At 60.7% G+C, this 56,587-nt stretch carries 53 protein-coding genes and 1 pseudogene (2 of these 54 running past the window's edge); 23 read left to right on the top strand and 31 right to left on the bottom strand.

Translation table 11 applies throughout. The annotated features are described in order from the left end of the window. The 3 genes in view from pheT to pheS are tightly spaced (at most 58 nt apart) and all read right to left on the bottom strand, a layout consistent with a single transcriptional unit that may run on beyond the window. A protein-coding gene (gene pheT / locus ACYQ54_RS16540; RefSeq protein WP_460084141.1) for a phenylalanine--tRNA ligase subunit beta crosses the window boundary here: on the bottom strand, positions 1-1,066 show its 5' portion. 1,352 nt of this gene lie to the left of the window's left edge; the window shows 1,066 of its 2,418 coding nt (coding positions 1-1,066); its start codon is at positions 1,064-1,066; its stop codon lies off the left edge, out of view. 58 nt (positions 1,067-1,124) lie between these two features. Continuing rightward, positions 1,125-1,778: a phenylalanyl-tRNA synthetase subunit alpha gene (locus ACYQ54_RS16535; protein WP_460084139.1), complete on the bottom strand. Its 654-nt coding sequence runs from the start codon at positions 1,776-1,778 to the stop codon at positions 1,125-1,127. Positions 1,779-1,802: 24 nt separating this feature from the next. Continuing rightward, positions 1,803-2,885 carry a phenylalanine--tRNA ligase subunit alpha gene (pheS, locus tag ACYQ54_RS16530; protein WP_460084137.1) on the bottom strand — a complete coding sequence of 361 codons (1,083 nt, stop codon included), beginning with the start codon at positions 2,883-2,885 and terminating at the stop codon, positions 1,803-1,805. 470 nt (positions 2,886-3,355) lie between these two features. On the opposite strand from pheS, the gene ACYQ54_RS16525 reads away from it, so the two are divergent. After that, a complete protein-coding gene (locus ACYQ54_RS16525; protein ID WP_460084135.1) occupies positions 3,356-4,309 on the top strand; it encodes a YihY/virulence factor BrkB family protein in 954 nt (317 codons plus the stop codon). A gap of 23 nt (positions 4,310-4,332) precedes the next feature. On the opposite strand, the gene ACYQ54_RS16520 is transcribed toward ACYQ54_RS16525, so the two are convergent. After that, a complete protein-coding gene (locus ACYQ54_RS16520; protein ID WP_460084133.1) occupies positions 4,333-5,250 on the bottom strand; it encodes a LysR substrate-binding domain-containing protein in 918 nt (305 codons plus the stop codon). Between the two features lie 133 nt (positions 5,251-5,383). Between ACYQ54_RS16520 and ACYQ54_RS16515 the strand changes: the two genes are divergently transcribed. Continuing rightward, positions 5,384-5,521, top strand: a complete 138-nt coding sequence (locus tag ACYQ54_RS16515; protein ID WP_167579506.1) for a hypothetical protein — start codon at positions 5,384-5,386, stop codon at positions 5,519-5,521. A gap of 171 nt (positions 5,522-5,692) precedes the next feature. Here the strand turns inward: ACYQ54_RS16515 and ACYQ54_RS16510 are convergent, their stop codons facing one another. Continuing rightward, a complete protein-coding gene (locus tag ACYQ54_RS16510; protein WP_460084131.1) occupies positions 5,693-6,097 on the bottom strand; it encodes a tautomerase family protein in 405 nt (134 codons plus the stop codon). Between the two features lie 106 nt (positions 6,098-6,203). On the opposite strand from ACYQ54_RS16510, the pseudogene ACYQ54_RS16505 reads away from it, so the two are divergent. From ACYQ54_RS16505 to ACYQ54_RS16490, 4 genes and pseudogenes are all read left to right on the top strand, one after another. Beyond that, a pseudogene (locus ACYQ54_RS16505) lies at positions 6,204-6,383 on the top strand (LysR family transcriptional regulator); the annotation flags it as partial. Positions 6,384-6,482: 99 nt separating this feature from the next. Then, on the top strand, positions 6,483-7,040 hold the full coding sequence (locus ACYQ54_RS16500) for a LysR substrate-binding domain-containing protein (RefSeq protein ID WP_460084850.1): 558 nt from the start codon (positions 6,483-6,485) through the stop codon (positions 7,038-7,040). Between the two features lie 61 nt (positions 7,041-7,101). Beyond that, positions 7,102-7,464: a MerR family transcriptional regulator gene (locus tag ACYQ54_RS16495; protein ID WP_460084129.1), complete on the top strand. Its 363-nt coding sequence runs from the start codon at positions 7,102-7,104 to the stop codon at positions 7,462-7,464. Next, positions 7,461-8,060, top strand: a complete 600-nt coding sequence (locus ACYQ54_RS16490; protein WP_460084127.1) for a short chain dehydrogenase — start codon at positions 7,461-7,463, stop codon at positions 8,058-8,060. Before ACYQ54_RS16495 ends, ACYQ54_RS16490 begins: the two co-directional genes overlap by 4 nt. Before the next feature lie 17 nt (positions 8,061-8,077). On the opposite strand, the gene ACYQ54_RS16485 is transcribed toward ACYQ54_RS16490, so the two are convergent. Together ACYQ54_RS16485 and lepA are read right to left on the bottom strand one after the other, a co-directional pair. Beyond that, positions 8,078-8,659: a PhnA domain-containing protein gene (locus ACYQ54_RS16485; protein WP_460084125.1), complete on the bottom strand. Its 582-nt coding sequence runs from the start codon at positions 8,657-8,659 to the stop codon at positions 8,078-8,080. Between the two features lie 239 nt (positions 8,660-8,898). Next, entirely contained in the window at positions 8,899-10,704 is a 1,806-nt protein-coding gene (lepA, locus tag ACYQ54_RS16480) for a translation elongation factor 4 (RefSeq protein WP_460084124.1), read from the bottom strand. A gap of 239 nt (positions 10,705-10,943) precedes the next feature. Between lepA and ACYQ54_RS16475 the strand changes: the two genes are divergently transcribed. After that, positions 10,944-11,459: an N-acetyltransferase family protein gene (locus tag ACYQ54_RS16475; protein WP_460084122.1), complete on the top strand. Its 516-nt coding sequence runs from the start codon at positions 10,944-10,946 to the stop codon at positions 11,457-11,459. A gap of 123 nt (positions 11,460-11,582) precedes the next feature. Here the strand turns inward: ACYQ54_RS16475 and mepA are convergent, their stop codons facing one another. The 3 genes from mepA to ACYQ54_RS16460 form a co-directional block, all read right to left on the bottom strand. Next, positions 11,583-12,614: a penicillin-insensitive murein endopeptidase gene (gene mepA / locus ACYQ54_RS16470; protein ID WP_460084120.1), complete on the bottom strand. Its 1,032-nt coding sequence runs from the start codon at positions 12,612-12,614 to the stop codon at positions 11,583-11,585. A gap of 128 nt (positions 12,615-12,742) precedes the next feature. After that, positions 12,743-13,828 (bottom strand): patatin-like phospholipase family protein, encoded by a 1,086-nt coding sequence (locus tag ACYQ54_RS16465; RefSeq protein ID WP_460084118.1) that lies wholly within the window; start codon positions 13,826-13,828, stop codon positions 12,743-12,745. 212 nt (positions 13,829-14,040) lie between these two features. Then, entirely contained in the window at positions 14,041-14,844 is an 804-nt protein-coding gene (locus tag ACYQ54_RS16460; RefSeq protein WP_460084116.1) for an alpha/beta fold hydrolase, read from the bottom strand. A 217-nt stretch (positions 14,845-15,061) separates the two neighbouring features. Between ACYQ54_RS16460 and ACYQ54_RS16455 the strand changes: the two genes are divergently transcribed. Continuing rightward, positions 15,062-16,105: a M42 family metallopeptidase gene (locus ACYQ54_RS16455; RefSeq protein ID WP_460084114.1), complete on the top strand. Its 1,044-nt coding sequence runs from the start codon at positions 15,062-15,064 to the stop codon at positions 16,103-16,105. A 211-nt stretch (positions 16,106-16,316) separates the two neighbouring features. Here the strand turns inward: ACYQ54_RS16455 and ACYQ54_RS16450 are convergent, their stop codons facing one another. The 7 genes from ACYQ54_RS16450 to ACYQ54_RS16420 form a co-directional block, all read right to left on the bottom strand. Further along, positions 16,317-16,985, bottom strand: a complete 669-nt coding sequence (locus tag ACYQ54_RS16450; RefSeq protein ID WP_460084112.1) for a hypothetical protein — start codon at positions 16,983-16,985, stop codon at positions 16,317-16,319. Between the two features lie 45 nt (positions 16,986-17,030). Beyond that, the gene (locus tag ACYQ54_RS16445; protein ID WP_460084110.1) at positions 17,031-17,711 is read right to left on the bottom strand and encodes an alpha/beta hydrolase; all 681 of its coding nucleotides are present in this window, start codon (positions 17,709-17,711) and stop codon (positions 17,031-17,033) included. A gap of 15 nt (positions 17,712-17,726) precedes the next feature. After that, positions 17,727-18,992, bottom strand: coding sequence for a TCR/Tet family MFS transporter (locus ACYQ54_RS16440; RefSeq protein ID WP_460084109.1), 1,266 nt, complete (start codon positions 18,990-18,992; stop codon positions 17,727-17,729). A gap of 50 nt (positions 18,993-19,042) precedes the next feature. Continuing rightward, a complete protein-coding gene (locus ACYQ54_RS16435; RefSeq protein ID WP_460084107.1) occupies positions 19,043-20,644 on the bottom strand; it encodes a B12-binding domain-containing radical SAM protein in 1,602 nt (533 codons plus the stop codon). A gap of 110 nt (positions 20,645-20,754) precedes the next feature. Then, positions 20,755-22,068, bottom strand: coding sequence for a tetratricopeptide repeat protein (locus ACYQ54_RS16430; protein WP_460084105.1), 1,314 nt, complete (start codon positions 22,066-22,068; stop codon positions 20,755-20,757). Positions 22,069-22,147: 79 nt separating this feature from the next. Continuing rightward, a complete protein-coding gene (locus tag ACYQ54_RS16425; RefSeq protein WP_460084103.1) occupies positions 22,148-22,348 on the bottom strand; it encodes a cold-shock protein in 201 nt (66 codons plus the stop codon). A 269-nt stretch (positions 22,349-22,617) separates the two neighbouring features. Continuing rightward, entirely contained in the window at positions 22,618-23,076 is a 459-nt protein-coding gene (locus ACYQ54_RS16420) for a YtoQ family protein (RefSeq protein WP_460084101.1), read from the bottom strand. A gap of 210 nt (positions 23,077-23,286) precedes the next feature. Between ACYQ54_RS16420 and ACYQ54_RS16415 the strand changes: the two genes are divergently transcribed. Then, positions 23,287-23,922 carry a peroxiredoxin gene (locus ACYQ54_RS16415; protein WP_460084099.1) on the top strand — a complete coding sequence of 212 codons (636 nt, stop codon included), beginning with the start codon at positions 23,287-23,289 and terminating at the stop codon, positions 23,920-23,922. Between the two features lie 90 nt (positions 23,923-24,012). On the opposite strand, the gene ACYQ54_RS16410 is transcribed toward ACYQ54_RS16415, so the two are convergent. From ACYQ54_RS16410 to ACYQ54_RS16390, 5 genes are all read right to left on the bottom strand, one after another. Next, positions 24,013-24,870 (bottom strand): NAD-dependent epimerase/dehydratase family protein, encoded by an 858-nt coding sequence (locus tag ACYQ54_RS16410; protein WP_460084097.1) that lies wholly within the window; start codon positions 24,868-24,870, stop codon positions 24,013-24,015. A 5-nt stretch (positions 24,871-24,875) separates the two neighbouring features. Further along, positions 24,876-25,703, bottom strand: coding sequence for a TrmH family RNA methyltransferase (locus ACYQ54_RS16405; RefSeq protein WP_460084095.1), 828 nt, complete (start codon positions 25,701-25,703; stop codon positions 24,876-24,878). Next, positions 25,700-26,653, bottom strand: coding sequence for a class I SAM-dependent methyltransferase (locus ACYQ54_RS16400; RefSeq protein ID WP_460084093.1), 954 nt, complete (start codon positions 26,651-26,653; stop codon positions 25,700-25,702). The genes ACYQ54_RS16405 and ACYQ54_RS16400 overlap by 4 nt, the downstream gene beginning before the upstream one ends. A gap of 261 nt (positions 26,654-26,914) precedes the next feature. Further along, complete coding sequence (locus ACYQ54_RS16395) at positions 26,915-29,350, bottom strand: methyl-accepting chemotaxis protein (RefSeq protein WP_460084091.1); 2,436 nt, start codon at positions 29,348-29,350, stop codon at positions 26,915-26,917. Between the two features lie 193 nt (positions 29,351-29,543). Continuing rightward, complete coding sequence (locus ACYQ54_RS16390; RefSeq protein WP_460084089.1) at positions 29,544-30,302, bottom strand: SDR family NAD(P)-dependent oxidoreductase; 759 nt, start codon at positions 30,300-30,302, stop codon at positions 29,544-29,546. Positions 30,303-30,427: 125 nt separating this feature from the next. Here ACYQ54_RS16390 and ACYQ54_RS16385 point away from each other — a divergent pair, with 125 nt between their 5' ends. Beyond that, complete coding sequence (locus tag ACYQ54_RS16385; protein ID WP_460084087.1) at positions 30,428-30,670, top strand: (2Fe-2S)-binding protein; 243 nt, start codon at positions 30,428-30,430, stop codon at positions 30,668-30,670. A 113-nt stretch (positions 30,671-30,783) separates the two neighbouring features. Continuing rightward, entirely contained in the window at positions 30,784-31,269 is a 486-nt protein-coding gene (gene bfr / locus ACYQ54_RS16380) for a bacterioferritin (RefSeq protein WP_460084085.1), read from the top strand. Between the two features lie 166 nt (positions 31,270-31,435). Here bfr and ACYQ54_RS16375 read toward each other — a convergent pair whose 3' ends face one another. From ACYQ54_RS16375 to ACYQ54_RS16360, 4 genes are all read right to left on the bottom strand, one after another. Next, positions 31,436-32,113 (bottom strand): ATP-binding cassette domain-containing protein, encoded by a 678-nt coding sequence (locus ACYQ54_RS16375; protein ID WP_460084083.1) that lies wholly within the window; start codon positions 32,111-32,113, stop codon positions 31,436-31,438. Positions 32,114-32,121: 8 nt separating this feature from the next. Continuing rightward, complete coding sequence (locus tag ACYQ54_RS16370; RefSeq protein ID WP_460084081.1) at positions 32,122-33,825, bottom strand: ABC transporter permease; 1,704 nt, start codon at positions 33,823-33,825, stop codon at positions 32,122-32,124. 10 nt (positions 33,826-33,835) lie between these two features. Continuing rightward, complete coding sequence (locus tag ACYQ54_RS16365) at positions 33,836-35,014, bottom strand: ABC transporter substrate-binding protein (protein WP_460084847.1); 1,179 nt, start codon at positions 35,012-35,014, stop codon at positions 33,836-33,838. 164 nt (positions 35,015-35,178) lie between these two features. Then, the gene (locus ACYQ54_RS16360; RefSeq protein WP_460084080.1) at positions 35,179-35,634 is read right to left on the bottom strand and encodes a winged helix-turn-helix transcriptional regulator; all 456 of its coding nucleotides are present in this window, start codon (positions 35,632-35,634) and stop codon (positions 35,179-35,181) included. 141 nt (positions 35,635-35,775) lie between these two features. Between ACYQ54_RS16360 and putA the strand changes: the two genes are divergently transcribed. Continuing rightward, complete coding sequence (gene putA, locus ACYQ54_RS16355; protein WP_460084078.1) at positions 35,776-38,916, top strand: bifunctional proline dehydrogenase/L-glutamate gamma-semialdehyde dehydrogenase PutA; 3,141 nt, start codon at positions 35,776-35,778, stop codon at positions 38,914-38,916. Positions 38,917-39,250: 334 nt separating this feature from the next. On the opposite strand, the gene hrpB is transcribed toward putA, so the two are convergent. The 5 genes from hrpB to ACYQ54_RS16330 form a co-directional block, all read right to left on the bottom strand. Then, the gene (hrpB, locus tag ACYQ54_RS16350; RefSeq protein WP_460084076.1) at positions 39,251-41,722 is read right to left on the bottom strand and encodes an ATP-dependent helicase HrpB; all 2,472 of its coding nucleotides are present in this window, start codon (positions 41,720-41,722) and stop codon (positions 39,251-39,253) included. Between the two features lie 11 nt (positions 41,723-41,733). Then, entirely contained in the window at positions 41,734-42,774 is a 1,041-nt protein-coding gene (locus ACYQ54_RS16345) for an ROK family protein (RefSeq protein ID WP_460084074.1), read from the bottom strand. Beyond that, on the bottom strand, positions 42,771-43,202 hold the full coding sequence (locus tag ACYQ54_RS16340; protein ID WP_460084073.1) for a methylglyoxal synthase: 432 nt from the start codon (positions 43,200-43,202) through the stop codon (positions 42,771-42,773). The genes ACYQ54_RS16345 and ACYQ54_RS16340 overlap by 4 nt, the downstream gene beginning before the upstream one ends. 295 nt (positions 43,203-43,497) lie before the next feature. After that, positions 43,498-44,352 (bottom strand): DUF1194 domain-containing protein, encoded by an 855-nt coding sequence (locus ACYQ54_RS16335; RefSeq protein ID WP_460084071.1) that lies wholly within the window; start codon positions 44,350-44,352, stop codon positions 43,498-43,500. A gap of 319 nt (positions 44,353-44,671) precedes the next feature. After that, the gene (locus ACYQ54_RS16330) at positions 44,672-44,950 is read right to left on the bottom strand and encodes a hypothetical protein (RefSeq protein ID WP_460084069.1); all 279 of its coding nucleotides are present in this window, start codon (positions 44,948-44,950) and stop codon (positions 44,672-44,674) included. Positions 44,951-45,281: 331 nt separating this feature from the next. On the opposite strand from ACYQ54_RS16330, the gene ACYQ54_RS16325 reads away from it, so the two are divergent. The 11 genes from ACYQ54_RS16325 to ACYQ54_RS16275 form a co-directional block, all read left to right on the top strand. After that, a complete protein-coding gene (locus tag ACYQ54_RS16325) occupies positions 45,282-46,265 on the top strand; it encodes a sugar-binding transcriptional regulator (RefSeq protein ID WP_460084067.1) in 984 nt (327 codons plus the stop codon). A gap of 67 nt (positions 46,266-46,332) precedes the next feature. Continuing rightward, positions 46,333-47,334, top strand: coding sequence for a BMP family lipoprotein (locus ACYQ54_RS16320; RefSeq protein WP_006934130.1), 1,002 nt, complete (start codon positions 46,333-46,335; stop codon positions 47,332-47,334). An 85-nt stretch (positions 47,335-47,419) separates the two neighbouring features. Further along, a complete protein-coding gene (locus ACYQ54_RS16315; RefSeq protein ID WP_460084065.1) occupies positions 47,420-48,415 on the top strand; it encodes a BMP family lipoprotein in 996 nt (331 codons plus the stop codon). Between the two features lie 72 nt (positions 48,416-48,487). Next, entirely contained in the window at positions 48,488-50,044 is a 1,557-nt protein-coding gene (locus ACYQ54_RS16310; protein ID WP_460084063.1) for an ABC transporter ATP-binding protein, read from the top strand. Next, a complete protein-coding gene (locus tag ACYQ54_RS16305; RefSeq protein ID WP_460084061.1) occupies positions 50,041-51,147 on the top strand; it encodes an ABC transporter permease in 1,107 nt (368 codons plus the stop codon). The genes ACYQ54_RS16310 and ACYQ54_RS16305 overlap by 4 nt, the downstream gene beginning before the upstream one ends. A gap of 2 nt (positions 51,148-51,149) precedes the next feature. Further along, entirely contained in the window at positions 51,150-52,118 is a 969-nt protein-coding gene (locus ACYQ54_RS16300) for an ABC transporter permease (RefSeq protein WP_460084059.1), read from the top strand. Beyond that, positions 52,115-52,513, top strand: coding sequence for a cytidine deaminase (cdd, locus tag ACYQ54_RS16295; RefSeq protein ID WP_460084057.1), 399 nt, complete (start codon positions 52,115-52,117; stop codon positions 52,511-52,513). The genes ACYQ54_RS16300 and cdd overlap by 4 nt, the downstream gene beginning before the upstream one ends. Before the next feature lie 16 nt (positions 52,514-52,529). After that, positions 52,530-53,339, top strand: coding sequence for a purine-nucleoside phosphorylase (locus ACYQ54_RS16290; RefSeq protein WP_460084055.1), 810 nt, complete (start codon positions 52,530-52,532; stop codon positions 53,337-53,339). Next, positions 53,336-54,118, top strand: coding sequence for a deoxyribose-phosphate aldolase (gene deoC, locus ACYQ54_RS16285; protein WP_460084053.1), 783 nt, complete (start codon positions 53,336-53,338; stop codon positions 54,116-54,118). Before ACYQ54_RS16290 ends, deoC begins: the two co-directional genes overlap by 4 nt. A 23-nt stretch (positions 54,119-54,141) precedes the next feature. Then, entirely contained in the window at positions 54,142-55,458 is a 1,317-nt protein-coding gene (gene deoA / locus ACYQ54_RS16280; RefSeq protein WP_460084051.1) for a thymidine phosphorylase, read from the top strand. 82 nt (positions 55,459-55,540) lie between these two features. Continuing rightward, positions 55,541-56,587: the 5' portion of a phosphopentomutase gene (locus ACYQ54_RS16275; RefSeq protein WP_460084049.1), read on the top strand. Its footprint extends 174 nt past the window's final position; the window shows 1,047 of its 1,221 coding nt (coding positions 1-1,047); it begins with the start codon at positions 55,541-55,543; its stop codon lies beyond the right edge, outside the window.

Below are 56,587 nucleotides of genomic sequence, written 5' to 3'. Positions count from 1 at the left end.
TGACACCGAGCTTGCGGCCGGTGGCGGCAATGTCGTCCTCGTCCCACAGGGCAGACTCGATCAGCACATTGACGGTGTCTTCCGTACAGCCGGACGGTTCGCCACCCAGAATGCCGCCGAGGCTCTCCACGCCGTTGTCATCGGAAATGACGCAGATCGTGTCATCGAGCTCATAGCTCTTGCCGTTGAGACCGTCGATCTTTTCGCCCTGCTTGCCGCGGCGGACGACAAGATTGCCGTGAACCTTGTCCGCGTCGAACACGTGCAGCGGCCGCCCCTGATCGAAGGTGATGTAGTTGGTCATGTCGACAAGGGCGTTGATCGGACGCAAGCCGATGGCGGTCAGGCGGTCCTGCAGCCATTTCGGCGACGGCCCGTTCTTCACGCCCTTGACCATGCGCAGGCCAAAGGCCTTGCACATAGGTTTGGTGTCGCCGAAATCCAGCGTCACATCGACCGGGCAGGGGAAGCTGCCACGAACCTGTTCGTTGCTGCGTTCCTTCAGTTTGCCAATGCCGGCGGCGGCAAGGTCGCGGGCGATGCCGTAGACACCGGTGCAGTCCGGGCGGTTCGGGGTCAGACCGATTTCGATGACAGGTTCATCAAGACCTGCCCATTCGGCATAGGCCATGCCGACCGGGGCATCCGCAGGCAGATCGATAATGCCGTCATGTTCGTTGGAAAGTTCCAGCTCGCGCTCCGAGCACATCATACCGAAGCTTTCAACGTCGCGGATCTTGCCGACGGACAGCGTCACGTCCAGGCCGGGCACATAGTCGCCCGGCTTTCCAAGAACGCCGACAAGGCCGGCACGGGCATTGGGAGCGCCGCAGACAACCTGCACCGGATCACCTTCGCCAGTATCGACCTTCAGCACGCGCAACCGGTCGGCGTTGGGATGCTGCACGGCTTCCAGAACCTTTGCAATCCGAAACGGCTTCAGCCTGTCGGCGCGATTGGTGACTTCTTCGACTTCCAGACCGATCAGGGTGAGACGGTCAACGATCTCCTCCAGGCTGGCGTCGGTTTCCAGATGCTCCTTGAGCCAGGAAAGGGTGAATTTCATGTCTCGATCTCTTCAAACTTGATGCGGCGGCTTGGCCGCTAAACGGGGCGTGGGGGCGTCAGTTGCCGAGCCGGTCCACTTCGGGAATGATCGTGGCAGCGCCGTAATTTTCTGCAAAACGGCGGCCGATGTTGGAAAAGTCGCGCGTCCAGCCGCGCACGATCTCCGGCGTGATCTGCTGATTGGTGGCAATCGCCTGGGCGGCTTCCGTCTCGATCCGGTCCCGCAGGATGCCGAGCTCGATCTGGGCAGCATATTCGGCGCGGTATTTGCCGAGCCACCCCATGGCGACGATCACGACCATCACCAAAAGGGCCGCGGTGCTGGTCAGCCCCGCCCATTTTGCCGTGCCGCCGATCCGGCGGTCGCTGGCGATCAGCACGATCGAAGCGATGGTCAGGAAAGCCACGATATAGATCGCCTGCAGGAAACTCTGGTACTTCTCGGCCGAGCTTGCCTCGTGGCCCGCACGCAGACGCGTGATCCGGTCACGAAGATAAAGCAGCGCATCGGCTTCGGTGCCCAGTTTCTCCCGGAAATAGGTGTCGCAGAACCGCAGCCGGCCCCGGTTTTCGATCTTTTCCGCGCAGGCCTCCAGGAACGAGGTCGGCGTCGCAACGCGCGTATCCTTGTCCGCGGTCTGTGCGGCTGCCGGCAACAGGGCGGCAGCGGTCAGCATGGCGGCAAGAACGATGCGGATCAGCATTGACATGATGGCGCCCCCAAAATCAGGCGGTTAACTGGACAGACCGCCGAACAGCGTCGGCAGATCAAGTGGGCGGAAGCCGTAATGCTGGATCCAGCGGACGTCGGCGTCGAAGAAGGCGCGCAGGTCCGGCATGCCGTATTTCAGCATCGCGATGCGGTCGATCCCCATGCCCCAGGCAAAACCCTGGTAAACATCCGGATCAAGGCCGCAATTGCGGATCACATTCGGGTGGACCATGCCGCAGCCGAGGATTTCCAGCCAGTCTTCGCCCTGGCCGATCTTCACTTCGCCGCCGGACCGGTCGCACTGGATGTCGAGTTCCATGGACGGTTCGGTGAAGGGGAAGAAGCTCGGGCGGAAGCGCATCTTGATGTCGTCGACTTCGAAGAAGGCCTGGCAGAACTCGCGCAGTACCCATTTCAGATGGCCGAAATGGCTGCCCTTGTCGATCACGAGACCTTCCACCTGATGGAACATAGGCGTGTGGGTCTGGTCGCTGTCGCAGCGGTAGGTCCGGCCCGGAATGATGACGCGGATCGGCGGTTCCTGGCCACGCATGGTGCGGATCTGCACCGGCGAGGTGTGCGTGCGCAGCAACAGCCGTTCACCGTCTTCCTTCGGATTGAAGAAGAACGTGTCGTGCATCTCGCGCGCCGGGTGGCCTTCGGGAAAGTTCAGCGCGGTGAAGTTCAGTTCATCGGTCTCGATGTCCGGGCCTTCCGCGATGGAAAAGCCCATGTCGGCGAAGATGGCGGTCAGCTCGTCAATGACCTGGCTGACAGGGTGGATGCGCCCTGTTTCCGCCGGAGACGGGCGCAGCGGCAGGGTGATATCCACCTTCTCGCTGGCCAGACGGGCTTCCAGGGCCGCTTCCACCAGAACATCCTTCCGGGCGGCGATTGCGTCGGTGATTTTCGCCTTGAGGCCGTTAAGGGCAGGGCCCATCACCTGGCGTTCTTCCGGCGTCATCTTGCCGAGCGTTTTCATCTGCTCGGAGATCGAGCCCTTCTTGCCAAGGGCAGCAACGCGGATGTCTTCCAGGGCGGCTTCGGTCCCGGCGTCTTCGATGGCGGCCAGAAGATCGGATTCAAGTGTGTCGAGGTTGGACATGCGTACTCGGTCGTCGGTTCGCGCTGTGCGCGCGGAGGTGTCGAAACAGAAAGTCGGGGTCTTTTAGCGAATAATGGCGGTGATTGCCACGGCCTCATGCGCATTATTGCGTGAGTTCCCGAAGAGAAGAAAAGCGCCGGTATTCAAGCGCGTTAGCGCGTAAATCGCCCGCAGGCTGGGCCCTGCAGCTCGATGAGGCGCACGTCGATCCCGGAAAGAGGCTGAGAGCCACTGGATGGGCCGGAACGGCGGATATGTGCGGTACGGTCGCTCATGGGGCGTCAATGTAGCGAAAGGCGGGGCGATGGCAAGCGGAAAAGGCAGGCTGCCGCGTGCGGGTCCTGGCCAGGACGCTCTGATGGCAGCCGGATCCGGGAACTCTCCCCCCGCACAGGCGTTTCCACTTCAACTTCCCTGCTGTTTGCCAACGTCCGTGGACAGCCGGGCGCGTGGTACCAGGGGGAATATGCATGACACGAGGAAGAGACGCCGGAAGCCCGGAAAAGATCCCGCCACTCGGCTGGCTGGATATTGGTTATCGTGTCTGGCACGCGGTCCAGCGGGACCATATCGACTTGATCGCCGCCGGGGTTGCCTTCTACGGTCTTCTTGCAATCTTCCCCGCCATCACCGCTCTCACGGCGTTGTCCGGGCTTGTCGTCGAACCTGTCGAAGTCAGCCGCCAGCTTGAGATAATCGAAAATGTTCTGCCGCAGCAAGCGTCCCAGATCATACTCACACAGGCCGCTGACGTCGCCGGAAGCGAGAATGCAGGTCTCGGGTTTGCCTTCGTCATCGGTCTGGGCATTGCTGTCTATTCCGCCTCCAGGGGCATGGCCAGCCTGATGGAGGGACTCAACGTCGCCTATGACGAAGTCGAAAAGCGGGGCTTCATTGCCCTGAAGGCTCGCACCCTGGTGATGACGATCCTGATTGTTCTCGCTCTCATGCTGGGTTTGATCTCCGCGCTTCTGCTGCCCGTCGTCTTTGGTTACCTCGCCCTGCCGGACTGGCTTGAGAGGATCCTCTCCTCGGTGCGCTGGCTGCTCCTTGGTTTGTTGACCGTGACCGGTCTGTCCTTCGTCTACAGGTTCGGGCCATCGCGAACCGACGCCAAATGGAAATGGATAACGCCCGGCGCCGTGATCGCCTGTCTGTTGTGGCTTGCCGCGTCCTACGGTTTTTCGGTCTATGTGGCGAATTTCGCCAGCTACAACAGAACATTCGGCAGCCTTGCCGGTGTCATCATTCTGCTCATGTGGCTCTGGATATCCGCCTATATCGTCTTGCTCGGCGCAGAGCTGAACGGCGAGATGGAAGCACAGACACGGGAGGACAGCACCATTGGCCCGGATCAGCCAATGGGCACGCGCGGCGCGGTGAAGGCCGATATCCTGGGAAAATCCATTGCGGGCGCGGAATAGAACCGGCAGGCCTGCCAGCCCACTTATTCCGTCACCACATCCGCGCCTTTCGGGCGGCCGATTGAGCTCTGCAGCTCATCTCTCAACCAGTCTCCAAAGGCTTTCTTGGCCTTGGTCTGTGGCGCGTTTCTGCCGCTGATCAGCCAGTAGGCGCTACCCGTGGCGGGGCGTTCAGGGAACGGGGCGATCACCTGGCCGGATTTCACCGCGTAAACCGCAAGCGTTTCCCAGGCCAGGAACACCCCGTGCCCGGCGATAGCCGCATCAAGGCAAAGGGAGCCGTCGGAAAATGTCGGGCCGTCCTGCAGGATGCTCTCGTCAAGACCGAAGAGATCCAGCCAGGTCTTCCAGGTGAACATCTGTCCAGGGTCACGAATGATCGGCAACTTGCCGATATCCTTCGGCTCCCTGATCTGTTCGGCCAAGGCCGGGCTGCAAACCGGAAACACCCGTTGGTGCAGCAACTGTTCTGCCTTGACGCCCGGATAGGGGCCCTTGCCGACACGGATGCAAAGGTCGACGTCGCTCATATCCGGATCCACCAGATCCACTGTCGCTTCCACCCGCACACGGACGCCCGGGTGCACCTTGTTGAAGTTCTTGAGGTGCCACACCAGCCATTTGCCGGCAAAAACCGGGGCGACCGAAATCGTCAACGCATCCTCACGTCCGCGCTGGGTGGTGGCGATGGCGGTCGAAAGCGAAGACATCGCGCTTGTCAGGTGCGGCTGCATCGCAAGCACATGAGCGGTTGGCAGCAACAAGCGGTTCTGCCGTTCGAACAGCTGCACGCCAAGCTGGGCCTCGGTCTTGTGAACCTGCTGGCTGACAGCGCCGACCGTGACGCCAAGTTCGTCTGCCGCCGCCTTGACGGAGCCGAGCCGGGCAACGGCTTCCACGGCACGAAGGCCGGAGAGGTGAATGCGATTCAGGTTTTTCATTTTAGAAAATCTAAATCGAAAATCAGAATAAGTCGATTTTTTTAGCGAATGATGGCGGCTATATAGAGAGCATAGCTAAATTCAAAGAAGGAATTTGGCCATGCAAAAAACAATAATAAGGAGATTGAAACTCATGATGAAACTGTTCATGCGCCGCCACCTGACCGCACGTCCGGCTTCCGCTTACGACCGCACCGATCCGATGTCCCATCCGGCAATCGTACGCATGTCCCAGCGCGAACTGGCCGACCTGCCGCTCAACCGGCGCTAAGGCTCAAGGCCGGCTGAAAAGCCGGTCCCCGACCCTTCTGATCGACCCTCCGCAAGGACTGGCCGGTTGGACAAGACTTCCAAACCAGAAAACGGCGCCAGGGCGGAAAGCCCGGCGCCGTTTCTGTCTTTGGGCGGGCAGGGCAGTCCTGCCGCTGCCCAACGGACCGGATCAAACCGCGACCGGCTGCCTGTCGGCATATTGCGCGACCCCGTGCCCGAACGACCAATTCTCCAGCCGGGTCTCGACCAGGTTGATGAAGATGTCTTCGGACCGGATGCCGACTTCGCGGGCAAGCCCTTTGGCGATCCGGGCAAACAGCGCTTTCTTCTGGTCGACACTGCGTGTGTCGCTGACGGTCAGCTGGATGATGATCAGGTCGTCGGACCGATCGATATTCATGAAGTGGCGGCCGAACAGGAAATCCTCGCGCGAATGTTCGGTGATCATCATGAACTTGTCGTCCTGGGGCACGCCGAAGGTCTCGCGCATGGCCTGGTAGATTTCGTCCAGGATCGCGGATTTTTGGGCGGCGGTTTTGGAGCCCTTCATCAGGGAAATGTTGGTAAGCGGCATCGTGGTGTCCTCCGTCATGGGGGTGATGCCGTCGACTTTATGGTGGCTAGAAAGATTTGAAAAACAAATCTTTGATATTTCAAAAATCACAAATTAGAATGAATGTATGACCGATCTCGATATGGATCTCCTGCGCGCCTTTGTGCGTGTTGCTGAAACGGGCAGCTTTACACGGGCTGGTCAGATGACTGGCGCCAGCCAGTCTGCCGTCAGCGTCAAGATCAAGAAACTGGAAGAGCGTCTGGGTAGCACCTTGCTCAGCCGATCGCCCCGGTCCGTCCGGCTGACGAGCTTCGGTGCACGGTTTTTAAGTGATGCCCGCAGCCTGATCGACCTGCATGACAGGGTGGCGGCGCGCGTTTCCGGTCCTCAGGTTCAAAAGCGGCTGAGGTGCGGCATTAGCGATCATGCTGCAGGTGGCAGGCTTCCGGAGATAGTCGCCTCGCTCAGCAAGGCCTTGCCGGAGCATCGCCTCCACGTTGCGGTCGGATATTCCGACACGCTCTATACTGATTTCAAGGCAGGGCTGTTCAGCGCGATCATGGTCCGCTCCGAAGATGTCGAGGGTACCGGCCGTGTGGCCTTCGAGGAGAACCTTGTCTGGACGGCCTCCCGCGAATTTGCCTGGAAGGCCGGCGCGGCACTTCCCCTTGTCGCCCTGTCCGAGACATGCGCCCTCAGGCGCCTGGCGGAAGGCACGCTGAAGGACGCCGGGATCTCCTATGAAGACGCCTTCACCGGCACTGGTGTCGGCGCCATCCAGGCAGCGGTCAGTGCCGGCCTCGGTATCGCCTGCCTCGACAGGCGCAACATTCCGGCCGGCTGCCGTGAGGTTGGCGACCTCTATCAGCTTCCGGTCTTGCCGAAGACAAAGATGACGCTCTTCTGCCGCGAGGACGACATCGCCTCGGCGATTCTCGGCGCTTTCAGGGAACATCTTTGAGCCCTTGACCTGGAGTTGCTCCAGGGAGCTAGGGTTCACCTGACCAACAAGAGTGGAACCCATGCTGATCTCGGAAGCCTCCGTCAGAAGCGGCCTCAGCGCCGATACGATCCGTTACTACGAGAAGTCCGGAATTGTGCCCGCCATAGATCGTGGGGCGGACGGCCTGCGCCGGTTTTCTCCCGAGAATGTGGAGTGGCTCACGCTGCTCTACTGGCTGCGCAAGACCGGCATGTCGATGAAGGACATGCAGCGCTTCGCTGCGCTTTACCGCGAGGGCGGGCGCACCGTCAGCGAGCGCAAGGCTTTGCTGCTTGGGCATGCCGAAGCCCTCAAACGCAAACGCGCCGATCTCGACCGCTGCGAAGAGGTACTTGCCGAGAAGCTTGCCATTTACGACAAACTAGAAGGACAACGCCCATGAAGATCATCATTGTTGGTGCAGCCGGAGCGATCGGGCAGGCAGCCTGTGCCGAGCTCTCCACCCGTCATGAGATCATCACTGCCGGGCGTTCAGCGGGTGATATCAAGGTGGATCTTGCCGATGAGGAAAGCATCGACGCCATGTATGCGGAAGCCGGCCTCGTGGATGCGGTTATCTGTGCTGCCGGGGAGGTCGCTTTCGGCCGGTTGGCGGAGATGACCGGCGAGAAATATCTCTACAGCCTGAAGAACAAGGTGCTTACTCAGATCAATCTCGTTCTGAAGGGCCTGAAGGTTGTGAGCGAGGGCGGATCGTTCACCCTGACCAGCGGAATTCTGGACAGGGACCCGATCCGGGTCGGTTCGGGCTCGGCCACCACCAACGGCGCGCTCGGCGGCTTTGTCAAAGCGGCGGCCATCGACATGCCACGTGGTCTCAGGATCAATGTCGTGAGTCCCGGACTTCTGGAGGTCTCCGCCAACCGCTACGGTGCCATGTTCCCCGGTCACGAACACGTCTCGTCCCGGCGTGTCGGTCTTGCCTACGCCAAATGCGTCGAGGGAGGCGCGACGGGGCTGGTCGTGCCTGTGGACTGACAGGCCTGCCGGAGCACTCAGGCCTTCTTCACGAATTCCGTCAGGATGACGATGCGCTGATCGTTCACACGCCCTTCGATCTGGGAGGCGTTGTCCGCAACAAGGGAGATGTTGCGCACGGCGGTGCCGCGTTTGGCGGTGAAGTTGGCGCCCTTGACCTTGAGATCCTTGATCAGGGTCACCGTGTCGCCGGCAGCCAGAACAGCGCCGTGGGTATCCTTGTGCACCACGCCGTCGTCGTCGCTCATGCTGGCGCCTAGACCGGCCTTTGCCCAGGCGAGCGTGTCCTCTTCCAGATACAGCATGTCCAGAAGATCGCGCGCCCAGCTTTCATCAGGCATTTTTGAGAGCATGCGGTAGGCAACAACCTGAACCGGTGGCACCTGGCTCCAGGCGGCTTCATTCAGGCAGAGCCAGTGTTTGGGATCGACATCGGCAGCGCCTGAAATCTGATCCGCGCACGTCGTGCATGCGAGAACCGCCATCTCCGCGGTGCCGTCAGCAACCGGGCCAACGTCGAGCGGCTGCAACGCATCGGTGGCACCGCAGAATTCGCAGGCATTGCCGGCGCGGTCGGAAAGGGTCTGTTCGATAGTCATGGCAAGGCCTTGCTTGGGGGCGCGCCGCGGGCGGGCTTTTTCAGCCGGTCTATGGCGCTTCAATCAGGAGGGCAAAGAGGAGCAACGTTTGTCACGCCGGTTTGCCGAAGGCAAGACCCGGGCCTTGCAAACCTTGGCGCTGATACCTCTTGTCACGGAAAGCCGGGCATCGCCCGCCGTTCGAAAACCGCCGTAGGTCCGCTGGAGCTTTGGCTTGGCGCTTTGCGCCAAGCGGGTTCTCAATCGTCCATTTTCAGGGCCTGGATAAAGGCTTCCTGCGGGATTTCGACCTTGCCGAACTGGCGCATCTTCTTCTTGCCCGCCTTCTGCTTTTCCAGCAGCTTGCGCTTACGCGTGGCGTCGCCACCGTAGCACTTGGCGGTCACGTCCTTGCGCAGGGCGGAAATGGTCTCGCGGGCGATCACGCGGCCGCCGATGGCTGCCTGGATCGGGATCTTGAACATGTGCCGCGGGATCAGCTCTTTCAGCTTCTCACACATGGCACGGCCGCGCCGTTCCGCCTGGCTGCGATGCACGAGCACGGAAAGCGCATCGACAGGCTCTTCGTTGACCAGGATCGACATCCTGACAAGATCGCCTGCCCGGTAATCGGAAATCTGATAGTCGAACGAGGCGTATCCCTTGGAAATCGACTTCAGGCGGTCGTAGAAATCGAACACGACTTCGTTGAGCGGCAGGTCATAGGTGACCATCGCGCGCGACCCGACATAGGACAGGTTGATCTGAAGACCGCGCCGTTCCTGGCACAGTTTCAGGATGCCGCCCAGATATTCGTCCGGCGTCATGATGGTCGCCCGGATCCACGGTTCGCGGATCTCGGAGATCTTGACCACGTCCGGCATGTCGGCCGGATTGTGCAGTTCCACTTCAGACTCGTCCGTCAGGGACATCTGGTAGACAACCGAGGGTGCGGTCGCGATCAGGTCGAGGTCGAACTCGCGGTAGAGCCGTTCCTGGATGATTTCCAGATGCAGCAGGCCGAGGAAGCCGCAGCGGAAGCCAAACCCGAGCGCCGCGGAGGTTTCCATTTCGAACGAGAACGACGCATCGTTGAGGCGCAGCTTGCCCATGGCAGCACGCAGGTCTTCGAAGTCGTTCGCATCGACCGGGAAAAGGCCACAGAACACCACCGGCTGTGCCGGTTTGAAGCCCGGAAGAGCTTCCGCACAGGGCTTTTTCTCAAGGGTGATCGTATCGCCGACGCGCGTGTCGGCCACTTCCTTGATCGATCCGGTGATGACGCCGATCTCGCCGGCGTGAAGCTCGTCCACCTGCAGGAATTTGGGGGTCATGACGCCGACGCGGTCGACGTCATAGGCCGCACCCGTGCCCATCATCTTGATCTTCTGGCCCCGTTTCAGGGACCCGTCGATGACTCGGACCAGCACCATCACACCCAGGTAGGTGTCGTACCAGCTGTCGACCAGCATCGCCTTCAGCGTGGCATCCGGATCACCTTCCGGCGGCGGCAGCTTGGAAACGATCGCCTCCAGCACGTCGTCGACACCAAGACCGGTCTTGGCGGAGATCATGCAGGCTTCAGATGCATCGATACCGATCACATCCTCGATCTGCTCCTTGATGCGGTCCGGTTCGGCCGCGGGCAGGTCGATCTTGTTGAGTACGGTGACGATCTCGTGATCGTTGTCGATGGCCTGATAGACGTTGGCCAGTGTCTGGGCTTCAACACCCTGGGAAGCATCGACCACCAGCAGCGAGCCTTCACAGGCCGCCAGCGAGCGGGACACTTCGTAGGCAAAGTCCACGTGGCCCGGCGTATCGATCAGGTTCAGCCTATACTGGTTGCCGTCCTTGGCATTGTAGATCAGGCGCACTGTCTGCGCCTTGATCGTGATGCCGCGCTCGCGTTCGATGTCCATCGAATCGAGCACCTGCTCGGTCATTTCGCGGTCGGTCAGCGTGCCGGTCATCTGGATCAGGCGGTCGGCCAACGTCGACTTGCCGTGATCGATATGAGCCACGATGGAAAAGTTGCGGATGTTGGAAAGCTTCTTCGTCGTCATGGCCGCCCCTTTACCATTGCAATTCGATTTCGCCTAGTGGATTGAAGCGCTCGGGCGTTGAATTCCGGTGCTTTTTTGCACCTTCCGTGGAATGCCATGTTTCGCCGCGCCCGGTGCAATCTGTCACCTCCGGCAAATGACGTAGCCCGCAAGGGACATTTGTCGTGGCAAATCAACCTCAAAGTGTGATCTAGATTGTACCGGCAGTGATGTGTTGAACAGCCATACAAGAGATTACGATGTTGATCCGCAATGCAGAACCGAAGGACGTTCCGGCAATTCTGGTGCTCTATAATCAGGCAGTGCGCGAGACGACGGCTGCCTGGACCAGCCGCGAGGAAACGCTGGACGACAGGCTGACCTGGTTCGAAGGCCGCGTGAGGCAGGATCTGCCGGTTCTGGTGGCGGTTGACCACGACGACACGGTGCTCGGTTTTGCCAGCTTCGGGCCGTTCCGGCCGCGCGAAGGCTATCGCCTGACGGCGGAACACTCCGTCTACGTGGACCCGGCGATGCAACGGCGCGGCATCGGCCGTGCGCTTCTGGAACGGCTGATGGACATAGCCGCCGACAAGAAATTGCATGTGCTGGTCGGCGTGGTCGACGGCGACAACGCCGCCTCCATAGCCCTTCACGAGAAACTCGGCTTTCATGTCGCCGGACGCCTGCCGGAAGCCGGCACGAAGTTCGGCCGCTGGCTGGATCTGGTCTTCGTGGCCAGGGTTCTGGGTCCGATGCAATCGCCGGACGCCTGATATCATCCCACCGGTCAGGTGACTGTCGGGCAGCATGTTGTTCCGGTCTGCAGGCCGGGCATCAACATCTGGAAGGCAGGCGCCGGTGTCAGCACCACTGCTTCCTGCCGCAGCCTGCCGACGTCAATTTGCGGTCAGCACCGAACGGCAGTCGTTCGGCAGGGCGGCCAGCGCCATGGGACGTTTCTTGACAACCTTGGGAGGTTCGCCCGGTTTGGGTGGGTTTTTCGGCACCCAGGGCTCGTCGGACAGCCAATAGGCAAGGTTGGCGCCACAGCCGTCGCCGGGCGGCGGCGGGTTCTGGTCCTTGCAGCCGGCACTGCCGCGCGGGCAGGATAGGCGGACGTGAAAGTGATAGTGATGGCCCCACCACGGCCGCACCTTGCGCAGCCAGGACCGGTCGCGGCCCTTCTCGAAGTCGCACAGGGCTTTCTTGATCGTCGGGCTGACGAAGATGCGTGCGACGCGCTTGTCGGACGCCGCGCGCCTGATCAGCCGGGCATGTTTGTCGGACCATTTCTTCGGATCGACCCGCCGGTCCGCCCCCTTGATGTCCATCGGACCGATCAGCATCGAAATCGCGGAAATCTCTTCCCGTTCCTGGGCGGTCAGACGCCGGTTCGGCATTTCCGTCAGCCAGATATCGGCATCGAGGCCGATCTGGTGGCTGGCATGTCCGGAGGTCATCGGCCCGCCGCGGGGCTGCGCGATGTCTCCCACAAGCAGACCGTTCCAACCTGCCTTGGGCGCGTCGTTCGCCAGGTCCTTGAGATAGTCGATCAGGACGGGGTGGCCCCAATTGCGGTTTCGCGACAGGCGCATCGCCTGCCAGGTCGGCCCGTCCGTCGGCAGTTCCGCACCACCCGCAAGACACCCTTTGGCGTAGGAGCCGATCGAGCGGGCTTTCAGATGGGCAGGACCGGTGACTGCACCGAAATAATCGCGGGCGGGCTGGTCCCCATAAAGCACCAGCTTCGGCTTGTTCGCGACATAACCGTCCGGTACGTCGCGTTTCCTGGCCGGAATAGGCACGCCGGCAACCAGTTCGACAGTCGGTGAGTAGGCCTCTGAAGCGGGATCGGCAGGCTTGGCCGCCGGCACCGGCGCGGCCGAGGCAATCATGCAGGAAACCTGCAAGGCTGCTGCAAATGCCATGAGGCCGGACACCGAAAGGGTCCAGCCTGTTCGCTTGCCTGTTCTCCCCGTCCTCACCTTGAAACCTCGTGCGCCAGTCTGGGTGTCTGGCCGTCGTCGCTCTGCTGCTGCGACGGCCACCTCATTCCTCAGGCAGCATGCACCAAATCGGGTGTCTCCGCATCCGATTCGCGATTATCCACATGGGCGGCGATCATGTCGGCGAACGCGTCCAGGAAAACGGTGTTGTCCCGGATCACCCTGTCCGCCGCGCCGTTCAGCGTGATGATGTTGCCGGGGCGGGCGTTGTCGATGTCTTCTGCTTCCGCCGGAAGGACTGCATCGAGCCTGTGATAGGTTACATTCGGCAGTTCGGCGAAAAGCTGCCGTGCCTGGTCGCAAGTCGTCTGGCTTTGAGCGTCGGCCAGGATCGACATCAGGGGCGCACCCTTGGACGGCTGCAACCAGCCCAGAGCGCCCCAGCCGACGGCATCCTTGTAGAGGAAAGGCCGTTCCGGCGCCCGTCCCGTACCAAGCGACAGGATGACGATTTCGTCGTCGCCCCAACCGAGATCGCGAGCCTCCAGATAAGCCGCGACAGTCGGATCCTTCATGAAGACCGTTCCATCGATCAAGGCTTCCTCGCGACGGCGGCTGAGGTTTTCAACGCGTGCCGGCTCGAAATAGGAGGGAGTGGCGGTCGTCGCGCGCACTGCCTGCCAGAAGTAATAGTCGTCAGGTCGGCCGCTGCTGGCTTCCTGCCCGTTGGTCAGGAAAACGGCCTTGCGCTGTTCCAGGTCGTATGCGGTCAGCAAGAGATGCGTCAGGCCGCTGGCTATGGATGTCCAGCCGAAGCGTTCCTTCAGAAGTTTTTCCAGCGGACGCGGATCGTAAGTCTCGTCAAACAGGCCGAGCGAACTGGTGACGGTGCGTGCCAGCCGTGCGGAGATCGAAGATTTGAAGATGTCGCGCGCGTCGCGCTCGAAGAAGCTGCGGAGTTCGTCGATCGTCGCCGCCGGGGCACCGGCGGAGCCGCCCGGGCGAGGGGCGGACAGACCGGCGGCAATCAGGCCACCGGTGGAAGAACCGGCCATCAGGTCAAAAATCTGGTGCAGCGGCGCGGAGACGCCGCGCTGGCTCAAACGGCTTTCAAGAGTTTCGAGCAGCCGAAGCGGAATGAGGCCGCGAATACCGCCGCCGTCAATGGAAAGAATAAAACGTTTTTTCTGGGCCATGGGGTTCCCCGGGATCGTCGCAATGGAAGGCGCTACATCTCTCCGCGAAGACGGGAGACGCTTTTTGCTTACCCCAAGAATGTTGTCATCAAATGCGACACTGCAATGGCAAAGCGGAAAACAGGCGGACGATTTTTCGAAATTGGCGATCAAGAAGTTAAACCGGTCCGGTTAATCTGCGAAAACTCTGTACAGATCGTCCGGCCCCGGCCTCAGGATGCATTCGCCAGGAAGCCGCAGATGGTATCAACCAGCACCTCGGGACACTCCCTGTGAGGGATGTGGCCCGTATCGGGCAGCACAACCTTTTGCCCGCCCGTGCTCCGGGCAATGTGTTCCGGATGGCGCGGAGAGCCGTATTCGTCGAGTGCGCCGTGGATGGCAATTGTGCTGCAGCGGACATCGGCAAGGGCGTCGTCGAGCGACCAATCGGCAAAGGCGGGCGAAAGCCATGATTCCGTCCAGGCATTCAGAACCCAGCGCGCTTTTGCACCGTGATAGCGGGTCAGCCTGTCGAAGGCGTCCGGCTCGGCAAAGGCGACGCGGGCTTCTCTGACACCTTCCAGAGTGCGGTCCTCGATAAGGGCCTGGGCCGCAATCGTGATCAGGGCTGCGACCTTGTCCGGATGCTGTGCGGCGGTGTGCACCGCCATGCCGCCGCCGACGCTGTGCCCGCAGGCGATGAAGCGATCAAGCCCCAATTGGTCGCACAGAGCGGGCACGACAGTTCTGCCTTCGTCGGCAATGAAACTGGGTGGCAGGATGTCGCTGCGGGCCGAGGACTGACCGAAACCGGGCCTGTCATAGGCGATGACGGTGCGTCCGCAGGCAAGGGCAAGGCGTTCTGGAAAATCGCGCCAAAGAGCGATGCAGCCAAGAGAATCATGAAACAGAAGCACCGGCAGCTTGCCGGGCAAACGGTCTTCAGGTGTCCAGATACGAACGTGAACGGTGCTGCTGCCGACCGGGACGGCGCGTGTTTCAACATGGACGGTGCCGGACAAGAGAGCGGTCAACGTGTATTGCCTTTCCATAAAGGGTGTAGCGCTGTGCCTTCAGGCGGCGGGGCAGACGATGTGCCATTTCTGTGCGCGCGGTGTTGCGTCGAGGCTTATCGCAGGCTGTGGGCCTGCAACAAGCCTCTCTTTTCGAACTATTGCGTCTTGGCTCTTTATCCCGTGCAGCCTTTCGGACTAGGATCGTGCCGATTTTCCAACCTTCACAGGAAGTTCCATGAATATCGATCTGCTTCGCCGTCTTTGCGAAACGCCGGGTGTTCCGGGTCACGAACACCGGGTCCGCGACTTGATTCAGGCGGAAATCAAGGGTTTGTTCGACGAGATCACCGTCGACCCGATGGGCTCGCTGCTTTGCCGCCGGGACAGCCGCAAGTCCTCCAAGAAAGGAACCCCGAAGAAGGTCATGCTGCTGTGCCACATGGATGAGATCGGCTTCCTGGTCTCCCATGTCACGGACAAGGGCTTTGTGCATGTGCAGCCGGTCGGCGGCTTCGATGCGCGTAACCTGTTCTCCCGCCGCGTGCTGGTGTCTACCGACGAAGGTGACTTCAAGGGCGTGATGAACCCGGGTGGCAAGCCGATCCATATTTCCTCGCCGGAAGAGCGCAAGAAGGTGCCGGAACCCAAGGAATTCGTCATCGACATGGGCCTTGGCGAAAAGACCAAGGAGATCGTCAAGGTTGGCGACATGGTCACCATGGACGAGCCGCTGATCGAGATCGGCGACAAGGTCGTCTCCAAGGCGCTCGACAACCGCATCGCCTGCTGGCTTGGAATCGAAGCGATCAGAGGCCTTGGCAAGGCCAAGCATGATTGCGAAATTCACGTCGCTTTCACCTGTCAGGAAGAAGTCGGCCTGCGCGGCGCGCGGACAGCGTCTTTCGCCATAGCACCCGACATCGGGTTTGGCATCGACACCACGCTTGCCTGCGACACGCCGGGTGTTCCCGAGCAGGACCGCACCACGGTGCAGGGCGAAGGCTTCGGTCTGCATGTCAAGGATTCCAGCTTCATTGCGGACCGGGACCTGGTGAAGGAAATCGAAGCCATTGCGGTCAAGGAAAAGATCCCGTTCCAGCGCACAATGCTGGCCGCCGGTGGTCAGGACGGCGCTGCGGCCCAGCAGGCGGCCGCCGGTGCCAAGGCGATCGGCATCGTCGTCGGCACCCGCTACATCCACACGGTCACCGAAATGATCGACAAGGGCGACCTTCAGGCCGCGCTCGACATCATTGTTGCCTATCTGAAAAAGGCATAAGGCACTGAAAAAGGGGAGCTTCGGCTTCCCTTTTTGTTTCTGACCGGGCGTTACGAAGTCCTTGGGTTGGAACCACGGTTGACCCTCCGTGGCGTGTCACCCCGGTTTGTCGCATCAGCTGCAAGACCGCATTCAGTACAGGCTTTTCCGGCCGTATTTAGAGGCCAATCAACCCCTCAAGATGCGGGAAAACGCGTGGAAGCGTGTCCCTTCAGGCCGTCAGCCCAAGAAGATTGGACACCTGGTCGCCGGTGCCGGCATAAAGCTCGCTGACGGCAGCGCTCTGATAGCTGAAGGAGCCGTTGTCGAATTCGCCCTCGATCGAGGAGGCGTTCGCGGAGCGGACGGAGAGCCCGGTTTCACTGTCGTAGGACACCCGCTCGAAGGATACGAATTGCGCAGAAACGGTCTCGCCGCCGATTTCAGCTTCGATGGTGGTCGTGGAAATGGTCGCGCTTTCATAGGCCACATTGGCCGAAGCGCCACTTTCCTCTTCACCAAGAGCCGCCTTCAGCTTGCCGGCGGTCTTCTGATAGTCCTCGACAGTCGCAAGCGCGCCGTCTTTTTCGTCGTCGTCCTTGCCCTTGCCTTTTTCAACCGCATCCTGAAGAGCGGCGATCACGACCGCATCGTCCTCGGCCTGTTTGCTGGCAGCTTCCAGAACGCTGACTGCAGGGGATTTGTCATGCCCGTTGCGCTGGCCGATCTCGTGGCCATAGGCGTTGCCCTTGGGATCGTTCTTCTGGCCTTCCGCGCCGCCATTCGAAAAGGAAGCCGAAAAAAGGCTTGTGCTTTGCGTGGTGGTTTCGATGGAAATCTGCATGGCTTCGGATCCCGGCTCGTCCGGCCCTTCCTGGTCCGGTACAGTTGCAGAAATCATCCCGCAAAACCGTTAACAGGCCATTAACCAATAGGTGGACCGGCGTCAGGCCGATTTTACCGGGTCAAACGCCTTTTCCAGAAACCGTCCTCCCAGCACCATGCCGCGTTCGTCGATGGAGTGCCCAAGCCCGGGCAACAGGTGCAGGCTGGAGGTGACGCCGGCATCCGAAAGGGCCTGGTGAGCCGCTTCCGCATGATAGCAGGCAACAACATCATCTTCCTTGCCGTGGATGATCAGCGCCGGGCTCTGCGTGTTGATCCGGTCCAGTCGGCTGGCCCCTGGCAACAGTCCGGAATATCCGATCAGCGCAGCCGGGGAGCGCCTGCCGCGCAAACCGCACTGAAAGGTCATCATCGCACCCTGGCTGAAGCCGACCAGTGCCAGTGATCTGTCGTCGAGGTCGAGGCGGGCCAGTTCGTCGTCCAGAAAACGCTCGAGCACCGGCTGGGCTGCCTGCGCTCCGAGGCGATACTCGTTCAGGTCGCGTTCTTCAAGCGCAAACCATTGCCGCCCACCAAGCGCTTCAAAGGGAAGATGCTCGGGTGCATTCGGCGCGACAAAGGCGGCGTCCGGAAGCTGTACCTGCCAGGCGCGACCCAGATCGATCAGATCGGGACCGTCGGCTCCGTAGCCATGCAGGATCACCACCAGTTGACGGGCGGGATTGCCTGAGGCGGGGGCTAGACGGGGACCGTCAAGAAGAGGTGGGAAAGTGCCTGTCACGAGGATGGAACCTGATTATTCGGCTGGTGTCTTCCGGTCGGCCGTTCCGGAGGGAGACGGCAACCGTTCCTGAAGACGCATGAAGGGAAGGGCGATCAGCATGGCGGCGAGGATAAGGACGCCGGCCAGTGCGAACGGAGCACCCGGAAAGGAAATCGAAGCTTCCGGGCCTGAGAACGTGGCAAAGACCTGGGTCATCACCAGGGGGCTCACGACCATGGAAAGGCCGGCTGCACTGGCGATCAGCCCCTGCAGTTCGCCCTGGGCATTGTCAGGTACGCGGACCGACATCAGGCCGGTGAAGGCGGGAGTTGCCATCGCGCCGAGTGCTGCAAAGGAGATCAGCAGGTAGGCCATCCAGCCGGTGCTGGCGACGGCAAGCCCGGCGAAGGCAACGAGATTGGCGGCCAAGCCGATGAGGAGTGTCCGGCCCGGGCCGAGCTTTGGTTCAAGGACGCGGATCAGGTACCCCTGCACGAAGGCAAATCCGACACCGACGGCGGCCAACGACAGACCGATGTCACCGGGGCTCCAGGCAAACACTTCCTCGGCGTAGTAGCTCCAGACGGACGGATAAACGTAGTGGGCAATGTCGAACAGAAAGATGGCCAGAAGCAGCGTGCGCACTGCCGGGTAGACAGCGATCTGTTTCAGTGCGCCGAACGGATTGGCCCGTTTCCAGTCGAAGGTTCTCCTGTTTTCATTCTTCAGTGTTTCCGGAAGCATGAAATAGCCGAACAGGAAATTGACGAAGGACAGGCCGGCGGCTGCATAAAAGGGCGCGCGTGGCCCGTATTCTCCCAGAAAACCGCCGATCATCGGCCCGAGCACGAAGCCGACGCCAAATCCCGCCCCCACAAGTCCGAAGTTCTTCGCCCTGTCCTCCTTAGAGGACACATCGGCTATGAAGGCCGATGCTGCTGAAAAGGTCGCTCCGGCAACCCCCGACAGAGTTCTGCCGACGAACAGCACAGCCAGATGCCAGGACAGCGCCATGATCAGGTAATCGACAGCCATGGCGAACATGGACACAAGCAGAACCGGACGGCGGCCGAAACGGTCGGAAAGGTTGCCGAGGGTCGGACCGAAGGCGAACTGCATCAGCGCATAGACGACGCTGAGCGCGCCACCCCAGCGGGCGGCCTCGCTCACGGGCAGGGAAGTGAGTTCGGTCAGTAGCGAAGGCATGACCGGCATCATCAGGCCGATGCCCATGGAGTTGAGCACCAGCGTAACCAGGATGAACCCGAGCGCACTGCGTTTGGAGATACCGGACCGCAAGCCTTTTCCCGCCAATTCCGTCAACAGAAGGTGGCTGTGATCTTATCCGATTACTCGGCGGCCACCAGTGCCGGCTGCTCCCAGTTGCCTTTTTCGATTTCGGCAATCTGCTTGTCGATCTGGGCAACGACGAACCGCGAGAACGGCCCCAGGTGTACATAGAGCGCCAGCATCATCATCACCGGCTTGATGGCCCGGAAATTGGTGAAAGCGGTCTTGATCAGTGTCTTCCAGAACGGTCCGCGATAGGTGGTTTCCTTGAAGGTCATCGCCAGGATCAGGCGGCCAAACAACCTGATGTCATGAAAGAAGCCTGCTCCGAAAATCGATCCGTTGGCGCCGCTCATGTCGAGCATGGAGGCAACCTTCTGGACGCGGCGGAAATAGGCTTCCGGCCCATAGACCTGATCAATGACTTTCTTGAAGTCTTCCAGGATCTGGGCGCGGGGCCGCTTGGTGGTGAAGTTGAGGCCTGCGGTACACTGGTCGCCATGTTCCGTGTCCGGATCGTCCGTGGCGAAATCCGCGTGCAGGCGGCCTTCCTTGGCAAGCCGACGCGTGAGCTGCGTGTTGGGCAGGGCATAGAGCAGGCCAGTCATGGCGACAGGAATGGCGGCTTCCTCGATCAGGGCCGAGATCTCGTCGGCCACCTTGTCGCTTTCCTCGTCGAAGCCGACAATGAAGCCGGCCAGAACGAAGATGCCGGCATCGTAGATCTTGTGGACGCTTTTCGCGATGTCGCGGCGGGTGTTCTGCTTCTTGCGAGTCGCCACCAGGACCTCGGGGTCGGGGCTTTCGATACCGATGAAGACCGAGAAATATCCGGCCTTCTGCATCATTTTCAGAAGCGCTTCGTCGTCGGCAAGGTTCAGGGAGGCTTCGGTCGACATTTCGAACGGATACTTCCGTTCCATCTGCCATTTCGCCAGCTCGGGCAGGAAGCCCTTCACAGCCTTCTTGTTGCCGATCAGGTTGTCGTCGACGAAATCGACGTGGCCCCGGTAGCCAAGTTCGTACAGGCGGTCGAGTTCGGCCAGCATCTGGTCATTGGTCTTGGTACGCGGCACGCGGCCATAAAGCTCAATGATGTCGCAGAATTCGCAGGTGAACGGGCAGCCGCGCGAATACTGCACGCCGATCTGGACATAATCGTCGAACTTCAGGAGATCGAACCGCGGAACAGGGCTGGAGGAGACGTCGGCCTTGAATTTCTCGGCCGAGAAACGTCCGTTGCGGACCCCTTCCTGCCAGGCTTCGACAAAGGTGCTGAGAATGCCTTCGGCTTCTCCAAGCACCAGAAAATCGGCCGCTTCATAAACTTCCGGAGAGGAGGTCGCGTCCGGGCCGCCGACCACCACGGGAACATTCTTTTCTTGCGAGCGGCGGATGACGGCAAGGCAATCGGCCTGCTGAGGCAACATGCCGCCAGTCATCACCATGTCGGCCCAGGCGAGGTCGTCATTCGTCAGCGGGCCGGTATTGCGGTCGATAAGCCGGACATTCCAGGTGTCGGGCAACATTGCCGCAACGGTGATCAGGCCGAGAGGAGGGGCGGGATATTTTGCGCCGACCATTTCGCAGGTTGCGCCATAGTTCCAGAATGAACCGGCATTGAAGCGCGGATACACCAGCAGAACATTGCATTCCGACATTAATGGTCCCTCCAAACGGACACTCGTTCCCAACGGCGACACCGTAGCAACTTTACGCCCCGGCACAACCGCATTAAACAGCTTTCGTGGCTTCCCGCCCATACAGCCTGTCACTGCGAACTGGCGTCGGGCTTTCGCAGGCGGAAGATCAAACCGTGGACTTCGTTGCCAAGCTCCTGGCGCAGCACCACAGGTTTCTCGGTTTCGTAAATCAGCCCGGCCATCTCCGCCGTACGCTTGAGATAGGCGGGAGTGTGGGCATACCGTCCCGTCGGGTCGACCCGGTAATCGGGGCCGGACGGGTCATCGAGGTGCTCCACGCTGGCTATCAGGACACCGCCCGGCTGCAATGCTCCGGCGAGTGCGTTCATGAAAGGCTGCAGATCGCCGATGTAGCACAGGGTATCGACGCAAACGCCCAGGTCGAACCGGGTCGGCAGATCGGATGTCAGAAACCCGACAAGCTCACCTTCGACCAGAAAATCGAACACGTTCAGCGCAGCCGCCTTGCGCAGCATCCCGGGCGACAGATCGATGCCTGTGAGCTTGACGCAATGCTCACGGATCAAGGGCCCGCAAAGGCCCGTGCCGCAACCAAGATCGACCACATCCTGAAACTGGACCTGCCGTGTATCGGCCAGCGCCGCGACTTCAGCAGCAACCAGTTCCGGCGCACGGTAGCCCAGGTTCGTCAACACCTCGTCGAAGCTTTCGGAGAAATTGTCGAAATGGTCTTTGACATAGTCTTCAGGGGCGTGATCCATGGTGTCGCCGCGCACGGCCGCCAGCTGATACAGGGCAACCTTGTTGTCCGGATCGGCGGCGGCGACACTCTCCAGGTGCTCGATGGCGCGGTCCTTGCGACCGAGAGAACACAGGACGCGCGCGTGCCAGACCGGGTCCGACCAGACCTCCGCCCCGAACTCCAGGCAGCGTTCCAGGGCATCGGCTGCTTCGTGTCGGCGTCCGGCCAGCATCAAGGAAAGGCCGTAATTGTGCCAGGCATTCGGATTGTCCGGATCCAGCCGGACGATTTCCGTCAGGATCGGCAAGAGGTCGTCGTTGTTTTTAGCGCCCTCCAGCATGACGGTGATGTTGCTCCAGGCGTCCTGATGCCGCGGTTCGATCTCCACCGCGCGGACATAGGCCTCAAGGGCTTCGTCGGACTTGCCTTCGAGTTTCAGGATATTGCCGAGATTGTTGTATGCGGCCGCATTGCGGTTGTTGTTTTCCAGAGACTTGCGGATCAGGACGATCGCATTGTCCGCCTTGCCCGCATCGAAATGAAGAAGACCGAGGAAATGCAGCCCGTCGGCATGGTCCGGATCGGTCGTCAGGACATCCTTGTAGGCCGCCAGGGCCGCCTCCAGATTGCCGCTCCGGTGAGCGGTTATCCCTTCCTGCAGCCTGGCATCGAGTTCCATGAACGTCTCCGAAAAAAATTGCGCAATAAAAAAGGGCGGTCGAACCGCCCTTGTACCCGGTAATGACCTGTAAGTGACCTTACAGGACTTTCAGGTCTTCAGCCACCATCTGACCGCGGCGCCACTCCAGATCGAAAGCCACGAGTTGGCCTTCCTTTAGAGTGTCAATACCGGAACGGCGAAGGGCCGAAATGTCGACAAGGATGTCCTCGCCGTCTTGCGGTTCGATCGTGCCGATACCTCGGCGATTATCGAACCATTTCACGTTTCCATGCAGCATGGAGTCTTCTTTCTAATTCTTGTCATCTTGGCATACGACGGCTTCCATAGCTGCCTTTTTCAACGCCTTGATGACAGTGTTGATGATAATACTAAAGTACTTTTCAGACCCTGCTCGGAACTGGACATCGACGCGCGCAGTCTTTTCGCGACTGCCTCACCTCAAGATGCCGTTCCATTTGGCGGGGGTCTGGTCGCCCGGCTAAAAGTCCCGGGCTTTTCCATAGTGTCTATTAGTATGGTAATGAAATTGTTAATTACAAGACCTGCTCAGTGATCGAGCTTTCCCAGAACAACATATCTGAGGATGTCGACGACTTGTTCGGACGTCTCGGCAACCGCAAGTGCAGCTGCGTCAACTTCCTTGAGCGGATGTGTCAGCGACGGGTCGTGAACGACAATCAGTGATTTTCCGAGAGCGGCGGCGTAGCCGGCATCGAAAGCCGCGTTCCACTGCTTGTACTTGTCGCCGAAACGAACCACGACGATGTCGGCCTTTTCCAGCAGCGTACGCGTCCGGATGGCGTTTACCTTCGCGCCCTTGTGGTCGTACCAGAATTTGTTGTCCTCACCGCCCAGTATGGCGGCTCCGCAATCGTCGCTGGCATCGTGGTCGGTGACCGGAGACGAAAATTCCACCGGCAGCCCATGTGCCGCGGCACCTTCCATGATCCTGTCCCGCCAGTCGGTATGGATTTCGCCGGACAAGTAGACGCGCCAGGTGGTCATAAGGTTCTCCCATGCAAGCTTTTGATTATGTGACGAAACTTCTCGCCTTGTTTTGACAGGAAACTGGAGGCTGAGCCCGGCAACGTCAACCCCTGCGTTCATTTGCCCCTTGGCGCAGGCATCTGGAAGACTCGACAAGCCTGCACAAAAACTGAAGGGTATGCTGCCGCAAAGCTGAAATTGCGGCCCGTAATTTCAAGGAGTTCATTCATGTCTGCACTTTTGCTCGGAGACGAGGCACCGGATTTCGAAGCCGACAGCACGGATGGTCCGGTCCATTTTCACGAGGCGATCGAAGGATCCTGGGCGGTTCTGTTTTCCCACCCGAAAGATTTTACGCCGGTCTGCACCACCGAACTGGGTATGACCGCCAAGCTCAAGGACAAGTTCGAGGCTCGCGGCGTCAAGGTCTTCGGCGTTTCGGTGGATCCTATCGAGGATCACCGGGCCTGGGTTGGCGATATCGCCGACACGCAAGGCGTTGCCCTGAACTTCCCGCTGATTGCCGATCCGGACCGCAAGGTGGCGACCGCATACGGCATGATCCATCCGAATGCCAATGACACACTGACCGTAAGGTCGCTGTTCGTCATCGGACCGGACAAGAAGATCAAGCTGAAGATTGAATACCCGGCCTCCACGGGCCGCAACTTCGATGAGGTCATCCGCGTGATCGACAGCTTGCAGCTGACGTCTGCTCACAAGGTGGCCACCCCGGCAAACTGGGTGTCCGGCGAGGACGTCATCATCGTCCCGGCGGTGAGTGACGAAGAGGCGAAGGAAAAATTCCCCGAAGGCTGGAAAACCCTGAAGCCTTATCTGCGTGTCGTGCCGCAGCCCAAATAACGGCTGAAAAAAACGGATGAAATGGCTGGTGGCGCATGAAAAAGGCGCCGCCGCCTCATGGTTTGGTCAGGACAGGGAACTGTGACGGGATCACACCGTCTTCAGCAAGGCCTGCAGGGCAGTGCGGTAGTCCGGATAGCGGAACGCAAACCCAAGCTCCTCCTTGAGGCGCTTGTTGGAAACCCGCTTGTTCTCGCCATAGAACGATCTGGCCATCGGCGAAAGATCCGCGGTCTCGAACGGGATTTCGGGCGGCGCTTCAACGCCGAGCAGCTCCGCGGCATAGGCAACCACATCCTGAGGCGGGGCCGGTTCATCGTCCGTGACGTTGAATACCCGCGTCGACGGTTTTTCCATTGCCGCCTTCAACGCTCCGGCGATATCGGCAACATGAATGCGGTTGAACACCTGCCCCGGCTTCACCAGCCGCCGCGCCGTGCCTTTCCGGAAATTCTCGAAAGCGTTCCGGCCCGGGCCATAGATGCCGGACAGGCGGAAAATCTGAACCGGCAGATCGTTCTCTGCGGCAAATCCCAGCCACGCTTCTTCTGCGGCAACGCGCTGGACGGAGCGTTTGGAGACAGGGTTGAGTGGTGTCTCCTCATCGACCCAGGCACCGTCGTGATTTCCATAGACACCGACGGTGGAAAGGTATCCGATCCAGTGCGGTTTCGCGGCGGCAATCTCGCTGGCATATTGGTTCAGTACCGGGTCGCCGGCCTCGTTCGGGGCGATCGACACCAGAACATGAGTTGCCTGCTTCAAGGCGTCGGCAATACCTGCGCCTTGTGTGTCCCCGTCGAAGAGAAACGGGTCGACCCCGATGTCCCGGAGTGCGTCCGCCTTTTCCGCAGAGCGTGTTGTGCCGCCGATCCAGTCGAACTGGTCGCGCACTTCCTCTACAAATGCCTTTGAAGAAAACCCGGTGCCAAAGATAAACAGACGCATTCGTTCTAGAGCTCCAGATGCTTGCGGCGGATTTCATAAAGCGCAACGCCCGTGGCAACTGCGAGATTCAGGCTGTCGGCCTGGCCGACCTGTGGAATGCGGATCAGGGTGCGGCACGCGGCTGCCATGTCGTCTTCCAGCCCTTTCTGCTCATTTCCCATGACCAGCAGAACCGGCTCTGCGTAGTCTGGTGTGCGATAGTCGACGGAGCCCTTCAGATGGGTCGCAGCGACCGTGCCGGGCCACTTTTCGGCCAGTGACTTGAATTCGTCCTTGCCGAGTTTGGCCAGCGGCACGTGAAAGAGCGAGCCCATGGTGGCGCGCACGGCCTCCACGGCGAAAGGGTCGGTGCAATCGCCGACCAGCATCACACCGGCACCGCCGACGGCATCGACCGTGCGAATGATCGTGCCCAGGTTGCCCGGGTCGCGCACCCGGTCGAGCGCAACCCAGAGCGTGGTGCCGGAAGGGTCGATGTCGCGGGCGCCGAGAAGTTTCTGCTCGTAGACGCCGACAACCATCTGCGGATTGTCCTTGCGTGTCATCGCCGACATGACAGCGGTCGACGCTTCCAGGATCAGCGCCCCGCGCGCCTTTGCGGCAGCGGCGGCTTTTTGTGCGACTGGATTGTCCCGTGCGTCCGGTCCGAGTGCGAGATAGCGAACGCCCCAGCCGGCCTCCAGCGCATCGGTCGCCAGCTTCAGGCCCTCGGCCACGAACAGGCCCGACTGACTGCGGTGCTTGCGCTGCGCAACCAGCCCCTTGATCTCCTTGACGATCGGATTGGAATGGCTGGTGATCTGTTTCACCGCACCCTGGCGTTTTTCGATCATCGGCTGCTCCAGCGCGAAAAGAGCGACGTGGACAGCGCGCGCTTGCCGTCCTCCTCGCGGATGACCAGCTCGCCGGATTCCAGCAAGCCGCCTTCCGTGTCGAGCGTTTCGGCCATCAGCTCATGGATTGAGACGAAGCTGGAACGGATCGCATAGGCGGTCAGGATCATGAAGAGCGCGTCCTTGGCCAGGAGCTGCTTCAGGTCTGCCAGCATGCCCGGCAGGCTGGTGTAGATATCCCAGACCTCGCCCTTGGGACCACGGCCGTATTTCGGCGGGTCGAGAATGATGCCGTCATAGGTGTTGCCGCGCCGAACTTCGCGGGCAACAAATTTCGAAGCGTCCTCGCAGATCCATCGGATCGGCAGATCTTCGAGACCTGACATCTCCTGGTTCTCGCGGGCATAGCCGATGGCCTTCTTGGAGGCGTCCACGTGGGTCACCTGTGCCCCTTCCGTTGCCGGCAGCAGCGAGGCGAGGCCGGTGTAGCCGAAAAGGTTCAGGATCTTCAGCGGCTTTTCCGGCACGCGCTCGCGCTCGGCGCGGATCTTGCTGTTGACCCAGTCCCAATGGGCGGCCTGCTCGGGAAAGACGCCGACATGGCGGAACGACATGAAGCGGCCGTTGTAGCGAACCGGGCCATAGGACATCGGCCATGTTTCCGGAACGCTTCCGGAGAATTTCCAGCGACCCGGACCTTCTTCTTCCGTATCACCGGAAAAGACGGCATCGGCGCGGTTCCAGACACTTTCCTTAAGCCGGCGGGCGCCCATGGCCTGAGGCTCCGGGCGCACGATGGTGAACCGGCCGTAGCGCTCCAGCTTCTCGCCCTGGCCCATGTCCAGAAGCCGATAGTCCTTCCAGCCCTTCGTTTCCAGGATCACCGGCCAGCTCTGGTGTGCAGGCTTGCCGGACGGGGCATAGGTGGAGGCACTGGTCTGATCCGCCACGGGTCTCACTCGTTTTCTGTCAGGTTTGAGGTTTGTTCCGCCATAGAACATCCTGCCTTCATTTGAAAGTAGATTAGACGTTCCAAAGTGTCGGATCCGGTTGCTACGTCGGCTTTAGAACACATTCGTTCAAGGCGTTCCCTGATAAGGCATTCCAGCGCAGCCGAGGCCGCGGGCGGTGTGGGCAATGGTGTATTCACGCGCAAAAGAAAAGGGCGGGGAGCCGAAGCTCACCCGCCCTCCTGGGTCGAAATTTCGTGATCAGGCTGCGGCGACTTCGGACAGGAACTGTTCGACTTCGCGTTTCAGTTCGTCGGTCTTCATGGTCAGTTCGCCGGAGGCTGACAGCACCATGTCCGCGGAAGACGACGTCTGGTCGACGGCCTGCGAAAGCTGCGACATGGATGAAGACACGGCACCGGTGCCTTCCGCTGCGCGCTGTACGTTCTGCGAAATTTCCGCAGTGGCGGCGCCCTGCTGTTCGACAGCCGAGGCGATGGCCGTGGTGTAGGTGTTGACCTCGATCATGGTTTCCGCGATCTCGCCGATAGCGACGACGGATTCCTTTGTCGCATTCTGGATCTCGGTGATCTGGCTGGAGATCTCCTCGGTTGCCTTGGAGGTCTGTGTGGCCAGTTCCTTCACCTCTGCTGCGACAACCGCGAAGCCTCTGCCGGCTTCGCCTGCACGTGCGGCCTCGATGGTGGCGTTGAGAGCCAGGAGGTTGGTCTGTTCCGCAATCGCCTGGATGAGGGTCACCACTTCACCAATCTTGGTGGCGGCTTCCGCCAGCCCTTCGACCTTCTGGTTGGTGATCCGCGTGCCGGTGGTTGCGCGGTCGACGATTTCGGTCGTCTGGGCAACCTGACGGGAGATCTCGCCGATGGAGGCCGCCAGTTCTTCCGCAGCGCTTGCCACGGTCTGAACGTTGTTGGTGGTCTCGTTGGACGATGCCTGGGTCTCGCTGGCATAACCGGCGCTGTCCCGGGCAATTTCCGTCAGGGCCTGGGCAGTTGTGTCGAGGCCACCGGCGGTGGTTTCCACAGAGCCGAGCGCTTCTTCCGCCTTGGTGCGGAACGAGTGGATCAGGCTGTCGATACGCGCCTGACGCTCTTGCCGGGAAGCTTCCTCACGGGAATTTTGCTCCTGCAGGTGGGCGCGTTCGACTGCGTTGTCGCGGAACACCTGAACCGTACGGCTCATGTCGCCGATCTCGTCACCGCGGTCGATGCCCGGGATCTCGACTTCATTGTCGCCGTTTGCAAGGCGGTCCATGACGCCGGTGATCGTGCGGATCGGGCGAGTGATGGCCAGGTTCAGCACGAAGGCGAGACCGATGCCGCCGAGAATGGCAAGCAGGATCGTGACGGCAATCTGAACTTTGGCAGCGGTCGCAGCGGAATTGGCCGCCTGCGACTGTGACGCGGAAATCGACGTGATGTCGGCACTGACCTTGCGGGTCAGGTCGTCAAGCGCCTCACGCTTTGCCGCGAGATCGGCTTTGGTGACAAGCATTTCGCGGAAGGACTTGTCGAGCGTGGCGACGGAATCCGGGATGGCGTTGATCGCATCGGCGGCGGACGGCAGGATCATGGCGTATTTCACCATGTCCTTTTCCAGCTTCGCGAGATTGGCGATCTCTTCTTCCACGGCAGCCTGGTCATTGGCTCCGAATGCGCCAAACAGGTATAGCGTTTCGGCGCGGGCGGCCAGGGCCAGCTCGCTCAGGCTGGTGGCCTTCTCGGCGATCGATCGCACTGTTGCCAGTCGGGTGGATGCAGTCAATGCATCGGTCTTGGCCTTGGAGACCACCGGGTGAACCTGTCCGAGGATATCCACGGTAAACTCGTTCATACCATTGATCGCATCACCGACCGCCTGGCGTGCTTCATAGGCTTCGGAAAAACCGAGATCCTTGGTCAGATTTTCCAGCGAAGCGTTCAACTTGTTGGCCTGAGCGGCCAGCTTGCTGACGGTCTTGCGGTCGATGCCGTCAATCTGCTTGTACTTCATCTGCTTCGTGGACGTGACGAGGTTGCGCGCCGTGTCGATGGCCGTGGCGAGGTCTTCACCGTCAATGTTGCCGCTGCCCTGCAGGTAGAGCATGTGAACCTTGACGACTTCGTCCTTCAGCTCGAACACCGTACGCTGCAACTGGTTGGCATCGTCCAGCTGGCTGTTGGCTGCAAAGGCTTCGGCGCTGATGCGTTTTTCTTCCGTCAGAACGGCATCGCTGATGGTCGCCGCCAGTGCTTCCAGGTCGTTGGTGCTTTTCTGGAGCGTTCCCAGGCGGTCTTCCTGTTGAACAGTCTGCTCGACGACCTGTTCGAAAGTGGTCGAGAAGTGGGAGACCGCGTCCTTGGCACCGGCAACCTGGGTCTGCGCGGCGTCGTCGCCCGCGACCTCGCGGCTCAGAAGGTCAAGTTCGGTCTGCAGCGTTGCGACAGCTTCAAGAACCGAATTGCTGAGGTCTGCCGATGGATTGTTGAGATAGTCTTCGCGCTGCAAGGACGTGGCCTGCACCTGGCTGGCAACCTTGGCGGCCTGATCAGCGACGACGAAGCGTGAAGACAAGCCCTGAATGGCCAGAAACCCCACGCCGCCGACGACTGCGGTCAGCAGCAGAACAGCCAGAAAACCGCCGCCGACCTTGAAGCCAAATTTCAAGTCGGTCAGAATCTTCAATATTCGTTTCATCATATCCCCGCACAGCCGGAACAACTGCATTGTCGTTCTGTCAGTATTGCGGAGTGCGATGAACATTAGGTAAATCGCGAAATTTATCTTCAGGTAATATTTAGCTGAAGAAGAAATGGGTAAATTTGAAAATTTGCTTCAAGTGTTGAAAATATATATGCGGCACTAAGGAAAGCTCGGTTGTATATTCGATTTATACATGCTGACCGCCGTTGATGTGAATTTCTGATCCACTGACATAAGAAGACTTTTCCGAACACAGGTAGAAGATCGTGTCGGCGACTTCATTCGGCAGGCCAAGACGGCGCAGTGGAATGTCTTCGATCATCTTTTCGGTTCCTGGCGACAGGATCGATGTGTCGATCTCGCCCGGAGCGATGGCATTGACGCGAATTCCGTGCGGACCGAAGTCGGCCGCCATTTCCCGGGTGAGGGCTGCCAGCGCCGCCTTGGAGGTGGAATAGGCGGTTCCGGCGAAGGGATGCACGCGCATGCCGGCAATCGAGGTCACGTTGACCACGGACCCCTTGGCGTTCTGCAGTTCCTTGAAGAGGCCGCGGCCCAGCAGAATGGGGGCAAAGAAATTCACCTGAAAGACGGTCCGCCATTCGTGCATGGCCGTGGTCAGCGAATCCAGACGTTCTCCATCCGGGCCCTTCGGACTGATCCCCGCATTGTTCACCAGTGCATTGAGACGCGAGCCGTTGGGCTCCAGACGCTTGCGGATTTCCTGGGTGGCGTAGCCGAGGTTCTCCGGATCGGAGAGATCCACCTGAATGTGATCCTCCGGCCCCATAGGCCAGGGACATTTGTCTGAAAACGCCTGCCGGGAGCAGGTGATCACCCGCCAGCCTTCTGCGGAAAACCGCTTGACGGTGGCATGTCCGATGCCGCGGCTCGCACCTGTCAGCACGAGTGTCGGACGCTCGTCGGGGATACCCTTGCCGGTCATGTTATTTCCCTGCTGGCATGCGAAAGTCGTGGAAAAAGTTGACTCCCGCACTCGAGTTTCGTTATTGCGCTGGAATTCGTCAATGCCAATATGTTCGCATATGAGGACGCGCGCCGGATCCTACAATGATCATTTGCTCCTGTAACGTACTGTCTGACAAGCAACTTCGCGAAGCCGCGGAAGAAATGCGTGCAGACCCGAATGGCAAGGTGCCAACGCCCGGAGCTGTGTTCCGTCATCTGGGGTGCCGGCCGCGCTGCGGAAGCTGCTTCCCGTCCGTCATTGACATCATTCACGAAAAAAGTACTGAAGAGCAACCGCAGTCGGAAGAGTCGTCTGTTCAGATGAAGCAGGCCACAAACCGCTAGCACACACCGGCACTTGCCTCAGCAAGGGCATGGTCCGGCACACGGAAATCGATCAACTTCAGGACATCCGCTCACGTGGGAGTGGCCCCGGTTGATCACGCAGGGAGAGGGTCATGAAGGGCGAAGCGCGCGTAATCGAGTATCTCAACAAGGCTCTGCGTCACGAGCTGACGGCGGTGAACCAATATTGGGTGCATGCCCGGCTGCTGGCCGACTGGGGCTTCGGCAAACTGGCCGACAAGGAACTGGCGGAAGCTGATGAAGAACGTCAGCATGCACAGGACCTGATGGACCGGATCATCTTTCTGGAAGGCCTGCCAAATCTTCAGACGATCGATCCTTTGCGCATCGGTCAGTCGGTAAAGGAATGCCTGGAAGGCGATCTGGCAGCCGAATACGTTGCCCGCGCTCTTTACCATGAAGCCCGTGAGGTCTGCCGCGAGCTCGGCGACTATGTGTCCATGGCGCTGTTCGAAAAGTTGCTGAGCGACGAGGAAAGCCACATCGACTTCCTTGAAACCCAGCTCGAACTGATCGAGCGGATCGGCATCGACAACTATTCCCTGCTTCAGGCCAAGTCTGCGGACACCGCCGAATAAGCATCAGGGCTCACAAGCCCGATTTCCTCTGCCGTCGTCGGAGCCAATCTGGCAACGGCAGATATGTTCTGTCGACCATCAGCAGATTATTTAGGCGGCTCAGTTCCGCCGCGCGTTTTGGTCTTCCCCTTTGTTGGCGGACAATTGCACCTATGTGATCCCCTTCTCAGGCGCAGCCGTTGCCCGATCCACTCTCATCAAGAAAATGTACCTTGCCACCGGCTGCCTCCGCGTCTTCCTCGTCGTGCGTGACCAGCAGGACCGGCAAGTCCTTTTGTCTGGCTGCGTCGAAGACCAATGCCCGGATGTCGGCTCGCCGGGCCTTGTCGAGGCTTGAGAAAGGTTCGTCCAGCAGCAGTGCATGCGGTTCGGCGAGAAGCGTTCGCATCAAGGCAACCCGGGTTTGCTGACCACCGGACAATGTCGCCGGGTCGCGGCTGCCGAAGCCCGATAGCCCCGCATCGTCAAGGGCCTGCTGTGCCCTGTCCCTCCGAAGTGATCTCTTGCGAACGGTCGCCGGGATGGCGAACATCAGGTTTTGCAATACGGACATATGCGGGAACAACAAGGGCGTCTGGAACATCAGGCCGATGTGCCGCTCCTGCGCGGGCAGAGATGTGAGATCCTGTCCATCCAGAAGCACCTTGCCACCGGCCTGAAAATCCGGCCGGAGGAAACCGGCAATGAAGTCGAGCAGGCTGGATTTGCCGCTGCCGCTTTCCCCCATCACGGTCAGCACAGTACCCGGTTCAATCCGGCAGTCGATCCTGAGAAGCAGTGCCCCGTCAAGGCGAAGCGCGACATTCTGGAGGACCAGACCTGACGTCTCGTTTTGGGTGTGCATCGGCGGCCTCACCTTTCCAGCCGCATGGCGGCCCTGTTGCGGTGAAGCAGTGCCGGCAGCAGCGTGGCGACCATAAACCCGGCCAGAGGAACGCCAAGCTGCAGCAAGGCCAGCAGCGCGGCGACCTGCCGGTTACCCCCGCTGGCAAGAGCGACGCTTTCGGTGGTGACCGTGGCAATCCGGCCCGCACCGATCATCAGGGTCGGCAGATACTGGCCAACGGAGACCGCGGCTGCGACGGCAAGCGTTACCAGAACAGGCCGCAGCAGCAATGGCAAACGGATCTGCCAGAAGATGCGGCTGCGCGATGCCCCGATGGAGGCGGCGGCCTTGGCATAGCGCGGATCAAGCCGGGCCCAGGGGTCGCTCAGAGCCAGGAAGGCGTAGGGCAGGACGAACACCAGGTGGGCCAGCAAGACGGCGGTAAAGGTGCCGCTGAAATCAGCCGACAGGAACAATAGCTGCAAGCCGAATAGAAAACTGATCTGGGGCAGCAGCAGCGGCAGGAAGACCAGCGACTTCAATCGGTGTCCGGTTGAGATCTTGCGATGGTCGCGCGCTTCCAGCAGCCACAGGGTCAGGGACGTCGCCACAAGGGCGGAGGCACCAGCCAGACCGATGGTCGTGCCCAGGAGGCCCATGCTCATACCCAGCGTGTCGGTCATTCTCATGACATCCCATGCCTGAGGCAGAGCTGCTGGAAACCACCAGGAACGGGCGGCGGACCAGAGGCCGAGAAGCAGCAGCGACAAGACCATGGCTGCGATGATGGTCAGCATGACTAGTAGTCCGCCGTACCTTGCCGTCCGGTCGCGCAGATGGCGACGCCCGGTGTCCAGATGGCGCTTGAAGGCTGCAACAACAAGGCGTTCACCAGTCAGGTAGGTTCCCAGCGCTGCCGCACTGACGGCAAGTTGCAGCAAGGCGCCTGCAGAAGCCATCAGGCGATTGGTCAGGTCCGGGTCGTTCATCCAATGGACGAGCCGTGGGGCAAGCGGGGCCGGTGTCGTTGGTCCGAGGATGGCCGCAACATCGACGACGGATGTGGCATAGGCGACCACTGCCAGCACCGGCAGGCGGATCAGCGGATAGATCTGCGGCAGGACGATCCTGAAGAACGTTGAGACACAGCCGTAGCCAAGGCTGGCCCCCACCTTGAAATACTCCTGGATCTGAGGGCGGTTGAGCGCGGCAAGCGTCATCAGGAACAGAAAGGGCACTTCCTTGGCGACAAGACCGAATGTCATGGCGATGCCGAACGGATCGTTGAGGATCAGAACATCAGGTGGACGGGTCCAGCCGGTTGCCCATGGCGAAACCAGGCGAACCAGAAACCCGGATGGTGCGATCAGAAAGGCAAGACCGATGGCTGCCGCCGCGTGAGGCACGGAAAGCAACGGCGACAGAAACCGGGTCAGGCGCCGGAACGTCGCGGTTCCGGACCAGCCGGCCACGAACAGCAGTACGATCGCCAGCGACACGACAGAGGCCGTCAGGCCGGTGACAAAGCTGAGCCAGACCGAAGTCCACAAACCCGGCTGCTGGAAAAGGTGCCGGGTGGGCTCCAGGGACATATCGCTGCGGCCCAGCGCCGGCAGGTAACCGAAAGCGGGCAGGATTGTTCCGGCAAGACCGGCAAGCACCGGTCCGGCCAGGAGGACCGAGACGAGGATCACCGGAATGGCTGGAACCGCTTTCGGTTGCGTCGGCACGTGCCCCGGCTCACTCGGCGCCGTAACGGGCGGTCCAGGCTTCTTCCAGCGCGCTGACCCAGCTCGGGTGTGGTTCCGGCAGCACCGGGCCGAGCTGTTGAGGTGTCAGCGTTGCCGGTCCAAGGTCGAGCGTGTCGAAGAGAACCTTTTCGGTTTCAGGCAATCCTGCCACGTCGAGGACGGTCGGATCTCCCCAGATGCTCGGATCCTGTTTGCGGGCCTGTGCGGCGGGCGACAACAGGAAATTGGCGAAAACCTTGGCACCTGCCTGGCTGGAACTGTTGAACGGGATTGCAACGAAGTGTGTGTTGCCGATGGTGCCGCCATCCAGAACAAAGGTACGCACGCTTGGTGGCAATTCACCATTGGCAATGGAACTTGAGGCATCGGACGGGTTGAACGAAAACGCTATGTCCAGCTCGCCGTCGGCCAGGAGCTGTCGCATATGCGCGGCATCCTTCGGGAAGGCGCGTCCCTGGCGCCAGAGCGAGCCGTGCAATGCGTCCAGATAGGCAAACAGCGGTTCGGTCATGTCTTCAAAACGGGCTTCGTCGACAGGTTGCGTCAATGCAGACTTGTCCGGAACGGTGCTGACGAGAACCTGTTTCAGGAAGGTCGTGCCATAGAAATTGGGTGGTTGCGGATAGGCGAAGCGGCCTGGATGCGCCTTGGCGTAGCTCAGCAGTGCATCAAGCGTCGCGGGTGGGGTTTCCAGGTGCGCGCTGTCATACATGAAGACCAGTTTGGCCATGCCCCACGGGCTTTCCTGGCCATCTGTCGGAACGGTGAAGTCCTGGACGACAGTCGGCTTGTTTTCCACGTCGACGTAGCGCCAGTTCGGTAGTGTCTGCGCCCACCCGGAGGCCGCCAGCAACCCCTGTTCCTTCATGGCCGCGAAATTTTCACCGTTGATCCAGACGAGGTCGACAGCCCCGCCGCTGCTTTTGCCTACCGACTTTTCGGCCAGGACCTGCGAGACCACCGAGGCTGTGTCGCTGACCTTTACCTGAAGTACACGAACGTCAAAATTGTTCGCAACTTCCCGGGCGGCCCAGGCGATGTAGGCGTTGATGCGCGGCTCGCCGCCCCAGGCATGGAAATAAACGGTCTCGCCTTTGGCGTCGTCCAGAATGGCCTGCCATGCCGGATCATTGACGGTTTCCTGTGCCGGCGAGGCAACCGGCGTCATGAGTGCTCCGAGAAGACCAAGCGTTGCGGCAAGCGTGCGTTTCATCAGAAAATCCCCTGTTGCGGATCGTGTCCGGTTCCCGTTCCCTCGCGCAAGGCACATTGCACGGTCAAGACAAGGCTTTGTGAACGGAGTGACCTGGCCGGGTTGCTTCCCGGTGCAAATCAGACCGGCAGGATATGGGTATCCTTGATCTCCTCCATGACGGCATAAGTATGTGTTTCACGCACACCCGGCAGTGCCAGCACAACGTCGGACAGGAACGCTCGATAGGCTTCCATGTCCTTGACGCGGCTCTTCATGAGATAGTCGAAGCCACCTGCCACCATGTGACACTCCATAATGTCGGTTGACCGTTCGACGGCAATCTTGAAGGCATCGAAAATCTCCGGAGACGTCCGGTCGAGACGGATTTCGACGAAGACCAAAAGACCCCTGTCGACCATCTTCGGATTGAGGCTGGCCGAGAAGTGTTCGATGTAGCCTTCACGCACCAGACGCTTCATGCGTTCGGCCGTCGCGGTTGCCGAAAGATGCACCCGTTCGGCGAGGTCCGTGTTGGTAATGCGGCCGTCCTGCTGGAGAACCTTCAGAATCCTCCGGTCTGTCGTATCAAGCATGGTGAATTTCCCTACAAAGAAGAAATTTACAGAGAAATATACGGAGTTTGACTTCAAAAACAGTGAAAAGAGGACTTCGATTCGAGATATTTTAGGGAAATCTATTGGCCTGGCCCCGCGGGGCCTCTTTGGGAGGTTCTCATGACCGCAACTGTTGCAGCCATGAAGACAGTCAATTCAACCGAACTCGAGCCGTTTCGCCCGGCTTATGCCCCCCATGACAAAGCGCTTGTCGAAGCGCTTCTGAAGGAAGCCAACACCGATCCGGTGGTGGAAAAGCTGATTGATCAGCGCGCCCGCGGCTATATCGAAGACATGCGCTCCGTCCAGGTCGGTCTTGGCGGTGTGGAAGACTTCATGCGCGAGTTCGGCCTGACCACCCGTGAAGGTCTTGCCATGATGGTGCTGGCAGAGGCGCTGCTGCGCGTTCCGGACGCCAAAACGGCCGACAAGCTGATAGAGGACAAGCTGGCCGCAGCCCGTTTCGACGATCCCTCAGGTCCGAAATCCGACACCTGGCTGGTGTCTGCGTCTTCCTGGGCGCTGGGCGTTACCTCGCGTCTTCTGCACCCTGGCGACACACCCCAGTCGATCCTGTCCAGCCTCGTCAAGCGCATGGGCATGCCGACCGTGCGTATGGCGACCCGCAAGGCGATGCGCCTGCTCGGTCACCAGTTTGTGCTTGGCGAAACCATCCAGAAGGCTCTGGAACGCGCCAGGACACAGGAAGCCAAGGGCTACCGCTATTCCTACGACATGCTGGGTGAGGGCGCCCGCACCGCAAAGGACGCAGAGCGTTACTTCCAGTCCTACGCCAAGGCGATTGCCGCCATCGGCAAGGCCGCCGGTGACAAGCAGCTTCCGGACCGTCCAGGCATCTCGGTGAAGCTTTCGGCACTGCATCCCCGCTATCAGGCCGTCAATGGCGAGCGCGTACGCGACGAACTGCTGCCGAAGCTGCGCGAACTGGCGCAGATGGCCAAGGACCACAACCTCAATTTCACAGTCGATGCAGAAGAGGCCGACCGGCTTGAAATCTCGCTGGATATCATTGCCGCCATGCTGACCGATCCGGTCACCGAAGGTTGGGATGGTTTCGGCCTTGCGGTTCAGGCCTATCAGAAGCGCGGCGTTGACTTGATCGACTGGCTGGTCAGCGCGGCGCGCAGGACCAACCGCAAACTGATGGTGCGCCTCGTCAAGGGCGCCTATTGGGATACGGAAATCAAGCACGCCCAGGAAGGTGGTGCGGAAGGCTATCCGGTGTTCTCGCGCAAGGCGGCAACGGACCTGTCCTATCTGTGCTGTGCCAAGCGGATGCTGGCAGCACGTGACGTGCTCTACCCGCAATTCGCCACTCACAACGCGCTGACGGTCGCCCAGATCATCGAACTGTCCGGTGGAAAAGCTGAAGGCTACGAGTTCCAGCGCCTGCATGGCATGGGCGAGAGCCTCTACAAGTCCGTTGTCGAGCGCGACGGCTTTCCGTGCCGGATCTATGCTCCGGTCGGCGGCCACAAGGACTTGCTGGCCTATCTCGTTCGCCGTCTTCTGGAAAACGGGGCTAACTCTTCCTTCGTCACCATTGTGGGCGATGCCTCCGTGCCGGTTGAAAAGATGCTCAAGCGGCCAAAGGAGCTGCTCGACAACGGTCACCACACGGTCAACCGCTCGATCCCGCTGCCGAAGGATCTTTACGGCGACAGCCGGCGCAATTCCGATGGCGTTGAATTCGGCTGTGCGGCGGAACGCAATTTGCTGACGTCCGGCATGGCGAAAACCACGGCACCGTTCACCGACGCCACTCCGCTGGGGGCGGGCCTGAAGCCGTCAGGGGACGCAAACCCGGTGTTTGCCCCGATGGACGGCACCACCAAGGTCGGCACGGTGCGTTTCGCGGACAGCGATACGGCACGCCTTGCTGTCGAAAATGCCCAGAAGGGGTTCGAGAAATGGTCCCGCATGCCGGTTGAAGAGCGTGCGGCCGCCATCGACAAGGTCGGTGATCTGCTGGAGGCAAACCGGGACCGCCTGATGACGATCCTCTCCATGGAAGCCGGCAAGTGCCTGACCGATGGCATTGCCGAAATCCGTGAGGCGGTCGACTTCTGCCGTTATTATGCAGCCGAAGCCAGAAACCTGTTTGGCGAAGGCAAGCTGATGCCAGGGCCGACAGGCGAGGAAAACCGTTACCGGTATCGGGGCCGCGGCGTCTTCGTCTGCATCTCGCCGTGGAACTTCCCGCTGGCGATCTTCCTCGGCCAGATCAGCGCCGCCCTGATGGCGGGCAACGCCGTTGTTGCCAAGCCTGCGGAACAGACACCACTGATCGCCTTCGAAACTGCGAAACTGATGTATCAGGCCGGTATTCCGGAAGATGTCTTTTACCTGCTCCCGGGTGAAGGCGATGTCGGTGCCGCGCTGACCTCCCATCCGGCCGTTGCCGGGGTAGCCTTTACCGGATCGACCGAAACCGCCTGGCTGATCAACGGCACGCTGGCTGCAAAACGCGGCCCGATCGTACCGCTCATTGCCGAAACCGGTGGCATCAACGCGATGATTGTCGATGCGACGGCCCTGCCGGAACAGGTCTGCGATGATGTCATGATGTCCGCCTTCCGCTCCGCCGGTCAGCGCTGCTCGGCACTGCGTATGCTTTATGTGCAGGAGGATGTCGCCGATCATCTGCTGGAGATGCTGGAAGGCGCTGCCAAGGAACTCAGCCTGGGTGACCCGCGCTTGCCGTCCACCGATATCGGCCCGGTTATCGACGAGGAAGCACGCGACAACATTCTCTCCCATGTCGATGACATGAGAGAGAGCCAGAAACTGCGCTATGCCGGCAAGACGCCGCACGGCAAGCTGGCCAATGGCTCCTGGGTGGCTCCGCACATCATCGAACTGGACAAGGCCGAGGCCTTGACGCGGGAAGTCTTCGGACCGGTGTTGCACGTGGTCCGCTACAAGGCGGGCGACCTCGATAAGGTGCTAAACCAGATCGCAGGGACCGGCTACGGCCTGACGCTCGGTGTTCACAGCCGTATCGATGCAACGGTGAAGAAGGTCGTCGACCGGCTGTCCGTCGGCAACGTCTATGTCAACCGCAACACCATCGGCGCGGTTGTCGGCACCCAGCCCTTCGGCGGCTCCGGCCTGTCCGGCACCGGCCCCAAGGCCGGAGGCCCGGCTTACCTCTACCGGTTCGCCCTGGAACAGGTGGTCTCCATCAACACCGCGGCTGCCGGCGGCAACGCAAGCCTGGTGGCAGCCTCGGACGATTGAGGAGCAAGTCCTTCATGAAGCTGTGCAGTGGCCGGACTTGAAACTTGGACTTCGCCAATTGGTCAGACCGGTTCCTTTTCCCCTTGTGAGGTGAGGAGGGGGCTGAACAGCGAATCGGTCATTCGGGCTAAGGCTTCATACCCCCACCCCTCCCCACAACGGGGAGGGGGACCAGGCTCGGCAAGATTTGCGGTAGAGAGCATTCTCCGGCGTCTACCTTTCCTGCGTCATCCCATGGCTTGACCATGGGATCCATGCCGTTTCCTCTCCTGAAACGAGGCAGTCGAATGGCGTGGAGACTTGGTTCAACTACGGGCAACGACGAGACTTGGAGCTAGCTCCCCCGGGGCTTCGCCCGGCGTGTTGCCTCGGCCACGGTCGGGTCGTCCGGCCAGGGGTGCCTTGGATAGCGGCCCTTCATGTCGGCCTTCACATCCGCCCAGGAACCCTGCCAGAAGCCGGGAAGATCTTTCGTGATCTGGATCGGCCGCTGGGCCGGGGAAAGAAGTTCCAGGATCAGCGGCAGTCTGCCGTCGCAGACGCTCGGGTGGTCCTTGAGGCCGAAGAGTTCCTGCACGCGGATGGAAAGCGTCGGACCTGCGGCGGCACCATAGTCGATAGGCACCTTGCTGCCTGTCGGGGCAGTGAAGTGCGAGGGGGCAAGGCTGTCCAGCCGCGCGGCCGCATCATAGGGCAGGAGTGCCGCAAGCGCATTGCCGAGCACCGCGGTGTCAATTGCCCCCAGGCTCGTGCAGCCGGCGAGATAAGGCTGCAGCCAGGTGTCCAGTGTTTCCATTAGTGTGCCGTCGGAAAGGTCCGGCAGATCCTGCGCGCCGCTCTCCCGGGCATAGGCGACACGTTTTTTCAGCCGTTCCTGGTCCTTGCTCCAGGGCAGTCGGGAGACGCCGCGACGGCGGATTTCGGCAATCAGGGCGCGTTCAACGGCTTCCGGATCGGCTGATCGGATCTGGACGGACTTCAGCTCGACCGCCTTGTAACGGGTGACACGCCGTGCCTTCAGCGTACCGTCTCCTGTCAGCTGGACTTCGTCCTGTTCGACGATGTCAGCGGCAAACAGATCCTCGATATCGGCTTTAGAGATCGGTGCGCAGAGCTGGATGCGTCCGCTCGCGGCTTTACCTTGAATGTCGGCAACGGTCAGGAAGGCTTCCCGGGAAAGGGTGTGTTCCGCCTCCAGTTCGGCGCCGCGGCCATTGGCAAGGCGGAAGCGGCCGGTCTGTCCGCGCTGCTGGGCAACCCGGTCGGGATAGGCAAGGGCCAGCAGAAGTCCGGCACTTTCCGGGTCGATCTCCTTGCCTGACCCGCCAGCCTGCTTCAGCCAGCGTTCAGCCAGCTGGCGGCCGTCCTTGACACGCTGGCTCTTGTCGTGACGCAGGGATTGCAAACGTGCACGCAGATCCTGGTCGCGGCCGCCAAGACCCGGTTCGGACAGTATCAGCGCGATCATGGCGGCGGTAAAGCCGAGATCGCGGGCGACACCTTCCATCACCATATGTGCCAGGCGTGGATGCAGCGGAAGCTTCGCCAGAGCCTTGCCGTCTCCGGTCAGGCGTCCGTGGTCATCCAGTGCGTGCAGATCCTGAAGCAGTGTCCTGGCTTCATTCCAGGCCGCTTTTGGTGGCGGATCGGCAAAGGCGAGAGCCTCCGGATCGAGTGTCCCCCAGGCCGCAAGGTCCAACACCAGCCCGGTCAGATCCGCTTCCAGAATTTCAGGTGACTCGGCTTGCGGCAAGGCGACGGTCTGCGCTTCATCCCAGAGCCGGTAGCAGACACCGGACTCGGTACGTCCGGCTCGGCCCCGGCGCTGGTCGGCTGAAGCGCGTGAGACACGCACGGTTTCAAGCCGAGTCAGCCCGGTCTGCGGCTCATATTTGGGCACGCGGGCCAGACCGCTGTCGATGACGACACGCACGCCTTCGATGGTCAGCGATGTTTGGGCGATGGCACTGGCAAGAACGATCTTGCGTTTGCCGGCGTCGGCCGGCCGGATGGCTGCATCTTGCGCCTTGGCGTCGAGTCCACCGTAAAGCGGAGCCACCTGGCAGTTGGCGGTCAGTTTGCCGTCCAGCATCTCGGCTGTGCGGCGGATTTCGCCCTGACCGGGCAGAAAGACGAGAATGGACCCGGTTTCTTCCGCGAGAGCCTGCCGGATCGCCCGGACCATCTGCGGTTCGATGCGCTCGGTCGGCGTTCGTCCCAGATAACGTGTCTCAACCGGGTAGCTGCGGCCCGTGCTTTCGATCACCGGTGCATCGCCGAGCAGGCGCGCAATACCGGCAGCATCGAGCGTTGCGGACATCGGCAGCAGCCGTAAATCATCTCGCAGCGCCGACTGCACATCCAGCGCCAGCGCCAACCCGAGATCGCCATCAAGCGAGCGTTCGTGAAATTCGTCGAAGAGAATGGCGGCAACGCCGTTCAATTCCGGATCGTCCAGAATGAGCCGGGTGAAGACGCCTTCAGTGATGACCTCGATCCGCGTACGGGCGCTGACCTTCGTCTCCATGCGCACCCGATAGCCCACGGTTTCGCCGGGCTTTTCGCCAAGTTCGGCTGCCATCCGGCGCGCGGCAGCGCGGGCAGCCAGCCGTCTTGGTTCCAGAACGAGGATCTTGCCGTCACCGCGCCAGGTCGCGTTCAATAGGGCCAGCGGCACGCGGGTCGTCTTGCCCGCGCCCGGTTCGGCAACCAGAACCGCGTTCGGCCCCGCGTCAAGCGTTGCCAGAAGCTCCGGCAGGACACCGTCGATAGGTAACGGTGCCGCGAAGGCTGGGACGGTGGACATGGCGGGCCGTATCAGCTCTCGCCCGCTTCAGCGCCAGCGATCCATTGTCGACCCTGCATGTCGACCGCAAAGGCTTCCGGTGCGCGTGCGAACGAGGCAAGGCCTTCCAGGGCCGGGTCCGGGTGACGGACGATGAAAGTCGGGATCTTGGCCATCAGCGCCTCGTGCGGTGCCTTGGCTTCGAAGGCAGCCCGGAAACCGCCATCGGTCAGGAACCGGCTGATCCGCGAAGTGACACCACCGGTCAGATAAACGCCGCCACGGGCCAGAACCGCAAGGGCAAAATCACCAGCCACGCGGCCAAGCGCCCGGGCAAAGACCTCCAGCGTTTTCACCGCCACCGGATCGTTCTCTTCTGCGGCCATGGTTATGCTTGCAGCCGTCTTGAAGTCGCGCTCAGCGCCCAAATAGGCGGCAACGCCGCGGGCGAGGCGCGGCAGGCCTGTGCCGCTGAGAACCTGTTCGGCCCCCAGCCGTCCGCCGACGAGTTCGATATGCGGCCAGATAGCGACGTCCTCGGGCGTGACGGGACCGAGTTCCACATGTCCGCCTTCACCCGGAACCGGGATCCAGGTCTGCGCGGCATAGATCATTGCGGCGGCACCGAGACCCGTACCGGGGCCAAGCACGAACTTGGCACTCTCGCCACGGATCGTGCCGGAGCCGACCTGTTCGATATCGCGGCCACTATAGCCGGGCAGGGCCAGGGCCTGCGCTTCGAAATCATTGAGAACAATGACTTCTTCCAGGTCGAGATCGGCAATCATCTTCAGCGGCTCGATCACCCAGGCCGCGTTGGTAAGAGGAATTCTGTCACCGGTGACAGGGCCGGCAACCGCGATGATCGCAGTGCGCGGCTTCGGGTCCGTTCCCGGCAGAACGACTTCCCGAATGGCTGAGGAAATGTCCGTATGATCCGCGGTCGCGGTCTTTCCGCACATGCGGGTGGGCGCCTCCGCGTCGTCAACCAGGGCGAAACGGGCATTGGTGCCGCCGATATCGGCAACCAGAACCGGATAGGCAAAGGATTTAGCGTTCTTGGAAAAACTCATGAGGACAGGGAGCCAACTTCAGGTGTCGCGGACGTTGTCTTGAGGCCTTGCAGGCGCGCAGAGCGCAGCAGGATATCCGCGGTCGACGGATTGAGGGCCATCGGCATGTCGTAAACCACCGCGAGCCGCATCAGGGCTTTCACGTCGACATCGTGCGGCATGGGCGACAGCGGGTCGACGAAGAAGAGCAGGCCCTGGAGCTTGCCTTCGGCAATCATCGCGCCGATTTGCTGGTCACCGCCCAATGGGCCGCTTTTCAGCCGGGTGACCTTGAGATCCGGGCAGGCTTCCAGAATGCGGCCGCCGGTGGTGCCGGTGCTGACCAGATCGAAAACAGAGAGTTTGTCCTGGTGCCGTCTGGCGAACTCGACCATGGCGTCTTTCTTGGCGTCATGCGCGACAAGCGCAAGAGTGGGCGTTGCAGGCATCAAGGGTCCTCTGGTGTCTATGCAATCCGGATCGATTGAATAGCCGAAAGCTGCTCGAAACCAAAGTCCCGGGTTACCTGTCTGCATCCCGGTGGATGCCGATGAAAGGATCTCCTGGCCGGAAGCGGCAACGGCGGGGAAGTGTTTAGCCGTTCAAAGCGCTTTAGGCAAAGGAAGATGAACGGGCTGGTCCAGAACCTGTTCCCTTCGGGAAGACGGTTGGCCGGAAGTCAAAGAAAAAGCCGCGTTCCGGCCCGGAACGCGGCAGGCAATAAGGAGAATGGAGACGTGGTGGTCAGTCGAACAGATTGCAGCGGATCGGTTCGCGGCCGGCCACGTGCTGGAAATAGGGATCGGGTTCCGGCAGATGCAGTCCGGCGATCTCCATCACCAGTTTCATGCGGATCGCATCGGCGAACCCTTCCTGGCTGCGGACGGGAATGGCAAAGGACCCCGGACCGCCGATCACGCAATCCTCGTAATAGTGGTCGAGGTTGAGCATCGCCTGCCAGGTGTTCTTGTTCGACTTCATCATCAGCGGCAGACCGTTGATGGTCACACCCGAAGCTACCATGCGATCGCGCATGGCGGTCACGGAGCCGCCCTGGTTGTTCGGGCCGTCACCGGAGATGTCGATCACGCGGCGCAAGCCTTCATACTGGTTGTTCTGAACCAGAAACACGGATTTCTCGAGCGCCGAGGCGATGGAGGTCCGCTGGACCTGGCGGAGCGGCGCTTCTGCGATCTTGGAGGCAAAATGAGCCGCAGAACTCGCGTCCTGGATCAACGTCCAGTCAGCCACGATGAAATGCTCGTCGACCCCGCCCCACTCCATGTAGGTCACGGCCACGCGGCCGATCGGACCGACCTGTATGGCGTCAAGGAATTCCCTGGAGGTGAGAGCGGCGACATATCCGGCGCGCTGCACTTCCTGTTCCTCGGTATCCATGGATTGAGAGATGTCTACGGCCAGGACGAGTTCGACGTCCACTTCATTGGCCGGATCATAGCTGTATTGTGAAGATGCCATCAGTGCCGGACGGTAGTCGCGGGCTGCGGCAGGTGCGGCAAAAAGGAAAGCCGCACAGATAAGTGACAGTAAACTTGTAACCGTTGGTGCACAGTCTGTTTTCGTTATGTCGAGACGCATGGTTTTTCTCCTTAATTCAGCCTTTCGGCTGGATGACCACGTCTCCCCTGATTATTTTGTCGTTGAATTCCTTATCTTTCCGTTTCTCGTGATTCCTAACAAGGCAATGGCTGAATGCCTTGGATGAGCTTGGAAATTTACTTAGCAAGCTACATGCCAAACGTAGCGTAAATTTCCGCTGCTGGCAAAAGTAATGTGCACGGAGTGCATGTTATATCCACAGGTGCTGACCCTGCTCCGGAGTTGCTAGGCAAAATTTTCATCCATGATTCCGGCTGCAGCCTTACGTATAAGTAAGGTCGTGATTTCGTGAGACATTTCAATCCATCAGGCTGATCACATTTTTGCGCAAAACCGTGAGAAACACTGGTGAAGAGGGGCGCCGAAAACCTGGAACAGGTGACGATTCAGCACCTTCGCGGCAGTGTGCGCCGCCCGTGTCAAATCGCCGGGAGGCCAAGGCTTGTGGATGATTTTTTGATGAGCCTGACAAAACCAGGGGCAATTTTTGCCCTCCTGCTAGGCAAATTTTGCCGAGCTGATCCAAAAAATCCTTGAGTTCGGGCAGAAATTGCCGCCGCTCAGAAGTAGTACTCACGGCTGATTGCTGCCCAGAAATGCAGCAATCAGCCAGAAAATTGGCAGTTTTTTTAGTTGACGGCAAAGGCAAGGCTGGTCATGATCTGAAGAAATTCTCACTTGGTGAAGAATTTTTCGGGAGGCCTTCATGGCTCCGGACAAGCAAAAGCTCCGAAAGAGAGCAAGGCATAGCCGGACCGTCGCGGTCAACCGCTTCGCATGGCTGGACAGGCGGGCTATCCATCCTCATCGACTGGATGCCGGAAAGCCGGTCGTATTGAGAGTGGTCGAGCATCCTGTCCGCCGCAAGGCGGTTGCAGTGGCTCTGGAGGGGAAGGTTTCGACGCGGCATGCAGACACGCGACGACGACTGGACATCATATATGGCCATCCGGGCGGCATGGCTGTCCTTCGTGGGCGGCAGGACCCAGGGTGAAATCGCCTCCCAGCTCGGCGTCTCGCCGGCCAAGGTGCATCGGCTGATCGCGCATGCGCAAAAAGCCGGCTTCGTGAAGTTCCAGGTTGATGGCCGCCCGATGGAATGCCTTCAGCTTGAAAAGGAGCTGACGGAGCATTTCGGCCTGACCAATTGCATCATTGCGCCCGATCTTGGTGGTGGCGACGACGACAGTGCCCTCAGGGCCGTGGCCGTGTCCGCAGCGCAGTTCCTGTCCGGGCTTCTCGGCGGCTCCAACGTGACCCGTCTTGGCGTCGGCATGGGCCGCACCTTGACGGCGGCTGTCGAGGCTCTGCCGAAGGTCGCGCGGTCCGATCTCGAAATCATGTCGATCTGCGGATCCTTGACCCGCACGCTTGCCGCCAACCCCTATGACATCGTCCAGAAGATGCAGGAGCGCACAGGCGGCATCGGCTACTATCTGCCCGTTCCCTATTTTGCCGAGAACCAGGACGAAAAGGCGATGTTCCTGACCCAGCGCAGCGTGCAGGACCTGATGGAGCGCGCGCGCCAGTCCGATGCTTTCCTGATCGGCATCGGCTCCGTTGAGAACGAGGGCCATCTTGTCCAGCGCGGCATGATTTCCAAAAAAGAACAGGAAGATTTGCTGTCGGGCGGCGCCGTCTGTGATTTGATGGGGCGCTTTCTGACGATTGAGGGAAAATTGGCCCCGGATCCGCTCGGCGATTGCGCCGTGGGTCTGCATTTCGATGAAGTGCGCGGGCGCCGTGTGATTGCGCTGGTAGGCGGGGAGAGCAAGGTGGATGCCACGCTCGCGGCCCTGCGTACCGGTGTCATTACCGACCTTGTGGCAGACGAGACCCTTGCGAGGGCTCTGACGGCACGGGCCGGATTGCAGCTGGCACAGTCCGCATGACGCGGCTGGGTCACGAGGGGAAACGGGCCAGCCAAAAGGCGGCCCCCGCATGTCGGAGGACATATAAGTGAAAAAGCTTCTTACCATCGGCACCGCGCTTGCCGGCCTGGCCTTTACCGCCGTGGGCGCACTGGCAGCCGATATCAAGCCGGCTGTGCTTTACGATCTGGGCGGCCGTTTCGACAAGTCGTTCAACGAAGGTGCATACAACGGCGCTGAAAAGTTCAAGGAAGATACCGGCGTCGAATACCGCGACTTCGAAATCCAGAACGACAGCCAGCGCGAGCAGGCGCTGCGCAACTTTGCCAAGCGCGGCATGAACCCGATCGTCGCGATCGGCTTCTCCCAGGCTAACGCCGTGGAAAAGGTTGCCAAGGAATTCCCGGATACACAGTTCGCGATCGTCGACATGGTTGTCGATCTGCCGAACGTGCGCTCCATCCTGTTTAAAGAGCAGGAAGGCTCCTACATCGTCGGCATGCTGGCCGCCATGGCCTCCGAAACCGGCAAGGTCGGTTTCGTCGGTGGCATGGACATTCCGCTGATCCGCAAGTTCTCTTGTGGTTACAAGCAGGGCGTGATGGCTGCCAACCCGAACGCGGAAGTGTTCGAGAACATGACCGGCACCACCGGCGCGGCCTGGAACGATCCCGTCAAGGGTGGCGAACTGGCCAAGTCGCAGTTCGACCGTGGTGCTGACGTCGTCTATCACGCCGCCGGCGGCACCGGCATCGGTGTTCTGCAGGCTGCTGCTGACGCCGGCAAGCTCGGCATCGGCGTGGACAGCAACCAGAACAACCTGCATCCGGGCTCGGTTCTGACTTCCATGCTGAAGCGCGTTGACATCGCCGTCTACCAGGCGTTCGAAGACGCTGCCAACGACAGCTGGTCTTCCGGCTTCGAAGTCCTCGGCCTCAAGGAAGGCGGCGTCGACTGGGCGCTGGACGACAACAATGCCGAACTCGTCAACGACGAGATGAAAGCCAAGGTCGAAGAAGCGACCCAGAAGATCATCTCCGGCGAGATCGAAGTTCACGACTACATGGCCGACCAGTCCTGCCCGATGTAAGGCAGATCTAACGGACCTCCGCGCGGTTTCGCGCGGAGGTCCACCTGTATTTTCTGGCGTGCCCAACCCGTTTTCGGAGGACAGGATGCTCCGTCTCACATCAGGCGTCATTGCTGCGGCCTGCGCTGTCTTCATGACAACAACGGCAAGTCTGGCCGAACCGGCCATCGTTTATTCCGTCGGCGGAAAGTTCGACGGTTCATTCAACGAAAGCGCCTATGCCGGCGTGAAACGGTTTCAGGACCAGGACGGCGGCGCCGTCAGGGAATTCGAGTTGGAGCGCGACGCCCAGAGCCTTCAGGCCTTGCGGAATTTTGCCAGCCGCGGGGCGTCACCGGTTGTCGCCATCGGCTTCAACCAGGCGAACGCACTCGGCCAGGTGGCTCCGAATTTTCCGGAAACGGATTTTGCCATCGTCGACATGATGGTCGATCAGCCGAACGTGCGCTCCTATGTCTTCAAGGAACATGAAGGCGCCTACATCGGCGGTCTGCTGGCGGCCATGGCTTCAAAAAGCGGCACCATCGGGTTCGTCGGCGGCATGGATATTCCGATCATCCAGCGCTTCCTGTGCGGCTACAAGCAGGGTGCCCAGTCCGCCAGGGCCGACATCAGGGTGCTGTCCAACATGACGGGCGATACACCGGCCGCCTTTGCAGATCCCGTACGCGGCGGCGAACTGGCCATCGGTCAGATCAATCAGGGCGCCGATGTGATCATTCAGGCAGCCGGCGGCACAGGTATCGGCGTGCTGCAGGCCGCCGCCGACAAGGGCGTGCTCGGCATGGGCACCGACAGCAATCAGAACGGTCTGCATCCGGGCAAGGTCCTGACGTCCATCCGCAAGCGTGTCGACAACGCTGTCTACGACAGTTTTCAGGCGGCGAAGGACGGCACCTTCGAGCCCGGTATCAAGGTGCTGGGTGTCGCGGACGGCGGCATGGACTGGGTGCTGGACGAAAACAACATGGATCTGATCACGCCGGACATGAAGGCTGCGGCGGATGCTGCCGTTGCGGCCATATCCGACGGCACCGTCAAGGTTCATGATGTCGTCACGGACGGAGCGTGTCCATTCTGATCGGGACACCGCAAGGCAGCGGCGAGGGGCAACAACAATGACAAAGAAAAACGGTCACGCCTGGGGGAACGCATGAGCGATACGCCGGCAATCGAACTACGCAAGATCAACAAGCGGTTTGGCGCGGTTCACGCCAACAAGGACATCGACCTTGTGGTGAAAAAGGGGTCCATCCACGGCATCATCGGGGAGAACGGGGCGGGCAAGTCGACGCTCATGTCCATTCTCTACGGCTTCTACCAGGCCGATGAGGGCGACATCCTGGTGGATGGCAACAAGGTCACCATCTCGGACTCCAAGGCCGCCATCGGCTTGGGCATCGGCATGGTGCACCAGCACTTCATGCTGGTCGACAATTTCTCGGTGCTTGAAAACGTGGTGCTGGGTGCCGAGGACAGCGCCCTGCTGTCCGGCGGCATCAACCGCGCCCGGACGGAACTCAAGCGGCTGGAAGACGAATATGAGCTGCGTGTCGATCCGGACGCCCTGATCCAGGATCTGCCGGTCGGCCTGCAGCAGCGGGTGGAAATCCTGAAGGCGCTCTATCGCAGCGCGGAAGTTCTGATCCTCGACGAACCGACCGGCGTTCTGACACCGCCGGAAGCCGATCACTTGTTCAAGATCCTCGAAGTTCTGAAGAACGAGGGCAAGACGGTTCTCCTGATCACGCACAAGCTGCGCGAGATCATGGCAGCGACGGACACCGTTTCTGTAATGCGCCGCGGCGAGATGGTGGCGACACGCGAAACGGCGAGCACTTCCATGGAAGAACTGGCCGAACTGATGGTCGGCCGAAGCGTCCTGCTGCGCGTCGACAAGAAACCGGCGCAACCCAAGGCACCCGTGATGGAAGTCGAGAACCTGACGGTGACCGACAGCCGCGGTGTGCAGGTGGTAAAGGACGTTTCCTTCAACGTGTGCGCGGGCGAAATCGTCGGCATCGCCGGTGTCTCCGGCAACGGCCAGTCGGAACTCCTGGAAACACTTGCGGGCATCCGCCGGGCGACCAGAGGCACGCTGAAGATCAACGGCGAGACCATCGATCTGGGAACGAGCACGCTTGACGCCGCAGACATGCGGGCCAAGAGCATGGGCCACGTGCCGGAGGACCGGCATCGGATGGGTCTCATCAATTCCTTCTCAGAATACGAGAATTCCATCCTGGGTTATCACCGCGATCCGGCCTATTCCAAGGGCGTTCTGATGGATCTTGCCGCCATCAAGAAAAACGCTGTGGCGGAGATCGAGAAATACGATATCCGCCCGCCCAATCCTATGCTGAAGACCGCCAATTTCTCGGGTGGTAACCAGCAGAAGATCGTGCTGGCACGCGAGATCGAGCGCGACCCGGAGGTGCTCCTGGTCGGTCAGCCGACGCGCGGTGTCGATATCGGCGCCATCGAATTCATCCACCGCCGCATCGTGGAAATGCGCGATGCCGGCAAGGGCATATTGCTGGTCTCGGTGGAGCTTGACGAAATCCGTGCGCTGTCCGACCGGGTGCTGGTGATGTTTGACGGCAGGATCGTCGGCGAACGCGGCGGCGATGCGGACGAAGGCGAACTTGGCCTGCTGATGGCCGGTGTGGAAGATAACAACAATATGGCTGTTGAAGGAGGCGCGCGATGAGTGCCGGTCAGCTCCCGCGCTGGGTCGATTACGGCCTGATACCGTTCCTGAACCTGGCCGCCGCCTTTCTGGTGTCGGGCCTCGTCGTTGTCCTGATCGGTGAAAACCCGCTGGACGCAGTGCAGCTCCTGGTCTGGGGTTCCGTAGGGTATGGCGAAGGCATCGGCTTCACGCTGTTTTATGCCACCAACTTCATCTTCACGGGTCTTGCCGTGGCAGTCGCCTTCCATGCCGGGCTCTTCAACATCGGCGGCGAGGGGCAGGCCTATATCGGCGGGCTCGGGGTCGCCTTTGCCTGTCTGGCGCTGGACCATATCGTGCCGTGGTACATCACCCTGCCGTTTGCCATCATCGGCTCGGCGCTGATGGGGGCCGCCTGGGCGTTCATTCCGGCCTGGCTGCAGGCCACGCGTGGCAGCCACGTGGTGATCACCACCATCATGTTCAACTTCATCGCCTCGTCGCTGATGGTTTATCTGCTCAACAACGCGCTGAAGAAGCCGGGATCGATGCAGCCCGAAACGCGGACCTTCGAAGCCGGCGGCCGCCTGCCGTTCCTGAACGATATCTTCCCGTCCTTCGGCTTCGGCTATGCCCCGGTGAACCTGTCGCTCTTCGTCGCGCTGGCGGCATGTGTGCTGGTTTGGTTTCTGATCTGGCGCACCAAACTGGGCTTCGAAATCCGGTCCTTCGGAGCCAATGCCACGGCAGCAGTCTATGCCGGTATCTCGCCGGTGCGCACCATCGTCATCACCATGCTCATCTCCGGCGGTCTGGCAGGCATGATGGCGATCAACGAGATCATGGGTTCGCAGCACCGCCTCCTGATCGATTTCGTGACAGGCTACGGCTTCGTCGGCATTGCCGTCGCGCTCATGGGCCGGGCGCATCCGGTCGGCATCGTCCTGGCATCGATCCTGTTCGGCATGCTCTACCAGGGCGGCGCGGAACTGTCCTTCGAGATGCCGAACATCACGCGGGACATGATCATCGTGATCCAGGGCCTCGTGATCCTGTTTGCCGGTGCGCTTGAGCACATGTTCCGCCCGGCCATCGTCAAGCTGTTCACGCCCTCCCGGGCCCTTGCCGCGAAGGAGGCGTGATCATGTTCGAGATCGTGATCCTGACACTCGATTCCACCGTCCGCCTGTCGACACCGCTGCTGCTGGCCTGTCTCGCGGGGCTCTATTCGGAACGCTCCGGCGTGGTCGATATCGGCCTGGAAGGCAAGATGCTCGGTGCCGCCTTTGGGGCCGGTGCCGTGGCGTACCTGACCGGAAATGCCTGGATCGGCCTTCTGGCGGGTATGGCCGTCTCGATCGGCCTGTCCCTGATCCACGGCTTCGCCTCGATCACCAATCGCGGCAACCAGATCGTGTCCGGCGTCGCCATCAACTTCCTGGCCGCGGGCCTGACGGCACTGCTCGGTCAGACCTGGTTCCGTCAGGGCGGCCGCACGCCGTCGCTGCCGGAGGGTGGACGTTTCCGGGACATCATCCTGCCGTACGCGGAGGAGCTGCGCGACGTCCCGGTCATCGGTGGCATCTACAGCGAGCTGCTTTCTGGCCACAACATTCTGGTCTACGCCGCGTTTCTGGCCGTGCCGCTGACCTGGTGGGTGTTGTTCCGTACCCGTTTCGGACTGCGTCTGCGCGCGGTGGGTGAAAACCCGGCGGCTGTCGATACGGCCGGTATTTCAGTCACCTGGTTGCGCTATCGGGCGGTCATCGCCTGTGGCGCCCTGTGCGGTGTTGCCGGAGCCTATCTTTCCATCGCCCAGTCGTCCGGCTTCATCAAGGACATGACCGCGGGCAAGGGCTTCATCGCGCTGGCGGCTCTGATTTTCGCCAAGTGGAAACCGGCCAACGCCATGTTCGCCTGCCTGTTGTTCGGCTTCCTCGATGCGGTCGCCATCCGGATGCAGGGGCAGAAAATACCCGGTATCGGCGAAATTCCGGTGCAGTTCTTCCAGGCACTGCCCTATATTCTCACCGTGATCCTGCTTGCAGGCTTCATCGGCAAGGCAATCCCGCCCAAGGCGGCAGGCATTCCGTACCTCAAGGAGCGTTCATGAGCGATCTGGACGCGTTGTTCGAGGCCGCAAAAGCGGTTCGTGAAAACGCATATGCACCCTATTCCAACTTCCTGGTGGGCGCTGCCCTGCGCGCACCGGACGGCACCGTTTTCACCGGATGCAATGTCGAGAACGCTTCCTATCCGGTGAGCGTCTGTGCGGAAGGCGGAGCAGTCAGCTCCATGATCGGGGCCGGTTACCGCGAAATCGCGGAGGCCGTCGTCATTGGCGATGCGGCCCTGTGCACGCCTTGCGGCATGTGCCGCCAGCGTCTGAAGGAATTCGGCACGGACGACATCGTTGTCCATGTCGCGGATCTCGACGGTATCCGGCGCAGCTTCACGATGGATGAGCTGCTGCCTGCCGCCTTCGAGCTGGAATATACGTCAAAATAAGAAGGACTGACCCACAATGAGTGGTTTCGGCCGTGAATGCGCGGATATTGTCCGCGCTGCCCGGGAGGGCTCGTACAAGATTGGCATGATCCTTGGATCCGGCCTCGGCGCTCTCGCCGAGGAAGTCGAGGACGCTGTTCGCATTCCCTATTCGCATCTGACCGAATTTCCGGTCTCCACCGTCACGTCCCATTCCAGCGAGTTGGTTGCCGGCACGCTGTCCGGGGTGCCGGTGGTGATCCTGTCGGGCCGGACCCATTATTACGAGGGCGGCGATCCGACGGTCATGCGCACGCCGGTGGAAACGCTTAAGGAACTCGGCTGCGAGATCCTGCTGGCAACGAATGCAGCCGGCTCGCTGCGCCAGGAAGTTGCTCCCGGTTCGCCCATGCTGATTTCCGACCACATCAACTGGTCGGGCATGAACCCCTTGATCGGCGAAGAAGACGAAAAGCGCTTCCTCGACATGAGCACCGCCTACGATGCTGACCTGCGCGCGGCCATGAAAAAGGTGGCCGAGGAAACCGGCGATCCGGTTGCCGAGGGCGTCTACATGTGGTTTTCCGGCCCCTCTTTCGAAACGCCGGCCGAAATCCGCATGGCCAAGACACTGGGCGCGGATGCCGTCGGCATGTCCACGGTGCCGGAAGTCATCATGGCCCGGTTCCTGGGAATGCGCGTCGCGGCCATGTCGATCATCACCAATTACGGCGCAGGCATGCAGACTCACGCGTTGTCTCACGACGAAACCAAGTCCGTCGCCTTGCAGGGCATGGAACGTATGAAGCAGCTGGTGCGGGCATTCGTGAAGGAGATCGGCCAATGACTGACATGATCGAACACGCCAAACGGGCCCTCGGGCTCGTCGACCTGACCAACCTCAACGACGACTGCACGGCAGCGGACATTTCCAAGCTGACCGGACGGACCGTGACGGATCACGGGTCGGTTGCTGCTGTCTGTGTCTGGCCGCGGTTCGTGGCGCTGGCCGCACAAGAGCTGACCGGCACGGGTGTGAAGGTGGCGACAGTGGTCAACTTCCCTGATGGTGGTGAAGATACGGAAGCCGTCCTGGCCGAGACGAAGCTGGCGCTGGCTGACGGCGCCGACGAGATCGATCTGGTAATGCCTTACAAGGCTTTCTGCGCCGGACGTAAGGGCTTTGCGGAAGAGCAGATCATCCGCGTCAAGGCTGCCATTCCGGAACCGGCGCTGCTCAAGGTCATCCTGGAAACGGGTGAAATCAAGGACCCGTTGCTGATCCATGCAGCCTCCAACATCGCCATTGGAGCAGGTGCCGATTTCATCAAGACCTCGACCGGCAAGGTGCCGGTCAACGCGACGCTGGAAGCTGCCGAGATCATGCTCACCGCGATTGAGGAAGCCCGGCGCGACAACGCCGAGCGCGTCATCGGTTTCAAGCCGGCCGGCGGTATCCGGACGGCTGAGGATGCGGCGGCCTATCTGGCACTCGCCGACAAGATCATGGGCCAGAACTGGGTTTCGGCACACACGTTCCGCTTTGGAGCCAGCGGTCTTCTGGATGCCCTGATCTCCACGATCGAAGGCCAGGAAATCGTAGACCATTCCCACCACGGCTATTGAGACGGCTTCAAGAAGGACAAAAAATGCTGCCGCAGGAAATCATCAGAAAGAAGCGCGACGGCGGGACGCTGGACGCGGCGGAGATTGCTTTCTTCGTCAAGGGTCTGGCAGACGGCTCGGTCACGGAAGGCCAGGTGGCCGCGCTCGCCATGGCGGTCTTCTTCAAGGGGCTGACCGTTGACGAACGTGTGGCGCTGACACTTGCCATGCGCGACAGCGGCGATGTCATGGACTGGTCCGGCATCGACGCGCCGATCCTTGACAAGCATTCCACCGGGGGCGTCGGCGACAACGTCTCGCTGATGCTGGCACCGGCGCTTGCCGCTTGTGGCGCTGCCGTGCCGATGATCTCCGGTCGGGGTCTTGGTCATACGGGTGGCACGCTGGACAAGTTCGACAGCATCCCGGGCTATCAGACACAGCCGGATAATCTGCTGTTCAAGAAGGTGGTCAAGGAGATTGGCTGTGCCGTCATTGGCCAGACCGGCAACCTCGCCCCGGCCGACAAGCGTTTCTATGCCATCCGCGATGTGACCGGCACGGTCGAGAGCATTGATCTGATTACGGCGTCGATCCTGTCGAAGAAGCTGGCTGCCGGTCTGCAGGGGCTGGTGCTGGATGTGAAGTGGGGCACGGGCGCATTCATGGCAACGCTTGAGGATGCGCGTGCACTTGCCGAAAGCCTGGTCATGGTCGCAAACGGGGCGGGCCTGAAGACCACGGCTCTTCTGACCGACATGAATGAGCCGCTGGCGTCTGCCGCCGGCAATGCCGTTGAAGTTCAGAACGCTGTCGACTTCCTGAAAGGGACCACAATCGACAATCGTCTTTGGGATGTCACCGTGGCTCAGGGCGGCGAACTGCTTGCCTCCGGCGGTATTGCAGCCGACGCCCAGGCAGGTGCCGACATGATGCGCGAAGCGTTCCAGAGTGGCAAGGCGGCGGAAAAATTCGGCCAGATGGTTCACGCGCTCGGCGGCCCGGCGGACTTCATGGAGAAGGCGGAACTTTATCTAGCCAAGGCACCGGTTGAAGCGCCGGTCTATGCCGAGCATGACGGGGTGGTCACGGGCGTTGATGCCCGGGCGGTCGGCGTCGCAGTCGTCGCGCTTGGCGGTGGACGCCGGGCGGCTGCCGACGTGATCGATCCGTCTGTCGGCCTGACCAGTCTTGCCGGTGTCGGCAACACCGTGGATGCGGATGCACCGCTGGCCATCGTCCATGCCAGGACCGAGGCGGAGGCCGAAGAGGCGGCCGTCGCAGTGCGCAAGGCCTACACCGTCGGGTCAGCGGCAGAAGTTGTCGACAGGGCAAGTGTCGTAGAGCGTATCGCACCCTGATCGCAAACAGGTGCCCGGGCGAATGGTCGCCCGGAGCCTCTCCGGCCGAACCGGCCGGCAATGATAATTTGAGGAGATGTCCATGCCTCGTGCAATTTTGTGCGTTCTGGACAGTTTCGGTATCGGCGGCGCCGCGGATGCGGAAGCCTTTGGCGACGCCGGGGCCGACACTTTGGGCCATATCGCGGCGCAATGCGCCACCGGCAAAGGCGACAAGGACGGTCTGCGCTCCGGACCTTTGAGCGTTCCCAACATGGACCGGCTCGGCCTGGGGGCCGCCGGACGCCTGTCGACCGGAAAGGATGTGCCGGGTCTTGATTTTTCCGGCGAACCGGAAGGCCTGTGGGGTTATGCGGCCGAGGTTTCCAACGGCAAGGACACACCGTCCGGCCATTGGGAAATTGCGGGTGTTCCCGTTCGCTTTGACTGGGGTTATTTCCCGGAGACGATCCCGACGTTCCCGGAAGAGCTGATCGACAAGATCAGCGAGAAGGCGGGCCTCAATGGTATCCTGGGTGACAAACACGCCTCCGGCACGGAGATCATTGCCGAACTCGGTGAAGAGCACCTCCGCACGGGCAAGCCGATCTTCTATACATCCGCGGATTCGGTCATTCAGATTGCAGCCCACGAAGAGCATTACGGGCTGGAGAAGCTGTACGAACTCTGCAAGATCGCACGCGAATTTGCCGATCCCTACAACATCGGCCGGGTGATCGCGCGGCCCTTCGTCGGCGAAAGCTCCGACACCTTCCAGCGCACCGCCAACAGGCGCGACTACTCCGTGCTGCCACCGGAAAAGACCTTGCTCGACCGGCTGACCGCGGCAGGCCGCACGGTCTATGGTGTCGGCAAGATTTCCGACATCTTCGCGCATCAGGGTGTTGCAAAGGTGCTGAAGGGCGCAGGCAACGACCAGCTCTTCGACAAGACGCTGGAAGCCATGGAGCAGGCGTCCGACGGCGACATGATCTTCGCCAATTTCATCGATTTCGACTCCCTCTACGGTCACCGCCGGGACGTGCCGGGCTACGCCGCCGCGCTGGAGCATTTCGACCGCCGCCTTCCGGAAATGATTGCGAAGATGCGCGACGGCGATCTTCTGATCCTGACCGCGGATCACGGCTGC

The organism is Roseibium sp. LAB1 (assembly GCF_054658235.1).
Note: the sequence above shows the minus strand (reverse complement) of the source record. Positions and strands in the feature narration are given on the sequence as shown.

Excerpts from the sequence above, each read along its gene's own strand:
- ACYQ54_RS16535 (WP_460084139.1), bottom strand. The coding sequence starts at position 1,778 with ATGTCAATGCTGATCCGCATCGTTCTTGCCGCCATGCTGACCGCTGCC.
- pheS (WP_460084137.1), bottom strand. The coding sequence starts at position 2,885 with ATGTCCAACCTCGACACACTTGAATCCGATCTTCTGGCCGCCATCGAA.
- ACYQ54_RS16525 (WP_460084135.1), top strand. The coding sequence starts at position 3,356 with ATGACACGAGGAAGAGACGCCGGAAGCCCGGAAAAGATCCCGCCACTC.
- ACYQ54_RS16520 (WP_460084133.1), bottom strand. The coding sequence starts at position 5,250 with ATGAAAAACCTGAATCGCATTCACCTCTCCGGCCTTCGTGCCGTGGAA.
- ACYQ54_RS16515 (WP_167579506.1), top strand. The coding sequence starts at position 5,384 with ATGATGAAACTGTTCATGCGCCGCCACCTGACCGCACGTCCGGCTTCC.
- ACYQ54_RS16510 (WP_460084131.1), bottom strand. The coding sequence starts at position 6,097 with ATGCCGCTTACCAACATTTCCCTGATGAAGGGCTCCAAAACCGCCGCC.
- ACYQ54_RS16495 (WP_460084129.1), top strand. The coding sequence starts at position 7,102 with ATGCTGATCTCGGAAGCCTCCGTCAGAAGCGGCCTCAGCGCCGATACG.
- ACYQ54_RS16490 (WP_460084127.1), top strand. The coding sequence starts at position 7,461 with ATGAAGATCATCATTGTTGGTGCAGCCGGAGCGATCGGGCAGGCAGCC.
- ACYQ54_RS16485 (WP_460084125.1), bottom strand. The coding sequence starts at position 8,659 with ATGACTATCGAACAGACCCTTTCCGACCGCGCCGGCAATGCCTGCGAA.
- lepA (WP_460084124.1), bottom strand. The coding sequence starts at position 10,704 with ATGACGACGAAGAAGCTTTCCAACATCCGCAACTTTTCCATCGTGGCT.
- ACYQ54_RS16475 (WP_460084122.1), top strand. The coding sequence starts at position 10,944 with ATGTTGATCCGCAATGCAGAACCGAAGGACGTTCCGGCAATTCTGGTG.
- mepA (WP_460084120.1), bottom strand. The coding sequence starts at position 12,614 with ATGGCATTTGCAGCAGCCTTGCAGGTTTCCTGCATGATTGCCTCGGCC.
- ACYQ54_RS16465 (WP_460084118.1), bottom strand. The coding sequence starts at position 13,828 with ATGGCCCAGAAAAAACGTTTTATTCTTTCCATTGACGGCGGCGGTATT.
- ACYQ54_RS16455 (WP_460084114.1), top strand. The coding sequence starts at position 15,062 with ATGAATATCGATCTGCTTCGCCGTCTTTGCGAAACGCCGGGTGTTCCG.
- ACYQ54_RS16450 (WP_460084112.1), bottom strand. The coding sequence starts at position 16,985 with ATGATTTCTGCAACTGTACCGGACCAGGAAGGGCCGGACGAGCCGGGA.
- ACYQ54_RS16435 (WP_460084107.1), bottom strand. The coding sequence starts at position 20,644 with ATGTCGGAATGCAATGTTCTGCTGGTGTATCCGCGCTTCAATGCCGGT.
- ACYQ54_RS16430 (WP_460084105.1), bottom strand. The coding sequence starts at position 22,068 with ATGGAACTCGATGCCAGGCTGCAGGAAGGGATAACCGCTCACCGGAGC.
- ACYQ54_RS16425 (WP_460084103.1), bottom strand. The coding sequence starts at position 22,348 with ATGCTGCATGGAAACGTGAAATGGTTCGATAATCGCCGAGGTATCGGC.
- ACYQ54_RS16420 (WP_460084101.1), bottom strand. The coding sequence starts at position 23,076 with ATGACCACCTGGCGCGTCTACTTGTCCGGCGAAATCCATACCGACTGG.
- ACYQ54_RS16415 (WP_460084099.1), top strand. The coding sequence starts at position 23,287 with ATGTCTGCACTTTTGCTCGGAGACGAGGCACCGGATTTCGAAGCCGAC.
- ACYQ54_RS16410 (WP_460084097.1), bottom strand. The coding sequence starts at position 24,870 with ATGCGTCTGTTTATCTTTGGCACCGGGTTTTCTTCAAAGGCATTTGTA.
- ACYQ54_RS16405 (WP_460084095.1), bottom strand. The coding sequence starts at position 25,703 with ATGATCGAAAAACGCCAGGGTGCGGTGAAACAGATCACCAGCCATTCC.
- ACYQ54_RS16395 (WP_460084091.1), bottom strand. The coding sequence starts at position 29,350 with ATGAAACGAATATTGAAGATTCTGACCGACTTGAAATTTGGCTTCAAG.
- ACYQ54_RS16390 (WP_460084089.1), bottom strand. The coding sequence starts at position 30,302 with ATGACCGGCAAGGGTATCCCCGACGAGCGTCCGACACTCGTGCTGACA.
- ACYQ54_RS16385 (WP_460084087.1), top strand. The coding sequence starts at position 30,428 with ATGATCATTTGCTCCTGTAACGTACTGTCTGACAAGCAACTTCGCGAA.
- bfr (WP_460084085.1), top strand. The coding sequence starts at position 30,784 with ATGAAGGGCGAAGCGCGCGTAATCGAGTATCTCAACAAGGCTCTGCGT.
- ACYQ54_RS16375 (WP_460084083.1), bottom strand. The coding sequence starts at position 32,113 with ATGCACACCCAAAACGAGACGTCAGGTCTGGTCCTCCAGAATGTCGCG.
- ACYQ54_RS16365 (WP_460084847.1), bottom strand. The coding sequence starts at position 35,014 with ATGACGCCGGTTGCCTCGCCGGCACAGGAAACCGTCAATGATCCGGCA.
- ACYQ54_RS16360 (WP_460084080.1), bottom strand. The coding sequence starts at position 35,634 with ATGCTTGATACGACAGACCGGAGGATTCTGAAGGTTCTCCAGCAGGAC.
- putA (WP_460084078.1), top strand. The coding sequence starts at position 35,776 with ATGACCGCAACTGTTGCAGCCATGAAGACAGTCAATTCAACCGAACTC.
- hrpB (WP_460084076.1), bottom strand. The coding sequence starts at position 41,722 with ATGTCCACCGTCCCAGCCTTCGCGGCACCGTTACCTATCGACGGTGTC.
- ACYQ54_RS16345 (WP_460084074.1), bottom strand. The coding sequence starts at position 42,774 with ATGAGTTTTTCCAAGAACGCTAAATCCTTTGCCTATCCGGTTCTGGTT.
- ACYQ54_RS16340 (WP_460084073.1), bottom strand. The coding sequence starts at position 43,202 with ATGCCTGCAACGCCCACTCTTGCGCTTGTCGCGCATGACGCCAAGAAA.
- ACYQ54_RS16335 (WP_460084071.1), bottom strand. The coding sequence starts at position 44,352 with ATGCGTCTCGACATAACGAAAACAGACTGTGCACCAACGGTTACAAGT.
- ACYQ54_RS16325 (WP_460084067.1), top strand. The coding sequence starts at position 45,282 with ATGCAGACACGCGACGACGACTGGACATCATATATGGCCATCCGGGCG.
- ACYQ54_RS16315 (WP_460084065.1), top strand. The coding sequence starts at position 47,420 with ATGCTCCGTCTCACATCAGGCGTCATTGCTGCGGCCTGCGCTGTCTTC.
- ACYQ54_RS16310 (WP_460084063.1), top strand. The coding sequence starts at position 48,488 with ATGAGCGATACGCCGGCAATCGAACTACGCAAGATCAACAAGCGGTTT.
- ACYQ54_RS16305 (WP_460084061.1), top strand. The coding sequence starts at position 50,041 with ATGAGTGCCGGTCAGCTCCCGCGCTGGGTCGATTACGGCCTGATACCG.
- ACYQ54_RS16300 (WP_460084059.1), top strand. The coding sequence starts at position 51,150 with ATGTTCGAGATCGTGATCCTGACACTCGATTCCACCGTCCGCCTGTCG.
- cdd (WP_460084057.1), top strand. The coding sequence starts at position 52,115 with ATGAGCGATCTGGACGCGTTGTTCGAGGCCGCAAAAGCGGTTCGTGAA.
- ACYQ54_RS16290 (WP_460084055.1), top strand. The coding sequence starts at position 52,530 with ATGAGTGGTTTCGGCCGTGAATGCGCGGATATTGTCCGCGCTGCCCGG.
- deoC (WP_460084053.1), top strand. The coding sequence starts at position 53,336 with ATGACTGACATGATCGAACACGCCAAACGGGCCCTCGGGCTCGTCGAC.
- deoA (WP_460084051.1), top strand. The coding sequence starts at position 54,142 with ATGCTGCCGCAGGAAATCATCAGAAAGAAGCGCGACGGCGGGACGCTG.